Annotated in this window: 53 protein-coding genes (2 of these 53 cut by a window edge); 40 read left to right on the top strand and 13 right to left on the bottom strand. The window is 39.4% G+C overall.

Going from position 1 to position 57,671, the window contains the following annotated elements; translation table 11 throughout:
- The 13 genes from Q0N70_RS02265 to rnhA all read left to right on the top strand — a co-directional run.
- A protein-coding gene (locus tag Q0N70_RS02265) for a substrate-binding domain-containing protein (RefSeq protein WP_294013236.1) crosses the window boundary here: on the top strand, window positions 1-408 show its end. It extends 573 nt beyond the left edge of the window; 408 of the gene's 981 nt are visible here — the last part of the coding sequence; the start codon falls outside the window, past its left edge; it ends in the stop codon at window positions 406-408.
- The gene (locus Q0N70_RS02260; RefSeq protein WP_294013233.1) at window positions 405-1,895 is read left to right on the top strand and encodes a histidine kinase; all 1,491 of its coding nucleotides are present in this window, start codon (window positions 405-407) and stop codon (window positions 1,893-1,895) included. Before Q0N70_RS02265 ends, Q0N70_RS02260 begins: the two co-directional genes overlap by 4 nt.
- The gene (locus tag Q0N70_RS02255; RefSeq protein WP_294013230.1) at window positions 1,888-3,456 is read left to right on the top strand and encodes a response regulator; all 1,569 of its coding nucleotides are present in this window, start codon (window positions 1,888-1,890) and stop codon (window positions 3,454-3,456) included. Before Q0N70_RS02260 ends, Q0N70_RS02255 begins: the two co-directional genes overlap by 8 nt.
- Entirely contained in the window at window positions 3,453-4,490 is a 1,038-nt protein-coding gene (locus tag Q0N70_RS02250; protein WP_013700497.1) for a substrate-binding domain-containing protein, read from the top strand. The genes Q0N70_RS02255 and Q0N70_RS02250 overlap by 4 nt, the downstream gene beginning before the upstream one ends.
- A 44-nt stretch (window positions 4,491-4,534) precedes the next feature.
- The gene (locus Q0N70_RS02245) at window positions 4,535-5,524 is read left to right on the top strand and encodes a MoxR family ATPase (RefSeq protein WP_013700498.1); all 990 of its coding nucleotides are present in this window, start codon (window positions 4,535-4,537) and stop codon (window positions 5,522-5,524) included.
- Complete coding sequence (locus Q0N70_RS02240; protein ID WP_294013221.1) at window positions 5,521-6,399, top strand: DUF58 domain-containing protein; 879 nt, start codon at window positions 5,521-5,523, stop codon at window positions 6,397-6,399. The genes Q0N70_RS02245 and Q0N70_RS02240 overlap by 4 nt, the downstream gene beginning before the upstream one ends.
- Before the next feature lie 9 nt (window positions 6,400-6,408).
- Window positions 6,409-7,440 (top strand): hypothetical protein, encoded by a 1,032-nt coding sequence (locus Q0N70_RS02235; protein WP_294013216.1) that lies wholly within the window; start codon window positions 6,409-6,411, stop codon window positions 7,438-7,440.
- A 9-nt stretch (window positions 7,441-7,449) separates the two neighbouring features.
- Entirely contained in the window at window positions 7,450-8,451 is a 1,002-nt protein-coding gene (locus Q0N70_RS02230) for a VWA domain-containing protein (protein ID WP_294013212.1), read from the top strand.
- Window positions 8,448-10,064: a VWA domain-containing protein gene (locus Q0N70_RS02225; RefSeq protein WP_294013209.1), complete on the top strand. Its 1,617-nt coding sequence runs from the start codon at window positions 8,448-8,450 to the stop codon at window positions 10,062-10,064. Before Q0N70_RS02230 ends, Q0N70_RS02225 begins: the two co-directional genes overlap by 4 nt.
- A complete protein-coding gene (locus Q0N70_RS02220; RefSeq protein ID WP_294013206.1) occupies window positions 10,016-11,398 on the top strand; it encodes a hypothetical protein in 1,383 nt (460 codons plus the stop codon). Before Q0N70_RS02225 ends, Q0N70_RS02220 begins: the two co-directional genes overlap by 49 nt.
- 14 nt (window positions 11,399-11,412) lie before the next feature.
- The gene (locus Q0N70_RS02215; protein WP_294013203.1) at window positions 11,413-11,970 is read left to right on the top strand and encodes a Smr/MutS family protein; all 558 of its coding nucleotides are present in this window, start codon (window positions 11,413-11,415) and stop codon (window positions 11,968-11,970) included.
- 64 nt (window positions 11,971-12,034) lie between these two features.
- Window positions 12,035-12,499, top strand: coding sequence for a DnaJ domain-containing protein (locus Q0N70_RS02210; protein ID WP_294013200.1), 465 nt, complete (start codon window positions 12,035-12,037; stop codon window positions 12,497-12,499).
- Between the two features lie 61 nt (window positions 12,500-12,560).
- Window positions 12,561-13,019, top strand: coding sequence for a ribonuclease HI (gene rnhA, locus Q0N70_RS02205; RefSeq protein WP_294013197.1), 459 nt, complete (start codon window positions 12,561-12,563; stop codon window positions 13,017-13,019).
- Window positions 13,020-13,055: 36 nt separating this feature from the next.
- Here rnhA and fliL read toward each other — a convergent pair whose 3' ends face one another.
- Together fliL and hflX are read right to left on the bottom strand one after the other, a co-directional pair.
- Window positions 13,056-13,553: a flagellar basal body-associated FliL family protein gene (gene fliL / locus Q0N70_RS02200; protein ID WP_294013194.1), complete on the bottom strand. Its 498-nt coding sequence runs from the start codon at window positions 13,551-13,553 to the stop codon at window positions 13,056-13,058.
- Window positions 13,550-14,839 carry a GTPase HflX gene (gene hflX / locus Q0N70_RS02195; protein ID WP_294013191.1) on the bottom strand — a complete coding sequence of 430 codons (1,290 nt, stop codon included), beginning with the start codon at window positions 14,837-14,839 and terminating at the stop codon, window positions 13,550-13,552. Before hflX ends, fliL begins: the two co-directional genes overlap by 4 nt.
- Window positions 14,840-15,068: 229 nt before the next feature.
- Here hflX and Q0N70_RS02190 point away from each other — a divergent pair, with 229 nt between their 5' ends.
- Entirely contained in the window at window positions 15,069-15,278 is a 210-nt protein-coding gene (locus Q0N70_RS02190) for a hypothetical protein (RefSeq protein ID WP_294013186.1), read from the top strand.
- A 3-nt stretch (window positions 15,279-15,281) separates the two neighbouring features.
- Here Q0N70_RS02190 and Q0N70_RS02185 read toward each other — a convergent pair whose 3' ends face one another.
- A complete protein-coding gene (locus tag Q0N70_RS02185) occupies window positions 15,282-15,674 on the bottom strand; it encodes a thioesterase family protein (RefSeq protein WP_294013183.1) in 393 nt (130 codons plus the stop codon).
- A 16-nt stretch (window positions 15,675-15,690) separates the two neighbouring features.
- On the bottom strand, window positions 15,691-17,223 hold the full coding sequence (locus Q0N70_RS02180; RefSeq protein ID WP_294013180.1) for a DUF5312 family protein: 1,533 nt from the start codon (window positions 17,221-17,223) through the stop codon (window positions 15,691-15,693).
- An 85-nt stretch (window positions 17,224-17,308) separates the two neighbouring features.
- On the opposite strand from Q0N70_RS02180, the gene Q0N70_RS02175 reads away from it, so the two are divergent.
- A complete protein-coding gene (locus tag Q0N70_RS02175; protein WP_294013177.1) occupies window positions 17,309-19,528 on the top strand; it encodes a peptidase U32 family protein in 2,220 nt (739 codons plus the stop codon).
- 108 nt (window positions 19,529-19,636) lie between these two features.
- Here Q0N70_RS02175 and Q0N70_RS02170 read toward each other — a convergent pair whose 3' ends face one another.
- Window positions 19,637-20,095 (bottom strand): single-stranded DNA-binding protein, encoded by a 459-nt coding sequence (locus Q0N70_RS02170; protein WP_294013173.1) that lies wholly within the window; start codon window positions 20,093-20,095, stop codon window positions 19,637-19,639.
- Between the two features lie 202 nt (window positions 20,096-20,297).
- Here Q0N70_RS02170 and Q0N70_RS02165 point away from each other — a divergent pair, with 202 nt between their 5' ends.
- The 12 genes from Q0N70_RS02165 (at window position 20,298) to Q0N70_RS02110 (ending at window position 35,670) form a co-directional block, all read left to right on the top strand.
- Window positions 20,298-22,232, top strand: a complete 1,935-nt coding sequence (locus Q0N70_RS02165; RefSeq protein WP_294013170.1) for a hypothetical protein — start codon at window positions 20,298-20,300, stop codon at window positions 22,230-22,232.
- Between the two features lie 116 nt (window positions 22,233-22,348).
- Window positions 22,349-23,404, top strand: coding sequence for a magnesium transporter CorA family protein (locus tag Q0N70_RS02160; RefSeq protein WP_294013167.1), 1,056 nt, complete (start codon window positions 22,349-22,351; stop codon window positions 23,402-23,404).
- Window positions 23,401-24,375: a formylglycine-generating enzyme family protein gene (locus Q0N70_RS02155; protein ID WP_294013164.1), complete on the top strand. Its 975-nt coding sequence runs from the start codon at window positions 23,401-23,403 to the stop codon at window positions 24,373-24,375. The genes Q0N70_RS02160 and Q0N70_RS02155 overlap by 4 nt, the downstream gene beginning before the upstream one ends.
- The gene (locus tag Q0N70_RS02150) at window positions 24,372-24,827 is read left to right on the top strand and encodes a hypothetical protein (protein ID WP_294013161.1); all 456 of its coding nucleotides are present in this window, start codon (window positions 24,372-24,374) and stop codon (window positions 24,825-24,827) included. The genes Q0N70_RS02155 and Q0N70_RS02150 overlap by 4 nt, the downstream gene beginning before the upstream one ends.
- Before the next feature lie 68 nt (window positions 24,828-24,895).
- Window positions 24,896-26,317, top strand: a complete 1,422-nt coding sequence (locus Q0N70_RS02145; RefSeq protein WP_013700560.1) for a lyase family protein — start codon at window positions 24,896-24,898, stop codon at window positions 26,315-26,317.
- Between the two features lie 9 nt (window positions 26,318-26,326).
- On the top strand, window positions 26,327-27,454 hold the full coding sequence (locus Q0N70_RS02140; protein ID WP_294013157.1) for a Gfo/Idh/MocA family oxidoreductase: 1,128 nt from the start codon (window positions 26,327-26,329) through the stop codon (window positions 27,452-27,454).
- Window positions 27,455-27,795: 341 nt separating this feature from the next.
- Window positions 27,796-28,461 (top strand): outer membrane lipoprotein carrier protein LolA, encoded by a 666-nt coding sequence (locus Q0N70_RS02135; RefSeq protein WP_294013153.1) that lies wholly within the window; start codon window positions 27,796-27,798, stop codon window positions 28,459-28,461.
- A gap of 3 nt (window positions 28,462-28,464) precedes the next feature.
- Window positions 28,465-29,580: a helix-turn-helix domain-containing protein gene (locus Q0N70_RS02130; RefSeq protein WP_294013150.1), complete on the top strand. Its 1,116-nt coding sequence runs from the start codon at window positions 28,465-28,467 to the stop codon at window positions 29,578-29,580.
- Complete coding sequence (rimO, locus tag Q0N70_RS02125; protein WP_294013148.1) at window positions 29,573-31,027, top strand: 30S ribosomal protein S12 methylthiotransferase RimO; 1,455 nt, start codon at window positions 29,573-29,575, stop codon at window positions 31,025-31,027. Before Q0N70_RS02130 ends, rimO begins: the two co-directional genes overlap by 8 nt.
- Window positions 31,024-33,234: an ATP-dependent helicase gene (locus Q0N70_RS02120; protein ID WP_294013145.1), complete on the top strand. Its 2,211-nt coding sequence runs from the start codon at window positions 31,024-31,026 to the stop codon at window positions 33,232-33,234. The genes rimO and Q0N70_RS02120 overlap by 4 nt, the downstream gene beginning before the upstream one ends.
- Window positions 33,231-34,259 (top strand): FAD:protein FMN transferase, encoded by a 1,029-nt coding sequence (locus Q0N70_RS02115; RefSeq protein WP_294013142.1) that lies wholly within the window; start codon window positions 33,231-33,233, stop codon window positions 34,257-34,259. Before Q0N70_RS02120 ends, Q0N70_RS02115 begins: the two co-directional genes overlap by 4 nt.
- 73 nt (window positions 34,260-34,332) lie before the next feature.
- Entirely contained in the window at window positions 34,333-35,670 is a 1,338-nt protein-coding gene (locus Q0N70_RS02110) for a sodium-dependent transporter (RefSeq protein WP_294013139.1), read from the top strand.
- 77 nt (window positions 35,671-35,747) lie between these two features.
- Here the strand turns inward: Q0N70_RS02110 and Q0N70_RS02105 are convergent, their stop codons facing one another.
- The 3 genes from Q0N70_RS02105 to Q0N70_RS02095 all read right to left on the bottom strand — a co-directional run bounded on the left by Q0N70_RS02105 (window position 35,748) and on the right by Q0N70_RS02095 (window position 37,784).
- Window positions 35,748-36,515, bottom strand: coding sequence for a DUF4469 domain-containing protein (locus Q0N70_RS02105; protein WP_294013135.1), 768 nt, complete (start codon window positions 36,513-36,515; stop codon window positions 35,748-35,750).
- 246 nt (window positions 36,516-36,761) lie between these two features.
- On the bottom strand, window positions 36,762-37,352 hold the full coding sequence (locus Q0N70_RS02100; RefSeq protein ID WP_294013132.1) for an ImmA/IrrE family metallo-endopeptidase: 591 nt from the start codon (window positions 37,350-37,352) through the stop codon (window positions 36,762-36,764).
- Between the two features lie 12 nt (window positions 37,353-37,364).
- Window positions 37,365-37,784, bottom strand: a complete 420-nt coding sequence (locus Q0N70_RS02095; RefSeq protein ID WP_013700570.1) for a helix-turn-helix domain-containing protein — start codon at window positions 37,782-37,784, stop codon at window positions 37,365-37,367.
- A 309-nt stretch (window positions 37,785-38,093) separates the two neighbouring features.
- On the opposite strand from Q0N70_RS02095, the gene Q0N70_RS02090 reads away from it, so the two are divergent.
- The 3 genes from Q0N70_RS02090 (at window position 38,094) to Q0N70_RS02080 (ending at window position 43,775) form a co-directional block, all read left to right on the top strand.
- Window positions 38,094-40,865, top strand: a complete 2,772-nt coding sequence (locus Q0N70_RS02090; RefSeq protein WP_294013127.1) for a type I restriction endonuclease subunit R — start codon at window positions 38,094-38,096, stop codon at window positions 40,863-40,865.
- Window positions 40,866-40,932: 67 nt separating this feature from the next.
- Window positions 40,933-42,501 carry a type I restriction-modification system subunit M gene (locus Q0N70_RS02085; RefSeq protein WP_288507473.1) on the top strand — a complete coding sequence of 523 codons (1,569 nt, stop codon included), beginning with the start codon at window positions 40,933-40,935 and terminating at the stop codon, window positions 42,499-42,501.
- 53 nt (window positions 42,502-42,554) lie between these two features.
- Window positions 42,555-43,775: a restriction endonuclease subunit S gene (locus Q0N70_RS02080; protein WP_294013116.1), complete on the top strand. Its 1,221-nt coding sequence runs from the start codon at window positions 42,555-42,557 to the stop codon at window positions 43,773-43,775.
- On the opposite strand, the gene Q0N70_RS02075 is transcribed toward Q0N70_RS02080, so the two are convergent.
- Window positions 43,768-44,313 (bottom strand): restriction endonuclease subunit S, encoded by a 546-nt coding sequence (locus Q0N70_RS02075; RefSeq protein WP_294013113.1) that lies wholly within the window; start codon window positions 44,311-44,313, stop codon window positions 43,768-43,770. The two genes, Q0N70_RS02080 and Q0N70_RS02075, sit on opposite strands and share 8 nt — an antisense overlap.
- 110 nt (window positions 44,314-44,423) lie before the next feature.
- Here Q0N70_RS02075 and Q0N70_RS02070 point away from each other — a divergent pair, with 110 nt between their 5' ends.
- Both Q0N70_RS02070 and Q0N70_RS02065 read left to right on the top strand, forming a co-directional pair.
- Entirely contained in the window at window positions 44,424-45,524 is a 1,101-nt protein-coding gene (locus Q0N70_RS02070; RefSeq protein ID WP_294013111.1) for an ATP/GTP-binding protein, read from the top strand.
- Complete coding sequence (locus tag Q0N70_RS02065; protein ID WP_294013109.1) at window positions 45,521-46,303, top strand: hypothetical protein; 783 nt, start codon at window positions 45,521-45,523, stop codon at window positions 46,301-46,303. Before Q0N70_RS02070 ends, Q0N70_RS02065 begins: the two co-directional genes overlap by 4 nt.
- Here the strand turns inward: Q0N70_RS02065 and Q0N70_RS02060 are convergent.
- Window positions 46,300-46,539 carry a hypothetical protein gene (locus Q0N70_RS02060; RefSeq protein ID WP_294013107.1) on the bottom strand — a complete coding sequence of 80 codons (240 nt, stop codon included), beginning with the start codon at window positions 46,537-46,539 and terminating at the stop codon, window positions 46,300-46,302. The two genes, Q0N70_RS02065 and Q0N70_RS02060, sit on opposite strands and share 4 nt — an antisense overlap.
- A 143-nt stretch (window positions 46,540-46,682) precedes the next feature.
- The gene (locus tag Q0N70_RS02055) at window positions 46,683-47,798 is read right to left on the bottom strand and encodes a restriction endonuclease subunit S (protein ID WP_294013104.1); all 1,116 of its coding nucleotides are present in this window, start codon (window positions 47,796-47,798) and stop codon (window positions 46,683-46,685) included.
- Window positions 47,799-47,978: 180 nt separating this feature from the next.
- Here Q0N70_RS02055 and Q0N70_RS02050 point away from each other — a divergent pair, with 180 nt between their 5' ends.
- Window positions 47,979-48,926, top strand: a complete 948-nt coding sequence (locus tag Q0N70_RS02050; RefSeq protein WP_294013101.1) for a site-specific integrase — start codon at window positions 47,979-47,981, stop codon at window positions 48,924-48,926.
- Here the strand turns inward: Q0N70_RS02050 and Q0N70_RS02045 are convergent.
- A complete protein-coding gene (locus Q0N70_RS02045; RefSeq protein ID WP_294013098.1) occupies window positions 48,819-49,319 on the bottom strand; it encodes a recombinase family protein in 501 nt (166 codons plus the stop codon). The two genes, Q0N70_RS02050 and Q0N70_RS02045, sit on opposite strands and share 108 nt — an antisense overlap.
- Window positions 49,320-49,653: 334 nt before the next feature.
- Between Q0N70_RS02045 and Q0N70_RS02040 the strand changes: the two genes are divergently transcribed.
- From Q0N70_RS02040 to Q0N70_RS02020, 5 genes are all read left to right on the top strand, one after another.
- Window positions 49,654-50,856: an ATP-binding protein gene (locus tag Q0N70_RS02040; RefSeq protein ID WP_294013095.1), complete on the top strand. Its 1,203-nt coding sequence runs from the start codon at window positions 49,654-49,656 to the stop codon at window positions 50,854-50,856.
- 8 nt (window positions 50,857-50,864) lie between these two features.
- Window positions 50,865-51,320, top strand: a complete 456-nt coding sequence (locus tag Q0N70_RS02035; protein ID WP_294013092.1) for a GNAT family N-acetyltransferase — start codon at window positions 50,865-50,867, stop codon at window positions 51,318-51,320.
- A 415-nt stretch (window positions 51,321-51,735) separates the two neighbouring features.
- Window positions 51,736-52,194: a pyridoxamine 5'-phosphate oxidase family protein gene (locus tag Q0N70_RS02030; RefSeq protein ID WP_294013089.1), complete on the top strand. Its 459-nt coding sequence runs from the start codon at window positions 51,736-51,738 to the stop codon at window positions 52,192-52,194.
- On the top strand, window positions 52,191-53,120 hold the full coding sequence (locus Q0N70_RS02025; RefSeq protein ID WP_294013087.1) for a Sir2 silent information regulator family NAD-dependent deacetylase: 930 nt from the start codon (window positions 52,191-52,193) through the stop codon (window positions 53,118-53,120). The genes Q0N70_RS02030 and Q0N70_RS02025 overlap by 4 nt, the downstream gene beginning before the upstream one ends.
- A gap of 128 nt (window positions 53,121-53,248) precedes the next feature.
- Complete coding sequence (locus tag Q0N70_RS02020; protein WP_294013084.1) at window positions 53,249-54,580, top strand: AAA family ATPase; 1,332 nt, start codon at window positions 53,249-53,251, stop codon at window positions 54,578-54,580.
- Here the strand turns inward: Q0N70_RS02020 and Q0N70_RS02015 are convergent.
- Complete coding sequence (locus Q0N70_RS02015; protein ID WP_294013081.1) at window positions 54,553-55,590, bottom strand: WYL domain-containing protein; 1,038 nt, start codon at window positions 55,588-55,590, stop codon at window positions 54,553-54,555. The genes Q0N70_RS02020 and Q0N70_RS02015 overlap by 28 nt on opposite strands.
- Before the next feature lie 92 nt (window positions 55,591-55,682).
- On the opposite strand from Q0N70_RS02015, the gene Q0N70_RS02010 reads away from it, so the two are divergent.
- Window positions 55,683-56,852, top strand: a complete 1,170-nt coding sequence (locus tag Q0N70_RS02010; RefSeq protein ID WP_294013078.1) for a PD-(D/E)XK nuclease family protein — start codon at window positions 55,683-55,685, stop codon at window positions 56,850-56,852.
- Between the two features lie 62 nt (window positions 56,853-56,914).
- Window positions 56,915-57,671, top strand: partial view of a hypothetical protein gene (locus Q0N70_RS02005; protein ID WP_294013075.1) — the 5' portion only. 59 nt of this gene lie beyond the right edge of the window; the window shows 757 of its 816 coding nt (coding positions 1-757); it begins with the start codon at window positions 56,915-56,917; its stop codon lies beyond the right edge, outside the window.

Here is a 57,671-nt window from a genome sequence, read left to right as displayed (position 1 = left end):
AGCAATCTTTTAAACAGCCTAATGGATTATTACAAAGCTAGGGGAATTTCAAATTTTGAAGTGTTTGACAAGTCGCTCAAGGAAAACAAAAAAAGTGTGGAAGAAGTTCTTCTGCATGGAAAAACTGACTGCTGCGCCGTTGTCTGTCTTACAGAAGAAGACACGATTATGGCTCTTCAGCTTGTTGCAGCCTCTCCTGCTTCTGGACGCATAAAAATTTTAGGCTATGGTGAAAATGAAACTGTAACAATGTATCTTGAAAAAGGAATTCTTTCTAAGCTTGTTTCGTTCAATCTTAACAAAATCGGAAGAACGGCAATGGCGGAACTTTTTGAATACAGAAACAAAGGCTATGCGAACAGCTACATTACAGCTGACCTTCAAGTAAGGAGGGCAGAAAAAAAATGAAGCTTGCAGAAAACAAAAGCCTTCGATGGAAAATCATGGCAAGCATAGTTGCCGCCTTTCTTATAATGAGTGCGAGCCTTGCGCTTACAATGCTTATGGAACATTACGTTTTAAAATCCGTGGGCGAATCCTACAAGTCAAATTCCGAGCTGAATGTGTTTGCAAATGATTTGGCTCGTCTTGAAAATTCACTTGAACTTTACATTGAATATAGAACATTTGAAAGCATTGACGCTTATTATGCAAGTTTAGCCAGAGTTGAAGATCTTTGCGATGCGATGCAGGATTCTCCGTCTACAAATGAAGTGCGCCAAAAAGAATATGTTGTGAATCAGCTTGCGCAGTCTTTTCTATATTATAGTTCTAAAGCAGTTGCGGAACGAAGGGCAAACAGCACAAGCGGAAATTTTTATTTGCAGAGCCTTGAATGCTACAGATTTCTTTTGGAGGAAATTCAAAAGCTGAACATTCTCTATATGCAGAATAACGCCGAATTTTACGCTACGGACAGAAACAATATAAATTTGCTTTTTAAAGTTTATGCAGTTTTCTTTGCGCTTTTCTTTGTTTTTATTCTTGCCTTGCTGAATCTTCTCATAGGAAAAATCACTCGGCCTCTTGCGGAAATTTCTTCGGTTGCGCTTCGTGTGGCTCAGCAAGATTTTGATGTTCCGCTTTTTAACAAAAAGTCGCATGATGAAATTGGAAACATCTGCCGCGCTTTTGACAGAATGATAATCAGCATAAGAGAATACATAGACAAAATTTGGGAAAAGGCTAGAACTGAAAACGAGCTTAGGGAACGCCAGATGGAAATGCAGGCTCTTTATGCGGATGCCCAGCTCAAGGCGTTTCAGAGCCAGATAAATCCGCATTTTTTGTTTAACACATTGAACACCGGGGCGCAGCTTGCCATGATGGAAGGCGCTGACAAAACTTGTTTTTTTATTGAGCAGACTTCGGATTTTTTTAGATACAACATTGCGCAAAAAGAAGATGCTAGTATTGATGATGAGCTTGGACTTGTGGACAGTTTTGTTTACATTATGAAAGTTCGTTTTGGAAAAAGGCTTGAGTTTGTAAAAAATATTCCCGAGCAGCATAAATTTTCTCAGAGGCTTCCTGCAATGACTTTGCAGCCGCTAGTTGAAAACTGTATTCAGCATGGCTTGCAAAATTCCATGGGTAAAGTTTTTCTTTCTGTAAAGGAAGCTGACGGATTTGTTGAAATTCTTGTGGGCGACAACGGCAGCAAATTTGATTCGGCTGTGCGTGAAGAAATTTTAAAAGCTGCAAGAAGCGGCGGAATGAAATCTCTTTCTGCAAAGGAAAATTCTTTGGAAGGCAAAGGCGGAGATCATACGGGTATTGGGCTTATAAATGTTTTTTCGCGGCTTAGAATTTATTTTCACCGTGACGATGTTTTTGATATTTTTTCTGAAGATGATTCAGAAATGAAATTTTTAATCAGGATTCCAAATGTATAACATTTTAACTTGTGATGACGAGCAGATTGTGATTGACTCGCTTCAGTTTATAATCAAAAAGAATTTTGAAGGGCAGGTGAATTTATTTTCTGCATTGTCTGGAAGCGATGCTGTTTCTATTGTGAGCCGGGAAAAAATCGACATAATTTTTATGGACATAAATATGCCGGGAATGAGCGGACTTGACGCAATCAGCTGCATAAAAAGTCTTAAGCCTTCCGCAGTGATTATTGTCTTGAGCGCGTTTGATAAATTTCAGTATGCGCAGGAAGCCATGAACATTGGAGCGTACAAATATATTACAAAGCCCGTAAACCGCAACATTGTAATTCAAACTGTTCGCAATGCCATGAATCTTGTTGACGAGCGCAACGGAACAACTTCTGGAAATTTGGAGCTTCAGAAAAAACTGGATATTGTCTACCCGATGATTGAAAGCGATTTTATTTACTCGTGCATTTTCAGCAAGGCGAAGAACGAGGATTTTCAAAGTTATCTTGACTATTTCAACATGAAGGTTGATGATTTCTTTTTTGCCTGCATAGAAGTTCCAGATTCTGAAAAAAATATATACGAGGTTTGCTCTAAAGTCAGAAAAATTGTTTCGCAAAAGTTCAAGTGCTTGGCCGGCTTGTTTATGACAAACCGAATCGCTGTTTTTGTTTCTATGGAAAATTCTGCGGAAAGTTTGCAAGATGATTTTCATTCTGCGGTCAAGGAAATATTTACACTTTTGACTTTGGAAATCGGGCAGAAGCTTCGGGTTGGAATAAGCAACGTTTGCGGCGAGCTTGAAGAAGTTTCTGACCGCTGCAAAGATGCGATTCAGGCTTTGAACAGAACTTCTCCAGACGGAGGACTTTTATTTTCTGATGAGCTTTTGAATTCTTCTAGCGGCGATGAAAAAATTCAGGAGTTGTGCGAGCGCATTTTGAACCGTTTAAAGCTTGGTGATGCTGCCGGAGTTCAGTTTTTGGCAGAGCATTATATTGGGGAGCTTTACGAGCAAAATTTTCCGCTGGATAAAATAAAAGGAAACATTTTTGAAATTTTGATTGAAGCAAAAAATTCTGCAAAGTCCGCAAGTTCTTCATGGAAAAATGCTGCGTTTGAAAATATTTTTTCTGACTTGAGCAAGATTGACTCCAAGACGGAGCTTTTGAATTTTTTTAAGAACAGGCTTTCCGAGTGCGCGGCTTTTATTTGCAGTTCAAAAGATGAAAAAGAAAATCCGCTTGTAAAAAAAGTCTTCGGATATATTCAGGAACACATCGCGGAAAATTTTTCGCTTGATGATGCGGCTTCTTTTGCAGGTGTAAGTTCTTTTTATTTGAGCAAACTTTTTAAAGAAGAAACAGGCGAAACTTTTATAAACTATGTGACGGACAGGCGGCTGGAAAAAGGTCGGCTCATGCTTTGTGAAACCGAGCTTTCTATAAAGGAAATTTCTGCGGAAATTGGCTACAACGATCAGAATTATTTCAGCAGAATTTTTAAGAACAAGTTTGGAATTTCGCCAACTGATTTTAGAAACACAAATAGAAATTCGGAGTCCTTATGAAAAAAACTTTTTTAGTTTTGGCAGTTTTTCTTGCATTTATTTTTGCCGGATGCGCAAAGAGCAAGAGAACTTTTTCTGTGCAGAAGCAAAATTCTTTTGTGGATGAAAAGAAAACTACAATCGGATTTTCTATAGACACTCTTGCAATTGAACGGTGGCAAAGGGACTTGGATGTTTTTATGGCGCGCGCAAGAGATTTTGATGCGGATGTTATTGTTCAGAATGCGGGCAACAATGTTGAAGTTCAGAAAAAACAGCTCATGTATCTTCTGGATAAAAATGTGGATGTGGTTGTTGTTCTTGCAAAAGTCGCAGATTCTCTTAAAGATGAAATTGAAAAAATCCGTGCAAAAAATATTCCTGTCATTGCCTACGACCGCCTGATTTTGAACACAAAAATTGATTTGTACATTACGATTGATTCTGGGCAAGTCGGCGTGATTATGGGAAAAGAGCTTCAGCGTATTGCGCCTTTGCGTAACTGGCTTTGTATTTTGGGACCGCAGGAAGACTACAACATGGAAATGCTTTTGCGCGGACTTAGCGGAACTATAAAAACTTCCTTGCCGATTATAAATGAAATTTTTTACACTCAGGACTGGAACTATGATTTGTCCCGTCAGAAAATGCTTGACGTTATTACAAGCGGAAAAATTCCAGGCGCGATTATCTGCGGAAACGATGCGGTTGCGGACAGCGTGATTTCTGTTTTGCAGACTTACTATCCGGATAAGCACATTCCTATTTGCGGACAAGATGCTGACATTGCCGCTTGCCAAAATATTGTGCGCGGGCTTCAGGACTTTACTGTTTACAAACCGATTGTGGATCTTGCCAGAACTGCCGCTGAAATTTCAGTGAGAGTTGCACGCGGAGAAAAAATCCAGTCGCTTTCTAATTTAAAATCAATCGATAATAATTTTGCAGAAATTCCTGCGATTCTTTTAAAGCCTGTGCTGGTTACAAAAAACAATATAGACGATGTTATAATTGATTCCGGTTTTCACACTTATGGTGAAGTTTACATGGAATAGTTTTATAGATATAATTGTTGCAAAAAGGAAAAGTTGGGGTTCAAATGAAAGTTGTTACAAAAGCTGAACTTGATGAATGTTTTGATTATATAAATAAATGCCGCGCGGAAGTTGCAAAGCGTGTTGTTGGCCAGAAAGATGTTGTGGACGGAATCATCACAGCTCTTATTGCAGGCGGCCATGTTCTTCTTGAAGGCGTTCCGGGGCTTGCAAAAACTTTGGCGGTAAAAACTTTTGCTGATGTTTCAGGACTTGAATATAAAAGAATTCAGTTTACGCCGGATCTTCTTCCTGCTGATGTTAGCGGAACGCTGATTTATGAGCAGGGCACTGGAAAATTTTCTGTTAGGAAAGGGCCTGTATTTTCAAATCTTGTTCTTGCGGACGAAATAAACCGTGCGCCGGCAAAAGTTCAGTCTGCGCTGCTTGAGGCTATGGCGGAACATCAGGTTACAATCGGCGAAACTACTTACAAGCTGAACGAGCCTTTTTTTGTTCTTGCCACACAAAATCCAATTGAGCAGGAAGGAACTTACAGTCTTCCAGAAGCGGAGCTTGACCGTTTCTTGCTTAAGCTTCTTATTTCATATCCTACGCCGGAAGAAGAAATTTCAATTATAAAGTCGGAAGGCAGGGCAGATGAAATTCCTGTGAACAAAGTTTTTTCTGCAGCAGCTCTTCAAAAATGCCGGGACGCTGTGGACGCTGTTACTGTTGCTGACAAAATGCTTGCCTACATAGTTTCGATTGTGAATTTTACAAGAGCCGATGTCGCATTAAAAATGAACCGCCGCAACGACATTCAGCGTTACATTTCATTTGGAGTTTCTCCTCGTGCTGGAATTGCTCTTTTAAGATGCGCAAAAGTTCATGCGCTTTTTGAAAACAGAAGCTTTGTTCTTGCGGAAGATGTTCAGGCTGTTGCAAAGCCGGTTTTAAGGCACAGGCTTGTTTTGAATTATGAAGCTGCTGCGGATAATATTTCTGCGGACAGCTTGATTTCAAAAATCATAGACTTGATGCCAGTTCCATGAAAAACGACATAAGCCGCCGTGCTTCCCTTTTGCATTTGTCTTCTCTTTCTCTTGCTGAAAAAATGAAAAGCGGTTCATTTCGTTCGCTTTACCGTGGACGAGGAATTGAATTCAGCGGAGTCCGTGAATATCTTCGCGGTGATGATGTGCGCGCAATCGATTGGAATGTTACGGCAAGAATGGGAAAGCCCTTTGTAAAAGTTTTTGAAGAAGAGCGTGAACTTGATGTCTTTATAGTTGCCGATGCTTCTCTTTCCATGTGCGTGGGAACAGGCCAGCAGACAAAACTTGAAAAAGCAATGGAGTGCGCTTCTCTTTTGACGCTTGCTTCGTTTTATAATTCCAGTCCTGTTGGCGCGGTTGTTTTTGACGGCGAGCTTGAATTTTTTTGTTCCCCAGAATCTGGAAAAAAACATTCGCTAATGCTTCTATCCCACTTTGAACTTGATAGGAAAAAACAAAAGCCTGGTTCTGTTCTTGACAGCGCGCTTAGAGGAGCTGAAAAACTTTTAAAGAAAAGAAGTCTTGTTTTTGTTATTTCTGATTTTAGAGCTGCGGAATGGCAGGCTTCTTTTGCGCGTCTTTGCCAGAAAAATGATGTTATTGCAATAAAGATTGTTGATTCTTCTGATGACAATATTCCTTCTGTTGGCTCTGTTCTTTTTGCAGATCCAGAAACAGGATACGAAGCAGTTCTTCCGACTTCAAGCCAGAAATTTATCCGTGGGTGGAGAGAAGAAAATGAACAGCGCAATGAAAACTGGTTTAAGGAATGCGCTCGCCACGGAGGAATCCCTTTGTTTATAAGCACTGTTCAAGATCCTGCTGCAGAACTTATAAAATTTTTCAGCAGCAGGCACAGACATTCGTTTTAGGAAAATAGCATGAAAAAAAATCTTTGCTTTGTTTTTGGCTTGTGCTTTTTTATTCAGTTTTTAGCTGCGCAGAATTCAAATGAAAACGCATCGTCTTTTGGAACGCAAGTTATGGTTCCGCGCGATGTCTTCATTGGAGACAGCGGACAGATTCAATATTCATTTAGAACGCCTGTGGATTTTTTTTCTTTTGCAGATCCATCAATGATAAAAGATGAAGTGCTTTCGCTGAATCTTTCTTCAAATGATTTTTTAGAAAACCCGGACGATTGTCTTGTTACAAAATCGGTTCTTGTTAGAAACGGCGTAAATTACAATCTTTGCATAACGATAATTCCATGGAAAACTGGAACAATAAAGTTTAAAGAATTCAGCTTGGAAAAATTTTGCAGCGGACAAAAAAAGAATGCGCAGGAAAATGTTGATTTTAGAATTCAGCTTGCGCCGGTTACAATTCTTTCACTTGTAGAAAAACTTGAAGTAAATAATTTAAAATCTCCGCAAGCTCCTCTTTTGCTTCCTAACACAAATTATTTTTTGTGGATTGCAGGCTTTTTAGTCGCCGGATTTTTTTCATTGTCTTGCATTGTCCTAATAAGGCTTCCGCATATTTTGAAAAAACTGAAATTCTTAAGAGAGCAGTTTGAGCTTTACAGAAATGCAAAACGGACAAAGAAAAAACTTTCCGCGCTTTTAAAAAAGAAAATTGACGACAAGGATTTTTGCGAAAAATGGCAGCTTGCAATCCGAGAGTATTTGGAATTTAGATTTGCAGTTTCATTTTGTTCTGTGCCTGGAAAAAATGTCGGCGCAAAAATATTTGATATAATGAACGGTCTTGCAGGAGAAAAAGTGTCCGAAGCAATTGAATCTCTTTCATGTTTTTTTGTGCGCACAGATTATATTCGGTTTGCAAGCGGTTCAATTGATTCTAAGCTTTTGCCCGCGGAAACTCATCAGGCTTTATTTGTTAAAAATGAAAAAAAGTCAATGGTCGTGGAAACTTGCAAGATAATTGATTTGCTAGAAAAAGGGGAATAGGAGAAAAAAGTGTTTGAATTCGAAAATCCTCCGGCATTTTTTCTTTTGCTTTTGATTCCGGTGCTTTATATTTTGCGCTATATAAAAATTTTTTCACGGCTTTCTTTGCCCTTGAATTTAAGCGATTGGAATGGAAGCAATTTTAAATGGAAAGGAAATGCAAGAAAATTTCTTTCTGTTTTTGGAAGAGCGGTTTGCGTCTTGTTTTATAATTGTCTTGTTTTTGCATATGCGGATCCTGTTTTTCATCTTCAGCAAAAAGTTTATTCTTCAAAAGGCGCGTCAGTTGTTTTCGTTTTGGATGTGAGTCCTTCAATGGCTGCAAAAGATATTGGTTCACAAAGCCGTCTTGAAGCCGCAAAAAATTCCATTGTTTCCATGGCGGAAATGAATGGCGGCGCGGAACTTGGGCTTGTTGTAATGGCTGAAAATGCCGCTGTTTTAGTCCCTCCCACAATGGACAGAAAATTCTTTTTGAACCGGCTTAAAACTGTAAGTGTCGGGGAACTTGGAGACGGAACTGCTATTGGAACAGGTCTTAGCTGCGCAATTTATCATCTTGAAAAATCAAAGTCGCCAAAAAAAAGTATTGTCCTTATCACTGACGGAGAAAACAATTCAGGCGCGGTTCATCCTCATACTGCGGCTCGTCTTGCCGTGAACAAAGATATTTCGCTTTACATTCTTGGCGTGGGAACAAGGGGCGTTGTTCCAATTGATTACGTAGATCCAAAGTCAAATAAAATTTATTCAGGCTATCTTGAATCGAAATTTGACACATCTTCAATTGCTCGGATTGCGTCAGAGGGAAATGGAAAATTTTTTGAGATTGAATCTCTTTCCGCATTGTCGCAGGCTGTTTCTTCAATTTCAAAAACTGAAAATGTTGCGCAAAGTTATTACATAAAAAATCAGGATATATTTTATTACAGACAATTTTTGATTGCCGCTGTTGTTTTGGCTTGTCTTGCCTGGATTGTGCGCAGATTTCTTCTGCAGGAGACTTTATGAATTTTTCTGTTGAAAATCCATTTATGTTTTATCTTTTTATTCCTCTTGTCCTTGCGCTTGTTTTTGTTGTGGCGCGTTATCTTCGCTTAAGAAAAAATATCTGCGGAAAAGTTTTTGAATTTAAAAACGGCTCTTTTAGAATTTCAGTTTGCTTTTGGAGCAGAACTTTTTTTAGATTTTTAAGCGGAATTTGTGTTGTTCTTGCGCTTGCAGGAATTTCGTTTGGAACGGATTCTGTGCCTGTCCAGAAAAATGGAAAAGCCGTGTCTCTTGTGTTTGACATTTCTTATAGCATGGAAGCAAAAGATGCGCCCGGCGGAATTTCAAGGCTTCAGGCAGTTTCAAGTTATGCGAGCGAACTTTTGGACAGAATGAACGGATGCGCGGTTTCTGCTGTTCTTGCAAAGGGAGATGGAATTATTGCAGTTCCGCTTACAGAAGATTTTCAGAGCGTAAGAAGTTTAATAGAAAATCTTTCGCCTTTGCTTATGACTTCCGAGGGAACGAGCCTTGGCAATGGAATAAAATCCGCGCTTTCTTCGTTTCCAGAACAATCTTCCGTAGCTTCGTTTATTTGGCTTTTTACCGACTGCGAGGAAACTGACAGCAGCCTTCAGTCTTCTCTTTCTGAATGTTTAAAAGCTGGAATTCCAGTTGTGATTATTGGATTTGGTTCTGAGCGCGAAAGCGAAATTTTTGCAGGCGATGGAATTACAAAAGTAAAAACGGCTTTAAGGTCTGGCAGTATTGAAAAAATGATTTTGTCTTTAAAAGAAAAATTTGTTTCATCCAAAAGAAATAGATCTGCGCCTTCTGTTGTTTACATTGATGCTTCGGAAATGGGATCTGCCGCCGCCATTTTAAAAATGCTTGACCTTAACGGTTCATTGCCGTCGGTTTCTTATGAAGTTCAGAATACTCAGCGTTACGGACTTTTTATTTCGCTTGCAATTTTATTTTTCCTTGCTTCGATTATTTTTGGCGAGCTTGATATTGCAGGCGGAAAGAAAAAATTAATTTCATCAGTTTCCGCAGCTTCTCTTGTTTTTTTGTTTACAGGATGTTCACCGCGCTTTTATGATGGCATGAGAATTTTTGAAGGAAAACTTGATTGGTCTAAGCAAGACTACCAAAATGCAGTCGGAGATTTTTTGGAAACAGCTTCAAATGCAGAAGCCCGCGGAGATTCCCTTGTTGAGCAATATGCGGTTTTTGGACTTGGCTCAACTTACCTTATGCAAGGTGAAACTGACGCCGCATTAAAAAGATTTTCGCAAGTGTATGAAAATTCTCCAGATAAAATAAAATTTGCAATTCTTTATAACTCTGGAATAATTGCGCATCGCAACGGAGATTATAAAGCCGCAACTGATTTTTTCAAAAAAGCTATTTTAATAGACAGCACAAGCATAAATGCAAAAATTAATCTTGAGCTTTCTCTAAGGGAAAATTCAGAGCATTCAAGAGACGCAGCGCAGGAACTTGTGCCTTTGTCGGAAAATAAAGAAGAGCAGAATATTCAAAATGCGCTTTATTCTATAATTCGGGAGGATGAAAGACAGCAATGGAAAAATATGCAAAAAGATTCAGAACGGACTTCCCGCGATTATTAATTTTTGTTTTGTTTTTTGCGCAGACATTTTTTGTTTTTGCAAAGCCAGTTTCATGGAACTATTTATGGAGCTTGCGGTTCAGGCAAAATCAGGAAACTTTATTTACAGAAACTGACAACTCATTTTATGTTGAAATAGAAGGCGTTACTCCAGACAGCATTCAGCTTGCAGTGAATTCTCTTCCGCATAATGTAAGTTTTGTTTCGTCAAAAAAAGAAACTGTTATGATTAAAAGCGGAAACGGACAGAACGAAAAATATTCGGCAGGAACAAGAATTACAATCTGGATGAAATTTTTAAAAACCGGATTTTATAAAATCAGTCCAATCGATCTTGTTATAAACGGAAGCTTTTATCAAATTCCGTTTAACCCTGTTGAAGTTTTTGAAAATCCAAAATTTATAAATCCGCAGGTTTCAGTTTCTTTCAATAATCTGAATGTTTCTTCAAGAGGAAAAACTACTGAAGCTTATGAAGGCCAGCACATTATTTTTACCGTGAATGTGAAATATGCGAATTCTGTAAAAAATATTTCCTGGAATATTCCGGAAGATTCTGTATTTAAAAAACTTCGGGAATTCAATTTTTCTAATGAAGATTCATTTTCTACGGAATTCAAGCCTGTTGCTGTGTTTGACTGGCAGCCTTTAAAATCTGGAAACTGGACTCTTCCTGAAATTTTTGTTACGGCAGTTTCGTATAATGGAACAATCAGCGATGTAAAATGTCCGCCCATTGCTTTTAAAGTTCATGAAAAAAAATCAGCAGTCAGCGAGCAAAAGCAGGAAAGTCCTTTTGCCTATGCTTTTATAGAACCTTCAAATTATGATAAAAATGTTTCCAAACCGGAAGCCAAAAATTACGACATTTTAAATTTGATTGAACTTCATAAAAAAGAACGGCATTCAATTCCATTTTTTAATTCAGCATTTAAAGAACGAAGGCAAATTGAGCTTTCTGTTGGACTTTCTCCGTCTGGAGTTGAACCGAGCGTTGTTTTCTTTGCCATAATGTTTTTTGCTGTTTTTATTTTGCAGGCTGTTTCAGTTGTGCTTTTTATTTTCAAGCGGAAAAAAACGTGCGCAATTTTTGTTTCTATATTTGTAACATTTGCGGTTTTCTTGTCGATTTACGGATACCATTTGTTCAGTTCTCGCGGAATTTATGCAGGCGGAACAATGAGTCCAATTCCAGAAAAAACAGCTCCAACTGGTGTAACCATTCAGGCTGGAAGTGTTGTTTCTATAATAAGAACTGCGGGCGGCTGGATGTACATAAGGCACAATGATACTTACGGCTGGGTTTCTGCGGAAAATGTTTATCTAATAAAATAGCAAGGAATTTAAAAATGGATTTTGGTGATATTTTGTCGCAGTGGGATTCTATTCAGAAGAAGCCTGTTCAAAAAAATAAAGGACCGCAAGTCTGCCGCAAAAAAGCAAATGCGCCTACAAAAGAAGAAAAAGAAGCTGCACGCCAAGGTTATTCTTATGAGCAGATTATGGAGCAGGATAGCAAGAAGCGCATAAATCCTATGGAGCTTTGGCTTAGACGATATGGCACGGTAGACAAAGACAAGGCGTTTGAAGAAAATGCGCGTCAGGAAAAACTGAATGATATAAATTATCTAAAGACGCTTGCTCCAGAAGCTACAATAGATTTGCATCAGCTTACAAGAGAAGAAGCCTGGGACAAACTTAAAATTTTTGTTGACAGTTGCTACATCAAAAAGCTCAAGAAAATTCTTATCATCCACGGAAAAGGAAATCACAGCCACGGCACAGATCCAGTTCTTGGACAGGTTGTGCGACTTTTTATTGAGCAGGACAAGCGGCTTGGAGCTTCTGGTCATCCAGACAGAAATCACGGCGGTTCTGGAGCGACTTGGGTAATAATAAAAAATTAGTTTTTTTTCAATTGATTTATTTATTGGATTTTAGTAAGTTTAATTTTAAGAGTTGTTTGCTGATATGGAAGATTTGTATAAAGTTTTGAATGTTGAAAAAAATGCCTCTGCGGAAGAAATCAAAAAATCCTATAGAAATTTAGCATTTAAATTTCATCCAGACAGAAATCCGGGCGATAAATCCGCGGAAGAAAATTTTAAAAAGATAAACGAAGCTTATTCTGTTTTAGGAGATGAAATAAAACGCCGCCAGTATGACCAGTACAACATGAACGGCTTTTCTGAAAATTTTCAGCAGAACGGCGGATTTTATCAAGGCGACCCTTTTGCGGATTTTTTCAACAACAGAAATTATCAGTACACTTACACTTATTCTTCAAAAAATTCAGAGAACAAAAAAGGCTTTTCTGTAATAGGATTTTTTCTAAGCGTAATTCAAATTTTGTTCTGCTTCTTGGGATTTACAACAGTTGGCAGGTGGAGCTTTTTGCTCGGCGTTTTATTTTTATCGGGCTGGTCAACGGAATAAAATCAGCTGCAGGAAATTTAAAGTGGATTCTTGCGGAATAACAAAATGAAAGGAAATCTTAATGGAAAATAATTCGGGCATTATTGTTTATACTGATGGCGGTTGCCGCGGAAATCCTGGCTGTGGCGGCTGGGGCTGCGTTATCATTGACGGCGAAAAAGAATATAAATTTTCCGGCGGAGAAAAATTGACTACTAACAACCGCATGGAGCTGATGGCGGCAATAAGCGCGCTGAATTCAATTGCTAAAAATGAGCTTTGGAAAAATCAGCATATTGCAGTTTATTCAGACAGCCAGTATGTAAAAAATGGAATAACTTCTTGGATTCAAAATTGGAAAAAAAACGGCTGGAAAACTTCCGCAAAGAAACCTGTTCTTAACAAAGATTTGTGGATTCAGCTTGATTCAGTTTACAATCTCCTTGACATCGAATGGAAATGGGTCAAGGGCCATGCGGGCGTAAAGTACAACGAAATTTGCGATGAGCTTTGCAACATGGAAATGGACAAGCAAGGATAAAATTTGTCCGCAAATTTTCTGTAAAGAGAATATTTTTTACTCTATAAAGATGTAATCGTTGAAATAAACTGCGCGGATTTGCCCCATTACAAGATTTTCGTTTATTTTTTGAAGCAATTCCTCTTTTATTAAATTTTCTCCTTTTGCCCGGATTTGGCTGAATGTGAGAGCTGAAAAATAATTTGTGAAAATCGATTTTATCTGCCGTTCCTTTAGCGAAAGTTCTTCAAATAAAGCCTTGTCTTCCGCAGGATACGCAAACCACGGGGAGACTACGATTACAGCTTGCTCGTCTTTTTCTGAGTTTTGTTTTGTGAAAATGCGCAGCTGCCCGATGTCCGTGAATGCGTCCATGCTTTTTTCTTTTCCTGCATTCATGTTTGTGATTTTCTTTGGGCTTGGATCTGATTTTCTGTATGCGCTTGCAGGATTTTCTTTTGTGAATATATAAAAGGCGATTGTAACAATTATTATTGTAAGAACAATTGCGGCTGCCAGTGCAAGAAGAATTTTGTTTAGTTTATTCAGATTCATACAATAAATTCCTTTAGCAAAGAAAGTGTTCTGGTTGTTGCGCTTCCGTTTTCATCGAGTGTTCCAGGAATTCTTGCAGTCAGCTCGATGAAGTTTTCAAGCCATTCTTCTTTTTCGATTGTTCCGTTTTTTCTTGCAAGCTCAACCAAGTCTGCTCTTTCCATTGGGATTTTGAATTTCCGCTCCTTGCCAAGAAGATTTTCTGTAAGCACCGAAATTATTTCTTCAAAGCCGAGTTCTGTTTTTGCGCTTGCATGGATTGCGTCTGGAAATGATTTGTTTAGCTGGGAAACAGTGATGAAATTTTCTTTTACAAGATCGAATTTGTTCAGAATGATTGCTTGCGGAATTTTTTCAGCGTGGATTTCCTTTAAAACTTTCTGCACTTGCTGATATTGTTTTTCGCAGTCAGGATCAGAAGCGTCAACTACAATCAAAAGAAAATCGGAAAGCGAAGTTTCTTCCAGCGTAGATTTGAATGCGTCGATTAAAGTATGCGGAAGATTTGAAATAAATCCGACTGTGTCCGTCATTAAAACAGATGATGCCTCTGAAAGCGCGAATTTTCTTGTGGTTGGATCTAGCGTTGCAAAAAGTTTGTTTTCTACAAGAACGTCCGCCCCTGTTAGCGCATTTAGCAGGCTCGATTTTCCGGCGTTTGTGTAGCCGACCAAAGAGCAAGTTGCGGTTGCTGTTCGTTCCCTTTGCTTGCGCTGAATGTTTCTGTTTATTGCTACTTGCGCAAGTTCTTTTTTTATCTGGACAATTTTGTCTTCGATTTGACGGCGGTCAAGTTCAAGCTGAGTTTCGCCGCTGCCTTTGTTTCCGAATGAGCCGCCTCTTTGACGCGCCATGTCTCCGTAAGTGTGGCTTAGCCTTGGAAGCGAATACTGAAGCTTAGCAAGTTCAACTTGAAGGCTTGCTTCTTTTGTCTGTGCGCGTGAATCAAAAATTCTTATTATTACTTCGTTTCTGTCAAAGACCGGCATATTGGCAAGTTTTTCCCAGTTGCGCTGCTTGGACGGATCTATTTCCCAGTCAAAAATTATGCAGTCCGCAAAAACTTCCTTTGCCTTGTCCACAATTTCCTGCGCTTTTCCAGTTCCCATTCCGTAAGCGGGAGTCGGCTCTATGCGCGTAAGTACGATTGTTCCGGCAGTTTCCATGTCCAGCGTCTGCACTAAATTTTGCAGTTCCTTTGGCTCTGGATTTCCATTTTTTTTATCTGGCGCGCCGACTAAAAGGCATTTTACTTTGCGTTCTTGCTCTTGCTGTATTTCAATCATGAAATTTATTATACATTTTAAAATAAACAAATGAAAGTGCGGCTTAATTTTTGCATTATGCTAACTTTACGCTTGATTTTTCTTTGGAATTTTCAGAAAATAAATGTGCTAAACTTTTTTATCCTTATGTCGAAAATTTATAAGTTCAGGACTCTAAAAGAAAATGCCGGAATTTGAAAAAGAACAAAAAATCTGTAAATCTTCCTCTTCTTCCTTGGAGCATGGACTTATGAAAAAAGCTCTTGAAATGACAAAGCAAAACAATGCTTGCAGTTCGGGACTTCTTTCAAAAATTACAAAATCATCATTAAGGACAAAAAATATGACTAAGGCGATTGTTGAGCAGAACGGAATCTTTACAATAAAAGAAAATCTTGAAACTTCATCGGTAAAGCAAGATCCGGGCTTAAAGGCTTTAGTTGACTCTGTGTTAAAATAAATTTTACGGGCGAAGTCCGTCCACGATAAATTCTTTTGGCAGGCGGGCAGGCGCATTGTTTTTTACAGAAGCCCAAGTTACATCAGCTTCCGCGCAAATGTGTCCGTCTTCTTTTTTTATAGTCTGATGAAAAGTTCCGCTTACAGCTCCAAGTTTTACAGGAGTTGTTTCGATTATCAGCTTGTCATCAAGAAATGCTGAATTCTTGTAAAAAATATCAATGTGCGTTACGTAAAGATAATAGCCGGCTTCAACAATTCCTTTGTAGTTGAATCCAATCTGGTGCAGATAATCCATGCGCGCCGTTTCAAGATAGTTCAGGTAAACCGCATTGTTTACGTGGCTGTAGCTGTCGCATTCGTAAGAACGGACTGTAAGATTTGTTGTGTAAGTCATAGATGCTCCGTGCTTTTTAAGCGTCTTCGTTTACTTCAATATGGAAATTCTGCATAAGGGAAACGAAAGAAAAAATTTCTTTGTATACACCGATGCACATCTGCTTGAGTTTTCCTTCTGCAAAATGATCTATGTCTTTCCAGTTTCTTATTAAAGTTGGATGCGGTTTTATGCAGTCTTCGAGAACCATTTTAAGGTTTCTTCCATAAGTGATGAAAAGATTTACAGAGCCAAGAATGATTCTTGCGGCGGATGTGTTTACAAAATTCAGTGTTGAATGAATGATGTTTCTTGATTCCTTGTCGCGTTCTGTACGCGGAAGATGAGTTTTCATTTTTAAGCCAAGATCAACGCTGTCGTCAAGGCTGTTGTCCAAAGCTATGATTTTGTCTGCGTTTTCAACAAGCTGATGGAAAGCTTCGCTCATTGGAGTTGCCAGCTGCTGGCTCGCCCATTCACCGCGGACAAGAAGAATGTCAGAAAGTTCTTTTACGTCTTTTTTTACGTAGTCAAGAATAAATTTCTTTAAATACGAAAGCGGTTCGCAATATTCAAACTTTCCGATTTCCTTGCGTTCAAAAGGAGCGCTTCCTGCTTCTGTGTAAAATTTTAGTTTTTCTATCTGAGTTGTTCCAAAAATTTGGTTCAGCAGAACCTCTATTTTTCCTTCTGTCTGCTTTTCTTTTAGAGCAGTCAAAGTGTTTTCCGCCTGCTTTTTTACTTCCGTGATAAAATCGTCAACGATGTACAAATCTTTTGCCGCATAAACTTCGTTGTAAGACGGATCTTCGGAAATAAGCTGAATGAGCATTTCCACAATTTTGTTTTCTTTTAAATAGCGGATTCTTGCAAGGATTTTTTTCCAAACGCCCGGCGATACCGGATCCACGCCTTTTACTTTCTTTATCAGCTTAAAAACTTCATCCCAAGAAGAATCAAACGGAAGCGACCAGGCGACATCCATGAAATTTTTCAAGTCTTCAAGAACATAAGTTCCGCTTATTGGTATGAATCTCGGTGGATTAGAAAAGTTGTGTTCTTTAAGCGAACTGTCAAATTTTTTGAGCATAAAGAAATAATCGAACTGCACAAAATTTACAAAGCTCATGAGTTTTGTGTAAACGCCGTCAATGGCAGAAATTTTGTTGCTGTCGAATTCTGAGGAAAAGGCGTCCATATAAAGTTTTGTCTGCTCGAAAACTTCTTTTAGCGGCTTTTTCTTTGCAGCGTCTATAATTGCAAGCTCCGAGATGTTTCCCAGTGATTCCAGTTGTTTATCCGAAAGGGAATTGTCGATTACAATCCGCTTAAATGCTTTCGGATTTATAGATTGAATCATTGCCTGTGCCGGCGAAATTGCTTTATATATTTCATAGAAGAATTTTGCAAAACTTGGATCTATTTCATTAGAAGAAGTCTTGTAAAAATGATATTTAGTTTTAGAAAGATTTTTTGCAATGTTTTTTAAGGCGCGTTTTTTTGCGGCCTCTGGACTGTTTCCTCCAAAGAATGAATTGAGCAAGTCCTTAAAAAAGTTTCGATTCCCCATGCGGAAAATATACCTAAATAAACGAGCTTATTCAAGGCTGTTGACTTGCAATGACAAACTTAAAAAAAACTTGTATACTGAAAAAATGACAGAATTATTAGCTCCTGCGGGAAATATTGAAGCGCTTGATGCTGCTATAGGCGAAGGCGCGGATGCAGTTTACATGGGTTTGAAGAGTTTTAATGCAAGGCTTAGATCTTCAAATTTTGCCTGGAATCAGTTTGAAGCTGCTGTTCAAAGCGTGCATCGGCTTGGCAAAAAAATTTATGTGACTGTAAATACTGTTTGTGAAGAAAATGAAACAGAACGTCTTTATAGATTTCTTTCATATTTAAATAAAGTTGGGCCGGATGGAATAATTGTTCAGGATTTTGGTGTAATAAGAATGTGCCAGGAATTTTTTCCGGACTTGGAGCTTCATGCATCAACCCAGATGAATGTGGAAAGCGCGGCGGCTGCAAATCTTTTGTGCAAGCAGGGGGTAAAGCGTGTTGTTGTTGCCCGTGAGCTTGGTCTTGAGGAAATCCGAGCGATAAAATCAAAGACAAATGCCGAAATTGAAATGTTTGTTCACGGCGCGCTTTGTGTAAGTGAGTCAGGGCTTTGCCTTTTTTCAAGCTATCTTGGCGGAAAATCAGCTAACCGCGGAGTTTGCACTCAAGCTTGCCGCAGAATTTATTCAGCTGAAATTCCCGGAACTGTTGCGAACGGTTATTATTTTTCACCTTGCGACTTGGAGCTTATTTCCCATGTTCCAGAATTGATGGAAGCCGGAGTTGACAGCTTTAAAATTGAAGGCAGAATGAAAAGCGCAGAATATGTTGGAGCTGTTACTGCCGCCTACCGCTATGTAATGGATCATTGGCGAGAAGATAAAAAAGGCTCTATTGCGGAAGGAAAGCGAATTTTAAGCACAGATTTTGCGCGTTCAAAAACTGATTATTGGTACGGTTTTAAATCCGTGGAAGAAGGCGTTGATTCTGCTGGCTCAAAAATTTTGAATCCAAAACAGGCGGGCGGAACAGGAATTTACCTTGGAAAAATAAACCAGACAAGACCGGCTTCTGCTTCTGAAAAAGAACAATATGCATCTTCTTTGGAAAAAAAGCAAGAATTTTCTATTCAAATGGCGACAATTTCTGGCGGCGACTACAGTCCTGATCCTGGAGACAGCATCCGGCTTCATAAAAAAGATGACACTGGCCGGGAAAGCCACAAAATCCGTGTTCTTTCCGAGGACGCAAAAGGCTCAAGGTGGATTGATATTCCTTCTGGATTTTCCAATGGAGACAGCGTTTACCTTTTGCAGACAAAATCTATGTCTAAGCGTTACAAAAGAGTTCTTCCGTCTGACCTTTCAAAGTTTAGAAAACAGCCTGGCCCGGAACGTTTGCCGATTTTGGATCTTACACCGCTTGCAAAAAATGAGCTTAGCTGGTTTCCGGAAGGACTTTACATTCAGGTTTCGACTGTGGCGGACGCGCATATTGTTTCTTCGCTTCATCCGGTGCGGCTTATACTTGAACTTAATTCTGAAACAGCTTATGACATTTTGAACAAAGATTCGCCTGCAAAACCATTGCTTCCGTACAGCAAAAAAATGCTTGTGATTTCGCTTGATCCGTTCTTTGCTGAAGGAAAATCCGAGGAATTTGAAAATGTTATTTCCGTGCTTGTGGAAAAAGGATATTCAACTTTTATTGTAAACAACATTGCGTACATAAATATCCTGAAAAAATACAAAGTGAATTTGATTGCCGGACCTTACCTTTACACATTTAACCGCTGGGCTGTAAGTTTCCTTGAAAACAGCAATATTATGGCGTTGCAGTCTCCTGCGGAAAATTCGGAAAAAAATATTGAAGCCATTTTTGAAAATTCTGCGGAACGTTCCCGTGTTCTTCTTAGCGTTTTCTCTTATCCGGTTTTGTTCCGAATGAGATTCAAGCTTCCGGGCGATTATGACTTTACTTATTTCAGCGACAAAGAAGGCATGGGATTTAAAGTGAATTCGACGCCGGACGGTTCGTTTGTAATGCCGGAATATCCGTTCAGTCTTTTGGATAAAATGGAAACTTTGAAAAGCAAAGGCTGGACACATCAGCTTATAGATTTTTCAAAGACAAAGATTTTAAAGAGCGACATAAGAAATCTCGTTTCTATTATCCAGAAGCATGAATTTATAGAAGGAGCTTCCCGCTTTAACTGGAAAAATGGATTTTATAATCCTGAAAAAATGGAAGCTTATCAGGCAGCTCAAGCTAGAAATGCCCAAGCTGCAAAAGACAATAAAAAGCGAAAATAGTTTTTGAAAAAAATGCCATTCCCGTTTCACAGTACTTTGTCATTCCCCGACTTGATCGGGGAATCTGCGATTTGTACATGGATTATCGGGTCAAGCCCGATAATGACATTAAAATTCCAAATCTTCTTCTGGAGGCTCGCAAAATTCATCAGGCGCGGCTTCAAGAGATTCTTCTTTTGTTTTTTTACCAGATGATTTTTTAGGAGCGGGAAGAGCTTTTCCTTCTTCAGTTTTTTTGGGAATCGGCTTAAAGTCAACGTGCTCAGCGATTATTTCTATTATGCTGCGTTTTTTGCCGTCTTCAGTTTGCATTGTTGTCTGCTTGAGCCTTCCAACTACGCGGATTCCTCTTCCTTTTGGACACCATTTTTCGCAAAGTTCAGCAGTCTGCCCGAAAGTTGCAACGTCAAAGTACGAAACTTCATCAACGTAGTTTCCGTCGCTGGCTTTGTACTTTCTGTTTACAGCGATTGGAATCCGACAGAATGAGGCTCCGTTTTTGCAGTTTTTTCTTTCTGGCTGACGGACGACATTTCCTTCCAGAATAATTTGATTCAAGGCGTTCATAAAATCCTCCATAAAATAAAATAATTTTTCCGAAGCTTTTTGCTTTCGTGATTTCAGTTAAATTTATTTCCGATTTTTTACAAAAAATGCCTTGTCTTTAAAAATAAAATTCAAAATTTCAGAAATTTCCTTTAAATAAAAACACCTGCTACATTTGCGTTATTTGTTTACTATTGTTGTTTTTCTTTATATAATATGCGGCATGGCTACGACCTCGAATATTTTGACACTTTTAAAATTCAATTGTTCCAAGCAGAAAACAGATATGCTTGAATACGGACAGTTCGCAGACTATGTTCACAGATATGCCCAGCATCATATTGAAGAAAATTCAGCGCTTGAAAGCTACTGCACCAGCGATTATAAAGTTGCGCTTGAGGCTGAAATAAATAGTCTTGTGGCTGACCGTCAGGTTGTAATCAGTTCTATAAGAAATAAAGACTACATTTTTGTTGTTCCGTATTTTATTGAAAAATACAACGATTTATTTAATCAGATTGATGCGAATATTTCGATTCCATTTCCAAGCATAAATGATATGCCGAAAATTGTTCCGATTGATGTTGTTACAAAAAAGCAGGCTGATGAAATTATTTACGGACGCTTGGACAAGGAAGAGCTTAACGACAGAACCCTTTACTGCATTGTTTTTTCAAAGACAGTTCCTTCGCTGATTTTTCCGTCTTCTTTCCCGATTGCAAATCTTATAAACCTTGCGCTGAAAAAGATTCAGGAGCTCATGCACAAGGAAGAGTCGCATGATTATTTTTTGAAAAAGCTTTCAATTTCAAATCCTGGAAAAGAACTTTCTATAAAAACATTTTTCAATCAGTTCTGCGCGAATCCGTCAACTGTTCTTGATATTTTAAAGAACACAGGCGACAACTTTTATTACTGGAGCCAGCTCTGTTATTTTATAAAGCAGGATTATACCAAACTCAAGGATTTTGCGCCGGAAGACATTACGATTTTGCAGTCAGTTGCTATAATTGAAATTGCGACTTCTTATTACAAATCTAAGGCTGCGGAAAAATTGCAGGCACAGGCGGCGTTTGAACAGCTGGATATTCTTATGAAAAATCCTCCATATTATTACAATCTGAATGACATCAGAAAAATGAAGGATAAAACTGGAATTCCGCTTTTGGGCCAGTACAAAGAAGAGCAGTTGATGAACCATTTAAAGGCGAAAACTCAGGAATCAATTGGAAATCAGATGCCGGAGCTTTTGATTTTTAAAGTGAATGACGGAAACGGATATTATATTTTCAAGGAGCGCGTCATTCCGCTTATAATCAGGCTTGCAAACGATGTGCGCATTTTGGTGCGAGAAGCTCTTATAAAAAGCTGGTACAATAATCTTAGGGAATATGAGCTTTTGCCGGAAATGAAAGAAAACGCGGCCTTTGAAAGATGTCTTGAACGCGAAGTTTCTTCTATTGAACCTGTGCTTTCGGCTCTTTTGAACGCTTCGTTTTTGCCGGTTGTCGCTTTTGAAGACCAGACTCCGGGGCATATAACTTTGTTCAGAAACGATTCCCTTATTTCTTACAGCGAGCTTCTTATGCTTAGCAGGCAGGAACTTCTTGCGGACGCAAAGCTGAAACTGCCTTTCTGGTACGCAATGCCGATTGTTTCATTTATAATGAAGCTTTTGTTTAAAAAGCCTAAGCCAAAAACAAGAAAAGACGCTTCCGCAGCTTTAAAAATCCAAAATGAACTTAAAGAAAAAGAAAGCGAAATTCTGAAACGCCGCGATGAAGATGACAGCATAGATCCAAAAAACACAAGGCGCAGGGAATTAAGAAAACTTGCCGTTGAAATTGAAAAGGAATTTGTTCCAGAAAGCAGCACTTTGGACCGCGAGCTAAAAGGCTATATGCACGAATGGAACGACAGAATTGGAAAGCAGAATTACGAAAATCTTGGCGAAGATGTAAATTCATTAATCCGCGATTATTTTAGAAAAGTTCTGCGCACTTTAAAGGCAGACACTTTCAATGCGGAACGAATCCAGCGGCTTGCAGAATCTTTGGTGGACACTCCGAGCATGATGAAAATAAAAAATCATCCGGCTTTAAAAAGATACGTTGAGCTTTACATCATAAAGATTGTAAAAAATTTGCCTTCAAACTAAAATAGAGTCGGTTATGGATAGCGGCAGTTGTTATCAACGTGGATTAGAAAAAATTACGGCAGTTTCAGTTTTGCTTGCATAGAATTTTGGAAGCTGCCTTTTAGCGGGGATTTGCTATGATTACATATTGGCAGCAGGAAAACGGAAAACTTGTAAGCAAGGAAAAAGAAGAGCTTGTCCCGGAAATGAACACTTGGGTTGACGCAAGATCTGTTACAAGAGACGACATCCGCGAGCTTGAAGAAACTTACGGAATCGACTCTGAAAATATGCTTGATATTCTTGACCCGGACGAACTTTCCCGAATTGAGCGGAATGACGATACTGGATATACTTTTACAATTATAAAGCTTCCTGTTTTTTCTCCGGGGGACGATGTAAGTTATTTTACGGCTCCGTTGGGAATTATTACATTCGATAAATTTTTTATAACAATCTGCTGGACTGACTGCGAGGTTTTAAAGGATTTTGCCGCAAACAGAATCAAAGAACTTTCGCTTAACGATTTTCCAGCTTTTACAATTCGGTTTATGTCCCGCGCTGACCTTACATTTTTGCGCTACTTGAAGGAACTTAACCGACGCGCCACAACAATTCAAAACGAAATGCTCCGCTCTGTTCAGAACCATGAATTGATTCAGCTTTTGAACATTCAAAAATCGCTCGTGTTTTTCACAACATCTTTAAAAAGCAACCAGATGCTTTTGGAAAAACTCCGCAAGACAAAAATTATCAAGCTGGACGAAGAAGATCAGGACTGGATTGACGACGTTGAAATTGATAACAAGCAGGCTTTGGACATGGCTGGAACTTACACGAATATTATGGCAGGAATGAACGATGCCTTTGCTTCTGTTTTGTCCAACAACTTGAATATCGTTATGAAAACAATGACAGCATGGAATCTTGTGCTTATGCTTCCTACTTTGGTAACAAGCTATTTTGGAATAAATGTTCCGCTTCCTTGGGCAAATTCAAAATGGGTTGGAGCAGTTGCGATTGCGGGGCTTTGCGTTTTTACTTCTGTGTTTGGATATTTTATGTTTATGAAACGCCGGATTACTCCGTCTGTTGAAGCAAGAAAAAGAGTTTCATTTAAAGCTCGGCGCGCGGAACGAAAGCAAAGACGCTACATAAAAAAGCAGGAAAAAATAGCGGAGAAAAGAAAATGAAATTTACAAAAATTTTTGCATTGATTTTTTTTGCGGCGGCACAGATTTTTGCGCAGGAATCTTCCGATGATTTTTTTAATGATATTGATTTTGTTGAATTCGGCTCTTCAAGAAAAAAAACTGAATATGTGATTGGAGAAAATTCCCAGTCAGTAACTGCAAAAAGAAGAGTTTTTCCGTTCAAGCTTAACCGTTACGAAACAACTTACAATCTTTGGTATAAAGTCCGTTTGTGGGCGGAAGAAAATGGATACGTTTTTGCGAATCCGGGACAGGAAGGTTCTTCTGGCTCAAGAGGAAAAGCTCCAACACAAATGAATTGCTATGAACCAGTTACAAATATAAACTGGTACGATGCCGTTGTCTGGTGCAATGCGTTCAGTGAAATGGACGGAAAAGTTCCCTGCTATTTTTATAACGGACAGATTTTAAAAGACGCCACGGACACAGCTTCATGCGACTTGGCGGAATGCAACTGGAAAAATAATGGCTACAGGCTTCCGACAGAAACTGAATGGGAATATGCGGCAAGAAAAACTCCGGGTGGACTTCAGTCTGGAGCTTTGGCTAGCGGTCAGATTGATTCAAATGGAAAAGATGATTCTTCAGTTCCAGTTGAAGAAGTTGCCTGGTATTTTGAAAATTCAAATGGAACAAAACGAGTTGGAACAGCCGGAACTCCATTTTCCACAAGCGCGCCTCCAAGTCCTTCCAGCGGAAATCCAAACGGAGCCGGAATTTTTGACATGAGCGGAAACGTAATCGAATTCTGCTGGGACTGGGAAGCTCCTTATGAAGCCGGTGATTTATCCAAAAGATATTCAGGTCCAAAATATGGCGCTGAACGTGTTATGCGCGGCGGAAGCTGGAATGAATACACGCTTTTTGTTTCTGCAGGAGACCGTTATTCTTATGACCCGAATGAAGCCTACAACTTTTTTGGATTCAGAATTGCAGCCAGCGTAAAATGAATTTTCAGAATTACAAAGAGCTTTTGATTTCTTCACTTTCGCAAACTTACAAAATTGATTCTTTTTATCTTGGCGAAGAATACGACATTGCAGGAACGTTTTCTAAAAATGATGACGGCTTTGAGCAAAAAGAAGCGTGCTTGGTTTCCTTTTGCAATGATGAAAATTTTGTTTTGTCCGAACTTCAAAGATTGCCTGAAATAACTCTTTCTGGCGCGGATGGTTTTTCAAGAAACAGGCGTTCTGTTGTTTTGCGCGTGTTTGTAATGCAGGACGTTTCGTTTGAACTTGTAAAAAAAATTAGGTCGTTCAATTTCAGCAGGGCAAAAAAAGGCCAGTTTTGGAGCTATGCGGAAAGTCAGGTTGTCCTTGTGGATTTTAAAAACCGATGCACATATTCAAATTTGGCCGGAGAAGAAAAAAGAAAATTGTTTAAATTTACGGAAAGTTAATTCGCAAAAAGTCTGCGCGCCAAATCCGCAATTGAAAATTATTCCAAGATAAACTACAATATTTTTTCATGGAAACACGTAATATTTTTGAAAACATTTCTTGTATCGACCACAGATATTCATTGTCAGAGGCCGAAGTTTTTAACGGTCTTTCTAAGTATATTTCAGAAGAAGCTTCAATCCGTTCATGCGCAAAATGCGAGGCTGCCCTTGTAAAAAGCCATTTGAAATTGCGCGGAAAACTCACGGATGAAATTGCGCAGAGTCTTGATAAAGTCGCTTCGAAAATTGATCCTGCCGAAGTTTATGCGGAAGAGGAAAAAACAAAGCATAATATCCGCGCGCTTGTAAACGTCATGAAGACAAAAGTTTCGGCGGAAATCGGACCTTTGGTTCACCTTGGAGCAACCAGCGTTGACATTCTTGATACAGCTCTTTCGTGCAGAATGAGAGATGTTACAAAAAATGTTGTTCTTCCTGAACTTAAAAAACTTGAAAAGCATCTTTGTGCTATTGCAGACCGCGATTCAGAAGTTCCGCAGGTTGGACGCACTCATGGACAGCACGCAGTTCCTATTACTTTTGGCTGGAGCATTGCAGAATTCGTAAGCCGTTTGGGAAAATCGATTTTGCGCATAGAAGAGCTTTCGAATCAGCTCGTAGGAAAACTTGCAGGACCTGTCGGCTCTTACAACGGACCTTCAATGATTGTAAAAGACCCGGAAGAACTTGAGCGCGTCTATGTTGAATTTCTTGGACTTTCTGCCAGCGAATATTCAAATCAGCTTGTTGAACCGGAATATCTTTTGCGCCTTCTCTTGGAAATGAATGTTGCGTTTGGAATTATTGCGAATCTTGCAGACGACCTTCGCAATCTTCAGCGTTCAGAAATCGGAGAGGTTTTTGAATATTTTGCTTCTACGCAAGTTGGCTCTAGCACAATGCCGCAGAAAAGAAATCCGTGGAACAGCGAGCACGTAAAATCCCTTTGGAAGGCAATGTGTCCGCGTGTGATTACATTTTATATGGATCAGATTTCTGAGCATCAGCGCGACCTTACAAATTCGGCAAGCCAGAGATTTATGGCGGATTACGTTGCAGGTTTTACAATGGCAGTTGCAAGAATGAACAGCGTTGTTTCTGGACTTCAGGCTGATAAAGAAACAATGGCGCGCAATCTTGAAAATGCCGGCGGAAAAGTAAAAGGCGGAGTTCTTGCCGAGCCTGCTTACATTTTGCTTGGCGAAGCTGGAATCAATGACGGCCACGAAGTTATCCGCAAAATTACTTTGGAAGCTGAAAAATCTGGAAAAACATTCTTTGAAGTTCTAAAAACCCACAAAGAAGCGTTTGAAAAAATAACTGCCCAGCTTGAAAAACTCGGCGTGGAAAATCCAGAAAACTTCTTTGAGCATCCTGCGAACTATTGCGGACTTGCTGCAAAAAAATCCCGCAGGCTTGCAAAGAAATACGAAAAGCTGATGGACTGATTTTAGCTTATGCAAAAATACACGGCGGCTTTGGTTGGCTTGGGCAGAATCGGTTACAGTCTTGGACTTGACAAAAACCGCGAGCAGCCCGCCAGCCACACAATGGCACTTTTGAATAATCCTCGGATAAATCTGATTGCCGGTTGCGACACTGATTCCATTGCGCTTTCAAAATGGCAGGACGCAAATAAAAAAGCCGTTGGATATTCGGACAGCGCAAACCTTTATGCGCGATGCCGCCCGGACATTGTTACAGTCGCCGTGAATGAAAATGCCCATTTAAAAGAAGCTGTTGAAGCAATCCACGCAAAACCGAAACTTGTGATTTTGGAAAAGCCTGTTGCGCTCAATCTTTTGGAAGCGGAAAAAATTCAGCAAGAGGCGGAAAAATTTCAAGTGCCAGTTCTTGTAAACCATGAGCGGCGTTTTGCGGAAGATTTCAAGTTGGCAAAGAGCTATATGAAAAAAATCGGGGAGATTCAAAGCATTCGTGCGGAGCTTTGCTCAAGTCTTTGCGTTTATAATCCGGCGGAAGAAAAAACTGGTGCCTACAGTCTTATTCACGATGGAACACATTTGGTTGACGCAGTTCTGTTTTTCCTTGAGGACGATTTGCCTTCAACGCTGAAAAAAATATCCTTGGAAAATCCTTCTGAAAAAAAAGGCGGACTTCTTAGCCGTGCTTCGGATTTAAACACTTGCGAAAAAAAAATCAAAACTGTAAATTCGCTTCTTAGATTTCCTATTGTAACTGGCGTTTTCCGTGATGAAGAAAAAAACATCCGGCAGTTCAGCGCGCATTATTCAACTTCAAAATGTCCAGATGTTACAATTGGAATTAGCGGACGCTCTCGTTTCTTTGGATTTGAAATTTCCATTACGGGAACAGAAGGCAGAATCTGCATTGGAAACGGATATTTAAAATTGTATCACCGGGAAAAATCTTCTCTCTACAGCGGATTCTATTCACTTTTAAATGACCGTTCCGAAAGCCTGCCAAAAAAAACTTTTTACTTTTCAAATATGATTCAAAACGCGGTTGACTTTTTAGATGGAAAAGCAAACTTGCGCTCGACACTTCAGACTGGAATAAACGCGCTTTCAGTTCTTGAAGAAATAAAAGAAATAATCAAATAAAATTCCCCAAACTTTTTTCTGAATAAAAATCACTTTTGATATTTTTCGCAGTTTAAATATGCCTGTCAGGGCAAACGCATTATAAATAATTTAAGTAAAGTTTGCGCGAAGGAACGGTTCCTGGGGCAAAAACACTCTGATTGTTGCGACCGCGTGAGCGGGCAATTCTATAGTCACTTTGCAACAGTCAGCGTGTAGCGCATTATTGCGCGATTTTGAACCACGAAACCGTGCCTGGGAGCCAGTTTTATGCTGAATACATTTATAATACGTTTGCCCTGATATGCCTGTTGACGATAAAAGATTATTTTTCTACAATATATCAGTTTGGAGTACTTTAAATGAAAAAGTTTTTGTGTGCCGCAGTTTTTGTGTGCGTTTTTTGCACGGCGGTTTTTTCACAGGAAATTACAACGGCGAGCGATTTCTTTAAATCTGTCAGCGACCGTTATGCGGAAATAAAAGACTATGAAGCCGACATCGACATAACAATCGGCAAAAGTGAAATGAAAGGAAAAGTCAGCTTTAAGCGTCCGGAAATGCTTAGGATAGATTTTTCAGATCCGGCGGAACAGGTTGTTGTCTTTAACGGTGATGACCTTACAATTTATTTGCCAAGCCCGACTTCCGCAATCCTTGAGCAGAACGTTACCGCTTCTGGTCCAAATGCGGCTACATCCCAGGGACTTTCTCTTTTGCGCCGTTATTACACAGTTGCCTACGAATCTGGGCAAAGCGCGGTTCCTTTGGATGAAAACAGCGATGAAATGGTTGTGAATCTTTTGCTTTCAAGAAGATCCGCGGCAGAAGCGTTCCGCACAATAAAACTTTCAGTAGATCCTTTGACAAAATTAATCCGCCGTGTTGCTGCGGTTTCTTCTCAGGATGTGGATTACATTTTTGATTTTCATAATTACAACTTGAATGTGAATATAAGCGATCAGCGTTTTATTTATGATCCGCCGTCATCTGCAAACAACTACAACAACTTTCTTCTTTCGGAGTAATAAATGGAAAGCTACGGAGAAATTTTGCGCAATGCCCGTGAAGAAAAAAAAGTTTCCATGGAAGCAATTGAACGTGCAACTGCGATTACAAAAAATTATATAGATTCACTGGAAAATGAGCGTGTTGAAGATTTTCCGGGAGAATCTTATTTTATAGGATTTCTTTCAAATTATTGTGAATTTCTTGGGCTGGACAAAGATGAGATTTTGCGGCTTTATCATGCAAAAAAAATTCAGGAATCTCCAGTTCCAGTTGAACTTTTAAAAAATCAGAAGCCGGTTTTTCTTGTTCCTGTAATTGTTGCTTCGGTCATTTTGGTTTTGGCGGCGGTTGGAATTTATGTTTATTTCAGCGTGTTGAAAATTCCGCAGAAAAAAGAACTCAAGGCAAGAGAGCAAGTTGAAAAAGAAAAAATCCATCAGTATCAGTTTACTGGCAAGCCTGAAACAAAGCGTCTTTACAAAGGCGACCAGATTCTTGTTCCCGCAAAACAGGGCAAGGGAAATGTTGTCTTGACAGTTGGCGGAACTTTGGGAAATCTTTCAATTCTTACGCCTTCTGGAAATCAGATTGTGGAGCTTAGCGAGGAACGCGATATAGACATTGACGGCGACGGATTTGCGGATTTGATTATTTATTTGAGCGATGTTTCAAATGACAATGAGGCTAACGGCGCGGAAGTTAGAATTCTTGAAAAATCTATTGAAAATTCTTTTGTCGCGCTTTCAGATGGAAAATCCGGAACAGAACTTTCAGAAATTCCTGCGGCTTCAGCTGTAAAAAATAATGCAAACAGAACGGTAATCCATGAAGACACGCGCGCTTATCCGTTTACAATAAATGTTACATTCCGCGGTTCTTGCCTTTTCAGATACAAAAGCGACCGTCAGGATTATGTTGAAGGCTATTACAAAAGCGGCGAGCTTGTTACGATTACTTCAAACAACGGAACTCGGCTTTGGATGAGCAACATTAACGCTTTGAAAATTCATGTTATCGCAGGACTTTCTTCTTATGACCTTGAAGTTGGACGTGCAGGCGAAGTTCAGGCGGAAGACATAAAATGGGTTCGCGACAGTGACGGAAAATATCGTTTAGTGGTGCTTGAACTTGACTAGTAAAAAATTTTTTCTTGACCAGCATGGCTGCGCAAAAAATCAGGTTGATGGCGAGCTTATAATGAACCGGCTTTCGAGCCTTGGATTTGAGCAAGTTTTTGAACCTGAAAAAGCCGACCTAATTATTGTAAATTCCTGCGGATTTATTGAGAGCGCAAAAAAGGAAAGTTTGGATTCCCTTATGGAAGCGCGCTCTGCATTTCCGAATGCGAAAATTCTTTTGGCGGGCTGTCTTGCCGAACGTTATGCGGATGTCTTTAAAAATGATTTGCCTGAAGCAGACGGAATTGTTGGAAACGGAAATTTAGAGCTGATTGATTCCGCTGTAAAAGATTTGTTTGAAGAAAAGCGTCCGGTTTTAAAAGCTGAACAAAAAGGAGTTTGCTGCGGCGAGCGGAATTCACTTTTATCTTTTAAAGGAAGCGCGTTTGTAAAAATCACAGAAGGCTGCGACAACAGATGTTCGTTCTGTGCAATTCCTGTTATACGCGGAAAACTTCGTTCAAGAAATTCAAATGAAATTGTTGCGGAAATAAAATCGCTTTTGACCCGTGGAATTTTTGAAATCAATTTGATTGGCCAGGATTTGGCGGCTTATGGCTGCGGAGAAGAAGACAAAGAATTTTCTTCTGAAAAAAACTGGCACGAAATAATTTACAAGAATTTAAAAGTTCCTGTTTGCGCAGAAGAAAATTTTTATGAGAAAAACGGCGAGTCTCCTTTGTGTAGCTTGATAAAAAAAATTTCTGCGCTTGAAGGAAAATTTTGGATTCGGCTTTTGTACATTCACCCTGATCATTTTAACAAAGATATTCTTGAAGTTATGAAAAAAGATTCAAGATTTCTTCCTTATTTTGACATTCCTTTTCAGTCTGGAGATGACAAGATAATCCGCGCCATGAACCGAAAGGGCAGCTTTGAAAATTATACTTCGCTCATAAAAACAATCCGCTCTTATTTTCCTGAAAGCTGCATACGCACAACTTTTCTTACAGGTTTTCCTGGGGAAACAGACGAAAATGCTTTGCGCACAGAAGAATTTTTAAAGTCAATAAAAAGCGACTGGTCCGGCTGTTTCCCTTACAGCAGAGAAGAAGATACTGCCGCCGATAAAATGAAATCGCAGGTTTCTTCAAAAAAAGCAAAGGCGAGAGCTTTCCGGCTGGAAGAAATTCAGCATGAAATAACTTCTGAAAGTTTAAAAATGCGTTGCGGAAAAATTTACGATGTTCTCATTGAAGAAATAATCGAAAATAAAGACGGCTCTGATGAAGGTCTTGCAATCGGACGTGCTTGGTTTGATGCGCCGGAAGTTGACGGAGCTTTTGTTGTGCGCTATGACCTTGATAATGAAAACGCTGTGAAAAAAATAATTCCGGGAGCTGTTGTAAAGGCAAAGGCTCTTGCCGCATCCGATGTCGATGTTGACGGAGAATTTCTTGAATGAATGCGGAAGATTATCTTTCAGTTTTAAATAAAGAGCAGCGGGAAGCAGTTGAGCATGAGGGAAGTCCGCTTTTAATTTTGGCTGGTGCAGGCTCTGGAAAAACCCGCGTAATCACAACGAAAATTGCGTATATGATTTCGGAGCTTGGAATAAATCCGGCTTCGATTCTTGCTGTTACATTTACAAAAAAAGCCGCGGAAGAAATGAAAGAGCGTGCAATAAATCTTGAACCACGCGCGCAAAAATCCCATATAAGAACATTTCACTCATTTGGTGCTTGGTTTCTTCGGCTCTGTGCGGAAGATTCTGGAATTGGAATTCAAAATAATTTTACAGTTTATGATGATGATAATGTGTGCTCTCTAATTTCAAAAGCAGTTCCTTCGCTTACAAAAAAAGATGCGTCGCATTATGCAAAAAAAATTGCGCTGGCAAAAGATTATTGTCTTCTTCCCGGAGATTTGGAATTGAGCCGGATTTGCGACGAGCCGATTTTTCCTGAGGTCTATGAAAAATATCAGCAACGTCTTAGAAAAACCGGAAATGTGGATTTCGGCGATTTGATTTTGCTTCCGTATTTGATTTTAAAAGAAAACGATTTGATTAGAAAAAGTTTTCATGCGCGTTATAAAGTTATTTTGGTTGATGAATATCAGGATTCAAACGTTGCGCAGTTTAAGCTTTTGAAGGAACTTTCCGGCGTAAATGAAAATTCTGGAACTTATGTTTGCGTTGTTGGTGATGATGACCAAAGTATTTATAAATTCCGCGGAGCTGAAATTCAAAACATATTGAATTTTAAAGATGAATTTCCGGGAACAAAAATTATCCGTCTTGAAACAAATTACCGTTCTACTTCTGAAATTTTAAATTGCGCAGGAAATGTTGTAAGAAATAATTCCGGCCGTCTTGGAAAAGAACTTGTGTCTGCGCGCGGAAAAGGAAAAAAGCCGGCATTGGTTTTTCTTCCGTCGCAAGATGACGAAACTGAATTTTGCTACAGTCTTATTGAGCAGGCTTACGAGCATGGAATTCCTTACAGCGATTGGGCAATTCTTTACAGAACAAATGCGCAGTCGCTTGGTTTTGAAACAGAATTTCTGCATAAAAAAATTCCTTATGAAGTTGTAGGCTCTTTGAAATTTTATGAGCGTGAAGAAATAAAAGATATTATTTCGTGGCTTTCATTTATTGTGAATCAGCGGGATGAAATTTCTTTTAGGCGGATTGTAAACAAACCTGTGCGCGGAATTGGAAATACAACGCAAGATAAAATAATCGAAGCTTCCGATGGAAATTCAATTTTAAATGGCGCGGAATCTTTAAAGCTTTCAAAAAAGGCAAAAGAAGGATTTGATTTTTTTAAGTCGCTTGTTGAAAAATTTTCCGCCGAGCTGCCAGATGTTCCTGTAACTTCAGAAGCGGCATTGCTTGCAGGTCAGGCGATAAATGAAAACAATGTTGTTTCAACGGATGAAAAAAAACTTTCAGAGTTTGTTGAAAAAGTTGTAAAAGAAAGCGGACTTGAAGAATTCCACAAGGACCAAGATGAAGAAATTGGCACGCAGAAAATTGAAAATCTTCAGGAGCTTGTGAATAGCGCAGTTTTGTATCCGTGCACAAAGCAAGGTCTTTTGGACTTTTTGGATCACATAAATCTTGACCGCACTTTAAAAACTGAATCCGAAGAAGAAAAGCAAGAAGACAAAGTTACTTTGATTACGCTGCATAATACAAAGGGACTTGAGTTTAAGCGTGTAATAATAACTGGAATGGAATCTGGAATTTTTCCGCGCGAAGGAAAAACAGAATCGGAGCTTGAAGAAGAGCGCAGGCTTTTTTATGTTGGAATTACACGCGCAAAAGATGAGCTTTATTTTACTTCATGCGGAGTACGTAGGCTTTTTGGAAGAACCAATTTTATGATTCCAAGTCCGTTTCTTGCTGAGCTAGGAAATGAAGTCCGCATACTTGGACAAAAGCCAGAGTCATTTTCCGCCGGCCGAACAGAAAAAAGTCCGCTTGAAAAAAAATACTGCATGGGAGCTTGCGTTTTTCATGATGATTATGGGCACGGACAAATTATAAGAACCAGCTACAGCGATGAAGGCGAGTATGTTGTTACGGTAAGTTTTGAAACTGGAGGAATTAAAAAGTTTCTTCCAAAGTATCAAAAAAATTCTTTGCTTGTTGAAAACGATTTATGAAATTTATTTTTCATATTTGCCTTGCTTTTGTTTTTTTATTTTTTTCATGCTCTGGAAAAATTGAGCCAAGAACGCAAACTGCAATGGACACACTTTGCACAGTCAACGCTTTTGAAGACGGAACAAAAAAACTTTATGATGAAATTTTTGAACGTCTTGCGCAGATTGAAAAAGAATTCAGCGCGACTTTGCCAGACTCTGAAATTTCACAGATAAATTCAATGGCGGGAATTTCCGCAGTGCAGACAAATGAGGAAGTTTTAAATGTTATGGACTTTGCATTGAAAACCGCCTGGATTTCTGACGGCGCATTTACTCCGGCTGCAGGTCCGCTCGTTGACTTGTGGGGCATAAACACAGATCACCAGAGAATTCCTTCGCAAGCTGAAATAAACAAAGCTCTTGAACTTGTTGATTTTGGCTGTGTGGGACTTTCCAGAGATTCAGTTTTTTTGCGGAAAGCAGGAATGAAAGTAAATCTTGGCGGAATTGTAAAAGGCTTTGCCGCTGATGAAGTCTGTAAGATTTTAAAAAAACACAACGTTAAAAAAGCTGTTGTGGACTTAGGCGGAAACATTTACGTTTATGGAAAAAAATCTGATGGCAGCAAATGGACTGTTGGAATAAAAAATCCAGATTCTCCTTCATCTGCTCCCCTTCTGCGTCTTTGCATAAATGAAAATTCAGTTGTTACAAGCGGAAGCTACGAACGTTTTTTTGAAGCGGACGGAAAAAAATATCATCACATTTTTAATCCTGCGACTGGATTTCCTGCGGATTCTGGAATTGTTTCCGCAACTGTAATTTCACCTTCGAGCATTGCGGCGGACGCGCTTTCAACTGCGACTTTTGTTCTTGGCGTGGAAAAATCTTTTAAGCTCCTTGATAAATTCAAAAAAGAATTCGGAACAGATATTTCATTTGTTTTTATCTGTAAATATGGTTCAGTTTTTGCTTCCGAGAATTTAAAAGGTTCTTTGGAATTTGTTCAGGACGATTCAAGAAAAATAATTTTTGTTCCTTAAGACTTGCAATCTGAATTTAAATACTGAAAAATTTTTATACACACCGCCCCGAAATTTTGATAAAATAGGACTTATGGCTAGAGAAAGATTGAGCAGCAGACTTGGATTTATTCTGCTGAGCGCAGGCTGCGCTATTGGGTGCGGAAACGTCTGGAAATTTCCGTGGATGGTCGGTCATAACGGAGGCGGCGCGTTCGTTCTTGTTTACCTTGCTTTTCTTGTTGTGCTGGGACTTCCAGCGTTGACAATGGAATTCGCGCTTGGAAGGGCGGCTCAGGCAAGCCCGGTCAAAATGTATCAGAAGCTTGAAAAGCCCGGCTCGAAATGGCACATTCACGGCTACGTCTGCCTGCTTGGAAACATTTTTCTGATGGCATTCTACACGGTCGTTACGGGCTGGCTGATTTACTATTTTGTCTCGTTTGTCGCGGGAAAGTCAGGCGAGCTTAGCTTCGGCAAGATGATTTCAAATTCGAAAATAAACGTGGGCTATCTTTTTATCGCCGTTGCGGTCTGCTTTTTGATTCTCACGAGGAATCTCCAGAGCGGACTCGAGCGGATCACAAAATATATGATGGTTCTTCTTTTGGTTTTGATGACGGTTCTTGCGGTGCGGAGCATTTCTCTTCCGGGAGGCGCAAAAGGACTTTCATTCTATCTCGTTCCCGATTTTAAGAAGCTCACAGTTCCGGTTGTCGTTGGCGCGATGAACCAGGCATTTTTCACGCTTTCTCTTGGAATCGGCGCGATGTCGATTTTCGGAAGCTACATCGGAAAAGACAGGAGCCTTATGGGCGAGACTGTAAAAGTCATCATTTTGGACACTTTTGTTGCCGTGACTGCAGGCTTGATAATCTTCCCGGCGTGCGCGTCGTTCGGAATCGCAGTTGACGCAGGTCCGTCTCTTCTTTTCAACACGATGACGACAGTCTTCAACAACATGGGTGCTGGAAGACTCTGGGGAAGCCTTTTCTTTCTTTTTATGGTTTTCGCGGCGTTCTCAACGGAGCTTGCAGTCTGCGAGAATATTCTTGCGTGCGTGCGCGAGATGACAGGCTGGTCGCGCAGAAAAGGCTGCATAATCTGCGGAACAGGCATTTTCTTAATTGCGCTAACAACCGCGCTCGGCTACAGCGTGCTTCATTTTCATCCGTTCGGCGAAGGCTCGGCGTGGCTTGACTTCTGGGATTTTATCGTAAGCAACAACCTTCTTCCGCTAGGCGCGCTGATTTTCGCAGTTTTCAGCTGCAGCAGCAGATTCGGCTTAGGCTGGGAAAAACTCGTTCAGGAAGCGAACGAGGGCGAAGGCTTAAAAGTCAAAAACTGGATGAAGCCAGTCTTCGCGTACTTTGTTCCGCTTTGCATAATCGCAATCTACATAATCGGGCTTGCGACGTTCAAGTGGAAATAGAAATATAATATTAACAACGATTAACTCCACTATGTGGTTTTCCAAGCATAGTAGAGTTAATTACAAAATCACCGCTTTTATTTTACAGTGACAATGTCAGACACTGCGGAAACAAAGGTCTTTTTGTCCTCATTTCCTTTTCGGCTGTTTGTGCGCAGGATTATTCTGTAGCTTTTGCCGATTTCAAGGCTTTCTGGCAGGAAGAATTCGAGCGTCTTTGAAAGGTTTCGCATTATGGACTCCGGGTTCACCTTGTGCCACAAGCTTTCATCTTCGGAATAAATCCCGTCTGCGCCACATTCGGCAAAGAAAATTCCGCCATCACTGCCAGAAATTTTCAGTCTGCCGCCGTCAAGTCTCGCGGCTTTTTTAGATGTAAGAGTTCCGTCATTAAGCCCCGTAAAAAGGTCAGTGACAGAATCAATTGAAGGACTTGAATCCGCAATCACTATTTTGTTTATCCCAAGTTTTGCGACCGCCTCGTTTGTCTCCTTTGACGATGTGAATTTTACAAAAAGCTTCTTTATCTCGGCGGTTTCGGCGGTGTTTCCGCTTGTGCCGCTTGCCGCAATATAGAAAGTTCCCAAGTCCATGAGGTTCACGCTTTCGCCGCGCTGCAAGGCTTCTATTATTTCCGCCTTTATTAAGGAAAGAATGTGCTTTGCGGTTATGGCGTTCACGCCTATGTCTTTTTTCTGCGTGCGCGCTATAAGATTGTCAATCGTAACATTGCGCCGGTCAAAACGTGCGTAATATTTTCCGCCATTGTCAAAGTAATTTTTGTACAGAGTGAGATTTCCGCTTCCATCTGTGTCCGAATAGTTAATGTTTGTAGTTGTACTCATAAGTAAGTTCCTTGTCCGTTTTTGGACTGTCTGTTATAAAAAGGTGAGTTTCCTTTTCCACACTGAACAGAATTTCCGCTTTTCGCAAGATTTTCTGTTGACCAGACACGAAAGACAGGAGTATACTTCTAAAATCAGATTTGAAGATTCTCCGTCTGGAGTGTCTTTTTAAAGCCCTTAAGAAATGCCTTACGCACCGCAAATGTTTTCGGCAAATCCTAAGGGCTTAATTTTTTGCTTCATTTTTCATACAGCCTCCTCCAGCACTTGTTCTGAACTGAATAAATCAAGAATCCTGTTTGAAAGAATTCTTCTCACAATGTTCGGGTACTGCCTTATGCGCATATAACTGTCAAAGACATAGTTTGCGCAAGTCCAGCCAAGCCCGAATTCCTGCATAAGCTCATCCGGACAGCACGGTGAAAGCTTTATCACGAACGGCATTGCAGCCTGAGCATAAGTTGCAAAACGGTTGCATTCCGCTTTCATCCTGGCCGCCGACTTTCCCTGATTCTCGTACAAGTGCCCGAGCTGTATATGGGCAATCTCATACCAGATTGTAAAACGGACGGTACAAGGCGGAAGCAAGTCATTGTAGTAAATCGCGTACCTTGACTTTGCCGTCATCGTGGAAAACCCCTCCTCATACTTTGAGGTCATAAATTTTCTGTCCTCATCTGAGGAATCTGAATATTTTACAAGCTCAATTCCAAGCAGGCGAGCAACCTCAAAGCAGTCCACCGGATATTTTTTTATTCCCAAATCCTCAAAAAGACAATTCGCCTCTTCTTCTATCTCATCATATTCACTTCCCAAAAGCTGAACCGCTCTTTCCATTCATACCTCATCTTACGAAAAAAGAATTTTCGCGAACTTTTTGCGCTCCTCATCAGTAAGGGTCTTGGCATTGCGCGCGATAAGCTCGAATGCCTGTTCAATTTCCTGTTCTGATGAGAACTTATGGGCATCGTCGCTTTTTCCAGTAAGATAATCGACCGTCGTACCCAGCGCATTTGCTATGTTCAGAAGGATTGCACCCTTCGGAACCCTATCCCCTTTAAGGTAGTGGGAAACCGCACCCTCGCTCAAGTTTGTTGCATCGGCAAGAGCCTTCTGGCTCATTCCTGTTTCCGAAAGCAGTTTACCGATTCTGTCTTTAACAGCCATGCTTTCCATAATTATTTCAATTCCTAATTCAATTCTTGCCTTACGGCACATCCGCCGCAATCGCCATTTTATTTTGCGGCACTTTCTATTCGTTTTTAGCATTAACCTCCTAAAAACAATATAGATTACAAACTTGTCATTGTCAAGTATAAAATTGTCAAAATTTACATATATTTTAAGAATGGATAAAATTCAAAGAACAGCTTATTGCTTAAAAGATTCCGGCTTTTACAGGAAAGACGTTCCGCTTAGAACAGGAAGATGCTTTTTGCTCTAGCAGGAAAGAAGTTCCGGCTGGAAGCGGAAAGGAGGCAGGATTGGAAGCGGAAGAAAATTTACACCAGTTTTCCACATTACTTTATAGAAGAAATCAGTCAGCAAAATAGCAAAAATATGTTATAATTGTGTATTATGTCATATCAGAGTGAAGCACAGCTGGAAGAGCAGCTGGTTAATCAGCTTGAAAAACAGAACTATACGCATACGGTACTGGCGGATTACAATGCGCTTATAAACAATTTCAGGATGCAGTTTGAGGCTTTCAACAAGGACAAACTTGCTGGAAAGCCTTTAAGCGAAAAGGAATGGGAACGCATTCTGAATTATGTAAACGGAAAAAGCGTATTTGAGAGCGCGAAAATTCTGCGGGATAAATTCCAGATTGAGCGCGATGACGGCACAAAGCCATACTTCAAGCTTCTGAGCAACGACTTTACAGAAAACATTTATCAGGTTACGCATCAGGTTACAGTTACAGGTCTTTACACAAACCGCTATGACGTTACTCTTCTTGTAAACGGTCTTCCGCTTGTGCAGATTGAGCTAAAGCGGCGTGGCGTGGACTTAAAGGAAGCCGTGAATCAGATTATGCGGTACAGAAAACATTCATATCAGGGGCTGTTTCACTTTATTCAGATTTTTGTAGTGTCTAATGGAGTGGACTCAAAATATTTTGCGAACAGCGACAAGGATATTTTCTATTCAAATACATTCTTTTGGACAGACGACAACAATATCAGAATCACAAACTTAAAGGAATTTTCCGTTGTCTTTCTTGCGCGGGATTTGCTCATAAAAATGATGACAAAATTCACCGTTCTGAATGACACGGATAAAATAATGATGGTCATGCGTCCTTATCAGGTTTATGCAGCAGAAGCCCTTATCCGGCAGGCGACAATGACAAGCCGCAACGCATATATCTGGCACACCACAGGAGCCGGAAAAACTCTTACCGCATTCAAGACAGCGCAGATTCTAGCCTCAAATCCCGCAATAAAAAAAGTGGTTTTTCTTGTTGACCGCAAAGACCTTGACACCCAGACAACGGAAGAATTCAACAAATTCGAAGCTGGCTCGGTGGATGCGACTGACCGGACTGACATTCTTGTAAAGCAGATGAAGGACAAGAACCGCCAGCTGATAATCACGACTATTCAGAAAATGGCGAACGCAGTGAACAATCCCCGCTACGCTTTTGCAATGGACTTGTACAAGAAAGAAAAAGTTGTGTTCATAATAGATGAGTGCCACCGCTCTCAGTTCGGGGAAATGCACAAGGATATTGTAAGGCATTTTCAGAACGCACAGTTCTTTGGCTTTACCGGAACACCAAGGTTCGAGGTAAACGGCAAAGTGAACGGAAAAATTGTGCAGACAACAAAAAGCCTTTTCGGAGAATGTTTGCACTCATATCTGATAAAGAACGCGATTTTTGACAACAATGTTCTTGGATTTCATGTGGAATACATAAAGACGATGGACGGCGACTACGACCTTGATGACAACACGATGACGAATGCAATCGACGTGAACGAGCTTTATATGGCGGACGAGCGGATGACCATGATTGCAAACCACATAATCCAGAACCACAAGGCAAAAACTCGCAACCGCCAGTACACAGCAATTTTTGCAGTCTCATCAATTCCGGCGCTTGTAAAATACTATGACATATTCAAGGGTATTGACCATGACCTGAACATAAGCGGAATTTTCTCTTACGGAGCAAACGAGGACTATGAAAACGCAGACGAGCATAGCCGCAGTTCACTTGAGCGCATAATAAAAGACTACAACGAAATTTTCAGCACGAATTTTTCAACGGAAACATTTTCCGCATATCACAAGGACATAAGCGACCGTGTAAAGGGCAAAAAGACAAAGAGCCTTGACATCCTTCTTGTAGTGAATATGTTCCTTACAGGTTTTGACAGCAAGCCTCTTTCGGTTCTTTATGTGGACAAAAAGCTTGAGTACCATGACCTGCTCCAAGCATACAGCCGCACGAACCGAGTAGAAAAAGAAACAAAGCCGTGGGGAATAATAATATGCTACAGAAATCTTAAGAAGAACACAGATGATGCGCTTGCTCTTTTCTCCCAATCGAACGACACGGACGGAATCCTTGCAAAATCATTTGAATACTATGTCCAGAAATTCAACGAGCTTGCAATAAAACTTAAGGAAATCGCCCCTACGCCATCCTCTGTGGACATGATTATGGATGAAGAAACTCAGAAAAATTTCGTCGTAACGTTCAGGGAACTTTCAAAATACCTTCTTTCGTTGCAGACTTTCGTGGAATTCAAGATAGAGCGCGATTCAATTGAAATGAGCGACCAGGAATTTCAGGACTACAAGAGCAAGTATTTTCTTCTTTACAGAAAAGCACAGAACGAGCGCGAGGTTGTTTCCGTTCTTAATGACGTTGACTTCTGCATTGAGCTTATGGAAACCGACAGAATCAACGTGGCGTACATCATGAACCTTATACGGAACATAAGATTCAACTCGCAGCAAGCAAAGAACGATGACATTGAGCATATAAAATCGGAGCTTGGACGCTCGGACAATCTTCAGTTGCACAAGAAGATTGACATTCTGCGCGCATTCCTTGACGAAGTCGTTTCCGGCATGAACGGAACAGAAGACATCGACGTAAAATACAACGACTTTGAGAACAGAAAAAAACAGGAAGAAATAGAAGCGTTTGCAAAAAACGAGCACATAAGCGCAGAACTTTTAGGAGATTTTATCTCGGAGTATGCGTTTTCAGGAGTAATAAACCAAGGCGCAATAAGAGACAGCCTTACGCAGCCTATGTCGCTTCTGAAAAAACGCTCGCTTGTAAGCAAGATTGCGGACTTTATAAAATCCCACGTGGAAAAATACAGCAGCTAAAATGCTCCTCTAGTAATACGACAGAGGACAGCCTTAATTTATAAAACATTGAACTGGAGAAAATAAAATGGAAAACGACATTCAGCAGCACCAGAAAGAACTGTGCCAAAAACTGTGGGCAATGGCGAACGCGCTTCGCGGAAACATGGAAGCCTACGAATTCAAGAACTATATACTTGGAATGATTTTCTACTATTATCTTTCCGACCGCACAGAAAAATATATGGCAAAACTTCTGAAAGACGACAATATTTCTTATGAGGACGCATGGAAAAATGATGAATACCGCGAAGCCGTAAAAGAAGAGTCATTGCGGGACTTAGGATTTGTAATTGAGCCTCAGTTTCTTTTTTCAAACATGATAAAAATGGTGGAAAACCGCTCGTTCGACATAGAATTCCTGCAGAAAGGAATAAACGCCCTTATGGAATCCACCATCGGAAACGAGAGCCAGTCCGACTTTGAGGGGCTTTTTTCAGATATGCAACTGGACTCCACAAAACTCGGACACACCGTAAAAGACAGAAGCGCGGTAATGTCAAAGATAATAGCCTCTCTGGACGAAATAAATTTTTCTGTCGAGGACACAAAAATCGACATTCTAGGAAATGCCTACGAATATCTTATCGGACAGTTTGCCGCGACTGCCGGCAAGAAAGCTGGAGAATTCTATACGCCGTCTGGTCCTGCCGAGCTTTTGTGCCGCCTTGCCTGTCTTGGACTTACGGACGTAAAAGCCGCCGCAGATCCAACCTGCGGCTCAGGCTCGCTTCTTCTGCGCCTAAAAAAATATGCGAACGTGCGTCTTTACTTCGGACAGGAACTTACTTCCACAACATACAACCTTGCAAGAATGAACATGATTCTGCGCGGAATTCCATATACTAATTTTGAGATTTTTAACGGCGACACCCTTGAGCACGACTATTTTGAAACTGCAAGAGAAACAAAATACCGCGTTCAGGTTGCAAATCCTCCGTACTCCGCAAACTGGTCGGCTGACCCGCGCTTTATGGAAGACGACAGATTCGCCCAATACGGAAAACTCGCCCCAAAGTCAAAGGCAGACTTTGCGTTTGTTCAGCACATGGTCTACCACATGGACGAGGACGGAAGAGCTGCAGTCCTCCTGCCGCATGGAGTTCTCTTCCGCGGAGGCTCCGAGGAGACAATCCGGAAATATCTGATAGAAAAACTGAACGTGCTTGACGCCGTAATCGGACTTCCGGCAAATCTTTTCTTCGGAACAGGAATTCCTGTCTGCGTGCTTGTTCTTAAAGCCCAGCGCGAAGGAAATAAGGACAACATTCTTTTTATAGACGCGTCAAAGGATTTTGAGGCAGGCAAGAACCAGAACATTCTGCGAGACTGCGACATAGACAAAATTGTACAAGCCTACGAAAAGCGTGCAGATGTTGAAAAATATGCCCACGTTGCGTCCATGAAGGAAATAGAAGAAAACGCATTCAACCTGAACATTCCGCGCTATGTGGATACATTTGAAAAAGAGCCGGAAATTGACCTTGCGGAGGTTTCTATGAATATCCGAAATCTTGAGAAAGACATAAAGCAGATAAACAGCGAGCTTAAGCCGTACTTCAAGGAACTTGGACTGGATTTTCCTTTCGAGGACTAGAAAATACTTTTATAATTTTGATTTTTGAACTTTAACGATTTTGGAGGAATTTTATGGAAAATGTATCATCAAGGTGCGGCAACAGGGACAATGCGCCCCGCCTCAGATTCCCGGAATTCAGAGGGGAATGGGTGGAGAAGAAGCTGGGGGAGATTTTTAAGAAAAACACTGAAAAGAATACAGAGTTAAAAATAACCAACGTAATCTGCAATTCTGCAAAAAATGGACTTATTCCTCAAAGAGAATATTTTGACAAGGATATTGCCAATTCTGAAAACATAAATGGATATTACATAATCCAAAAGTATGATTTTGTTTATAACCCACGAAAATCAACAGAAGCTCCATACGGACCTGTAAGTGTATATAAATATCCGGATAAAGGAATCGTTTCACCATTGTATTTATGTTTTCGGGCAACAGAAAAAATAAATTCCGACTTTTATGAATTCTATTTTAAGTCATCTTCTTGGCATAGATATATTTATTTATCAGGTGATAACGGCGCAAGACATGACAGGGTTAGCATGCGAGATGATGTTTTCTTTGCTATGCCTGTAAACATTCCCTCCCTCCCCGAGCAGAAAAAAATCGCCGCCTTCTTCACGCTCCTTGACCGCCGCATCCAAAAGCAGCGCCAGCTCGTAGAGCGCCTAAAGACCTATAAAAGAGGAGTGTCCGAAGCTATTTTCGAAAGAAAATTTGGTTTTCCTAATAAAACAAACTGGAAGAAAATAAAAATAGAAAACCTGTTTTCTGAACGTTGTGAACGTGCCATTGGAAACGAAGAACTTTTAGCAGTAACAATAAACGGTGGAATACAAAAAAGAAACGAAATTCAATTAAAAGATAATTCAAGTGAGGATAAATCAAATTACAAACGAGTTCATATTGGAGATATTGCCTATAATACAATGCGTATGTGGCAAGGTGCTAGCGGTGTTTCATGTTATGCTGGAATTGTGAGTCCTGCCTATACAGTAATCGTATTAAAAGATAAAGAAAATCAATGTATTGATTTTTGGGGGCATTATTTTAAGCATACGAATCTTATAAGAACATTTCAAAAATTCTCACAAGGATTGACTTCTGATACTTGGAATTTAAAATATGCACAATTATCACAAATAAACTTATATGTACCAGAATACAAAGAGCAATGCGCGATTGCAAATTTTCTGCATAAATTTGATAGCAAAATATCTATTGAAGAAAAAAAACTGTCTCAGTTATCTATGTTGAAAAACGAACTTTTACATAGAATGTTCATATAAACATCTTCTGTAATAATGCAAGTTTCAATTTGTCCAAATTGAGCAGTTCTTTTTTTACAACATCTTCGTATGAGGTAATATTACTCATAATATTTGCAATTTTATTTTGAATATCCTCAGAAGGAAGTAAGACTTCAAATTTTTCAAGTTCCGATTTTTGTATATTTGGAAGCCCTGAGCCAACTCGCAAAGACATTATTTGTTTTTCATGAAATTTCAGATAATGAAACAAATACTGATTATTTATATTTTGTTTTAAGTTTTGCAGCGTATAACAATGACCTCCGCTCCAAAATTTTTCTGTATTGAATAATACAAAACCGCAGGAATTTCCGCCCTCACTTATGGATATTGTGTTTTTATCAGTATTAAAATTATCGGTACGTCCTGAAGCAGCAACGCCTCCGTTTAAGACATAGTATTTTCCATTTTTAATCATGTCCGTTTTATTCAACTGTTCACCTTTTTTTATGGAAGCACAGTTTTCTAACAACAAGGTTTCATATTTAGAAAAACTGTTTAATAAGACTGAAAACACTCCTCTTTTATAGGTCCCAAATATTTCCTAAACTATATCTCTCCGTAAAAAAATTACGGTAAACTTGATTTTTTTATTATTTTTGCCGATAATCACTATTGAGGTGCATAATGCTTAGAAAATTTGCAGTTACCAACTACCGCGGCTTTGAAAAACGCATTGAATGGGATTTGACTAAAATCCGCAACTATGAATTCAACGACTTTGCAATAAAAAACAAGACTGTAAAAAACGGAATCATAGTCGGGCAGAACGGCTGCGGAAAAAGCAATTTCGGGCTTTCTATTTTTGACATTGTGAATCACCTTTCGCAAAAATGGAAAAAGCCGGACTACTATGTAAACTTTGCATTCGCCGGCGCGCAAAAGAAGACTGTCGATTTTGAATATACTTTTGACTTTAGCGGAACAGCTGTTGAATATAATTATTCAAAAACTGCTCAAGGCGTTCTAAAAAAGGAACAGCTCAAAGTTAATGAAATACAAATCTTTTTCCGTAATGAGTCATCTTTTGAGATTGATGAAAAACTTTTTCCAATGGAAGAGAATACACGCAACAATCTGGCGCAGAATGCAAACAGCGTTTCAATTGTTAATTTTCTTATAACCTCATATCCGCTTGCAGAAGACAATGCTCTTTTGCAGATGCAGAAATTCGTGAATTCAATGCTTTGGTTCAGATGTCTGGAAGAGAGGGAATTCATCGGTCTTGAAACGAACGCATCGCTTCTTGATGAATACATAATAAACAACAATCTTGTAAAGGATTTTTCAAACTTTCTAAAAGAAGTAAGCGATCAGGAATTTTCTTTTGTTCCTCCGAATCCGCATGACAAGCAGCTTTTCTGTTACATAAAAGGCGCTCCAATACCATTTTATCTTATAGCCTCGACCGGAACTCGTTCTCTTCAGCTTATGTATTTTTGGATTAAGCACATGGAGCAGGCTTCATTCGTTTTTGTGGACGAATTCGATGCGTTCTACCATTTTAAACTCTCTCGCACGGTATGCAGATGGCTTTTCAAGCTCGACTGCCAGGTTTTTCTAACTTCCCACAATACGCTTTTGCTCACTAACGACCTTTTGCGTCCGGACTGCAATTTTCTTATTGAAGATAATACAATCCGCTCTTTGCACGACTGCACGCCTAAAGAACTCAGGCAGGGACACAACATTGAAAAGCTTTACCGTGGAGGCACATTCGGCTTATGATGCTTTTTGTCTTTGAGGGAAAGAAAACTGAGCCTTCGATATTCAGAACACTGGAGAAACTTTATTTTCTTCAAGATATAGAAAAGACAGTCTGTTGTTTCGGATGCAATATCTATGAACTTTACAGGCTTATGAATGATTCAGACTTTACAGAAGATATTGTCTCGGTTATAAAAAACAGGCTTCCAGCCACTCAAAGCAGTCCATTAAAGAATTTTACAGATGTGGCTGATTTTTCAGAAGTGTTTCTTTTCTTTGATTATGATTTTCAGAACAAGAATCTTCCCCCTGATGAAATAAACCGGCAGCTGGAAGAAATGCTGCGCTTCTTTGATGATGAGACAGAAAACGGCAAACTGTATGTGAACTATCCTATGGTCGAGTCAATAAAATGCACAGACAAACTTCCTGATTCAAATTTTATAAACTATAGGGCGACAAGAAGCGAATGTCATAACTTTAAGCTTTTCGTTACAGAAAAATATCCGTTTTATAAAAGCATGGATTTTATGATAATACCCCATGATAAAAAAACAGGTCTGCTCAAAGATATTTCAGAAGAAAAATACAATTTTATAAAAACCAACTGGAAACTTCTGTGCAGCCAGCATATTTCAAAAGCAAACTATATATGCACAGAAAATTACGCAATTCCTGAAAAAAAGGATTTTGTAAATCAAAGGCGAATATTTTCAAGCCAGCTGGAAAAATATGTTGAACCGCAAGATTCTGTTGCAATTCTGAACAGTTTTCCGCTTTTTCTTTATGAATATTTTTAAGAGTGATTGTATAAGTTTTTTTCTCTTAATGATTCTGAAAGTTCCTTGTCGGCGTCAATTTCTCTTGTTACTGAGCCTTTTATGCTGTTGAAATAAGCAAGCCCATTTTTTACAACATCATTCTCTTTCGCTTTTTTCTTGAAAATCAAAGATGTAATTTTTTGAGACAGTATTTCCAAATCATGCAAATCAAGTTTGTCAACAGAATTATAATATTGCAACGCCAAATCAGACATATTTGCCTCCAAGAACGTTTTGATATAAGCAGAAAATATTTCTTTAATGAATATAACATAAAAATCAGGAAATCTCTATGTTTTTTGTTTTATAAGAATTGAAAAACTGTTTTCCGAAAGCGTGCATAAATAATCCATAACAATTATATGAACATTTTCTGCAGAAGAGAGGATTTTTCCATACTCATATTTTTCAAAGCAGATTCTTCTTTATGAATTCTATTTTCAAGTCCACTTAAAAATTCTGCAATTTTATTTTGTCCGATTATGTCAGGTAAAAGGATATTCAGATTTTTCAGTCGTTCTGCGGACAGGTTCACTCTCGTTGCTCCTTGTCCTTCTTTCATTATTGCTTTTCTTATATAATTTGACCGCATATAATGTGCAATGAATATTGGATTTGTCATAACACTGTCATAAAATCTATATCCAAAACAAAAACTGTTTAGATATGGTTGCGACGAATGAGTCCAAACTGATGTGTAGCCGACTTCTTCCAATGTTTCTGATGACTGAGTAAAAAGAACATCGCTATATTTTACTGGATTTTGTTTCTCCTCTTTTTTAATTTTTACACTTTCGCAAAGTGATTCATCAGCTATAATATTTTTATAAACATTCATATAAGTTATGAATTTGCAATTCCCATTTCCAAAATCTTCCCTGCTTTTTCCTGAAAGACCATTGTAAAACTCTCCAATCTGTCCTAGTTTATATTTTTTCCATTCTGTGGCTACAAGACTTGAAAAATTAAGTCTCCTTTCAAAAATAGCTTCGGACACACCTCTTTTATAGGTCTTCAGGCACTCGACAAGCTGGCGTTGCTTTTGGATGCGGCGGTCAAGCAGCGTGAAGAAGGCGGCTATTTTCTTCTGCTCGGGGAGACCAAGTGGCAGTTTATGTTTTGTTTCAAAAAAATCTTCTGTGGAAATATTAAGAAGTCCATGATTTCTTGCTCCTTCTGCGGCAATCAGATAAATTTCACGGTACCATTTCAAAGAATCAAAATAGACTTTCATAAAATCAGAATCAAAGTTCTTTATAGAAAAGCATATATAAAGAGTTGAAAGCGCGCCCATCGGATATTTATCCAGTCTTTTTATAGAACCAAAATCATATCCTACCGAATAACTTTTGTTGTATGCAAATTCGCCATTTTTCAGAAGGTAGTAACCAGACATATCTTTGCTTGCCACTGTTTTATTGAAATATGTTACCTGGTCAACAAGTCCGTCTTTTGAAGAAATTGTTAACGGCAAATCAGTCTCATTATTTTTGTTTTTTCTAGTAACCCTTTCCGCAATCTCCCCCAGCTTCTTCTCCACCCATTCCCCGCTGAATTCCGGGAATCTGAGGCGGGGCGCGTTATCGCTCTTGCCGCACCTTGAAGAGTTTTTTAAGCCTGTTTTTCTCCATAATGCAAAATGGAGGTGTCAATTATGACAGGAAACACTCAATACAAAACTCTTGTGAACGAATGGCTAAAGTGCAAGAGACCTATGGTTGCCGCATCAACCTATGCGAATTTTGTGCTTATTTCAGAAAATCATCTTGTTCCTTACTTTGGAAAAAGAAAAATCAGTCTGATAACAGAATCTGAAATTCAGCATTTTATTCTTCATCTGCATTTAAATGGCAGAACAGACGGAAGAGGCGGACTAAAACTAAAGACAATCCGGGACATAATTCTTGTGCTGCGGCTTTCGCTAGTTTTCGCCTACAAGGAAAAACTGACTCAGCCCCTGAACTGGGAGCTAATTGAATATCCGAAGGACACGACGAACAGAAAAATAGTTTCCCTTTCAAAAGACGAGGAACAGGAACTGATTCAGCTCATTTATCTGAAACTGAACCGCAAGACAGCAGGAATTCTAATCGCCCTTATGACAGGAGTTAGAATCGGTGAACTGTGCGGACTAAAAATGAAGGACATCTCGCTTGCCGAAAAAACTTTGGCAGTGAACAGAACTGTGCAGCGCATATATAACAAACAAAAACAGAAGTCGTACATAAACGTCGGACTGCCAAAAACTTCCAGTTCCGTCAGGACAATTCCGCTTCCATCATTGCTTGTAAATATAGTCAGAAAATTCTATACGGAAAATCCGGAACATTATTTTCTGACTGGAAAAACAAGCCCGACAGAGCCAAGAACATACAGGCAGTTTTTCTTCAGGTTTTTAAAGCGGAACAATCTTAAACAGGTAAAGTTCCATGAAATCAGGCACACATTCGCCGTAAGATGCATCGAAATTCCGGACTTTGACATCAAGTCGCTTTCAGAAATTCTCGGACACAAAAACGTCTCGTTCACGTTGAATGTTTACGGAAGCGCAAACCTGAAACAAAAGATCCGCTGCATGAACCTGCTGAATGACTTGCTGTGATTGATTAACGATTGCGGACAAAAAAACGATTTGTCCATCTTTGATATTTTCTTCATTATTTATTTTCTTTCGTTGTTCAAAATGCCGAATAGCGAAAGACAGAATTTTCTCAAAATAAATTCTGTTCAGATTGCAGCAGATTATTATCTTTACAAAAAAATCCTTGGAAAGCTTTAGAGCATCAAGCTCCGCGCAGATTATCAGGTCGCCGCTCTGCACGTGATTCAGCAGGCCTCCGAGCTTGCGCTTGTCATAATTTTTTGTTCCGCTGATTGTCTCCTCAATCCAGCCGTCAATCTCAAGATTCTCTTTTCTGCAGAAATTTCCGATTTCAAAACGCTGATTCTCAACCGTCTGCTTGTCCGTGCTCACGCGGATATAACCATATGTCATTTTGTACCTCTACGACTATTGTAAATGAAAGATTGAATCCGTCTCCGAAAGAATCTACAGCCGCCTGAAAGACGACCTGAAAAGCGGCATCATCGAGGGAATCGAAAAGGCGATTGAAGAGATTTAAGTGCAAAATATTTACGGACAAGGATTTTAGCACAGCTTCATCGTTTTTTCCGATAAACTCCAGAGAGATTCGCAAGTGCTGCAACCCTTAGCACATCAGGTTCTTTCCATCAAAAAACAACACAAGCCCCAGCTTTTCACAAAAAGTTTGGATTATATTCCAAACTTTTGCTTGTTTTTACAAAAACTTTGGAATATAATCCAAACTATGAGTGATATATTGCGTCTGGAATTTCTAGAAAAACTCAAAACTTACAAGGACAAGCACATTATCAAGGTGATTACGGGAGTCCGCCGCTGCGGAAAGTCAACGCTTATGAAAATGTTCCGCAATTATCTTCTTGAAAATGGAATTTCAAAAGAGCAAATTGTCTTTCTTAATTTTGAGGATTTCGACAATTACGAGCTTTTGAATCCGAAATCGCTTTATGAATTTCTGAAAAATAAAATCCAAAAAGACAAAATGACATACATCTTTTTCGATGAAATTCAAAACGTAACGGATTTTCAGAGGGTTGTGGACAGTCTTTTTCTGAACGAAAAAATCGACATCTATATAACAGGCTCGAACGCATATCTTCTTTCGGGCGAGCTTGCAACGCTGCTTTCAGGCAGATACATAACGATTGAAATGCTTCCGCTTTCGTTCAAGGAATTTGCCTCCGTGCAGAATCCGTCGCTTTCGCTTTCCGAAAAATACAGGCTTTACGTTGAGCAAAGCTCTTTTCCCTACACGATGAACCTTGACGGCGACAAAAATGAAATTCTCGACTATCTCGGCGGTGTTTACAGCACAATCGTTCTGAAAGATGTTGTCTCGCGCTATAAAATCAGCGACACAAAAATGCTTGAAAGCGTTGTGCGGTTTATTTTTGACAGCATAGGAAGCCCCGTCTCGACAAAAAAAATCGCAGACACAATGGTTTCATCAGGAAGAAAAATCGACTCAAAGACAATCGAAAAATATATCTCAGCTTTGCAGGACTGCTACATTGTCTACGAGGCAAAACGCTACGATGTGAAAGGCAAGCAATATCTGAAACTTCTCGAAAAATATTACGCTGTTGACATCGGGCTTCGCTACCTGCTTTTGGGGCAAAAAGCAAACGACACAGGCCACATTCTTGAAAACGTGGTTTATCTTGAGCTTATCAGGCGAGGCTACAAAGTCTATGTCGGAAAAATCGGCGACATGGAAATCGATTTCGTCGCACAAAATCAGGAAGGAAACACGTACATTCAAGTTTCGGCGAGCGTAAGAGATGAAAACACGCTTCAAAGAGAACTCCGGCCGCTCCAGCTTGTGCGCGACAGCTACCCTAAGCTGCTTTTGACGCTGGACGACGACCCGACCGCCGACTTTGACGGAATCAAAAAAAAGAACGCAATTGAATGGCTTATGGGAATTTAAATAAAAAAATGACAATTATAATAGAAGAAATCAAAAAATCTGAACGTTCTGAAAATCTTGTGACGAAGCTTTTGGAGATTTGGGAAAAATCTGTCCAGGCGACGCACGCATTTTTGTCGGAAGAAGAAATCCTGAAAATTAAGGAATATGTTCCGGGCGCGATTTGTGGTGTTGAGACGCTTTTGGTTCTGTTTGATAAAGGCGAAAATTCTCCTCTCGGATTTATGGGAATCGAGGGGGAAAAAATCGAGATGCTTTTTCTTTCGCCTGACGCGCGCGGAAAAGGATTCGGCAAAAGGCTTGTTCAGCGTGGAATCGAAATTTTTTCGGCGGAGGAAGTTACCGTGAACAAGCAGAATCAAAAGGCAAAGGGATTTTACGAGCATCTCGGGTTCAAGACGTACAAGACAAGCACGACCGACGAGCAGGGAAATCCGTATCCGATTGCATGGATGAAATTGTGAAAGCGTTTGCGGCGTAACTTTTTGGGAAATTACGTCCGCTCGACGGGCGTTAAAATAACGTAAGGCGAAATTGCTTGCGGTCAAAGAAAATCAAAATAACGTTTTATGAAATTGTTCCAGTTCGGCGAGCGTTAAAATAACACAAAGCGAAATTGCCTGCGGTCAAGAAAAATCAAAATAACGTTTTTCAAACTCGCTACATTTCACCGAGAATTACTTTAACAATTCAAAAAAATCACGAAAATTCACAAGTCATCATCTTGTTTCTGAAAATCATAAATTTTCATCAAAAATCAAAACCGAAGAGACTCTTTTTTTTCTAATTCAAATCTTGACTTTTAACTTTTCTGTCATTATCTTCTTAATTGTAACAACAAAGATTACAACACTATCTCTCATACAAACGGAGGCTTTTATGGAACTTTGCGAACTGGCGGCTTATCTTGAAAAAGTTGGCTTGCAATATATGGCGACAGTCGGACTGGACGGAAAGCCGAAGGTGCGGCCGGTTCAGTTCATGGCAGAATACGACGGGCGGCTTTGGTTCTGCACGAACAGTAAAAAATCGATGTACGCGGAGCTTGTGAAAAATCCCTGGATTGACTTGTGCGGCTCGAAGCTGCTTGAAAACGAAATTCAGACGACATGGATTCGTCTGAGCGCGGAGGCGGTTTTTGAGGAAAATCTTGAGGTCAAAAAAATAATTATGGAAAAAAGCGCGATTGTGCATGAGCTTTACGAAAACAACGCGGAGCATACGCTGTTCAAGGTTTTCTATCTTAAAAATATCAGGGGAAGCCTGAACAATCTTGGACACGTAAAAGGTCTTTCTAAACGCGCGGATTTTGCCAAGCCGAAGGAGTTTGAATTTTGAGCGGATTTGAAAACATCTCAAACGAAGAAATCACAAAATTTCACGAGATTTTGGATTCTGCGGAATGTGTTGTGGTTGGTGCCGGGGCCGGACTTTCTGCAAGCGCGGGATTTTCTTACAGCGGCGGGCGGTTCAGAAAATATTTTTCGGACTTTGAGGCGAAATATCACTTTCATGATATGTATTCCGGCGGTTTTGCGGATTTTTGCTCGCTTGAAGAAAACTGGGCTTACTGGAGCCGGTTCATCTACATCAACCGCTACATGCACGCTCCTCTTCCGGTCTACGAAAAACTTCTTGAACTCGTGCGCGCCAAGGATTATTTTGTAATCACCACGAACGTTGACCACTGCTTTCAGAAGGCAGGCTTCGACAAAAAGCGTCTTTTTTACACGCAGGGCGACTACGGACTTTTTCAATGCTGCGTTCCGTGCCACAAAAAAACTTACGACAACGAAGAGATTGTAAAAAAAATGCTCGTCTCGCAAGGATTCGAATTTAAGGACAGCGAAAACAAAAAAGACGGCGGCCTTATTTTTCCGGAAAATCCTTTGAAAATGGAAATTCCATCAGAACTTGTGCCTCACTGCCCTGTCTGCGGAAAACCGATGTCGATGAATTTGCGCTGCGATGAGACTTTTGTTGAGGACGACGGCTGGCACGAAGCGGCAAGACGTTATCAGGATTTTCTTGAAAAGCACAAGAATGCAAAAACGCTTTTTCTGGAGCTTGGAGTCGGCGGAAACACGCCCGGAATAATAAAATATCCGTTCTGGAATCTAACCTACAAAAACAAAAACGCGTTTTATGTTTCGCTAAATATGGAAAAGGAAGAAATCCCGATTGAAATAAAAGCGCGCTCGGTTCTTATAAAAGGCGATATTTTCAGGACGATTGGGAATCTTGATGGGATGATAGAGTTTTAATGGATAAATTTTGAAGAAAAGCATAATTTTTGCTTATACAATCTTGAAGAAATGCACAAAATGACATGTATACAAATTGAAGAAACGCACATTTTATGATACAACATAATTATATCCGGGGTGTAATTATGTATTTTGAAAGAAAAGCCTACCAAAAACTTTTGGAATGGAAAAAGAATTATTCCTCTGAATATGCTGTCATGCTAGAAGGCGCGAGGCGTGTCGGAAAATCGACCATTGCGGAAAACTTTGCCAAAAATGAATACAAATCGCACATTCTGATAGATTTTTCGAAGTCGTCAGCAAATATTCTTGAATGTTTTGACGATATAGGAAATCCTGATGTGTTTTTTCTGCGTCTTCAGGCGGAAACAGGAACAACGCTTTATGAACATGAGTCTCTGATAATTTTTGACGAGGTGCAGCTTTTTCCGAAGGCGCGTCAGGCAATTAAGCACCTCGTGGCGGACGGAAGATACAGTTATCTTGAGACCGGCTCGCTCATTTCGATACGGAAAAATGTAAAGGACATTCTGATTCCGTCAGAGGAAATGAAAATTCAGGTTTTTCCTATGGATTACGAGGAATTCTGCGATGCGACAGGAGGAAATTTTGAGCTTCTGCGTCAGATTTTCGGTTCCAAAAGAGCAATCGGTCAGGCGACAAACCGCAAACTGATGAGGGATTTGAGAGTTTACATGGCGGTGGGCGGAATGCCTCAGGCGGTAGAAGCATATATAAATGGAAAGAATTTTTCGGAAATTGACATGATAAAAAGGCAGATAATCAGTCTTTATGAAGAGGATTTCAAAAAGATTGATCCATCGGGAAGAATATCGGCATTGTATCATGCGGTTCCGGCTCAGCTGGCAAAGGACGCAAGAAAATACAGGATTACCACGGCAATCGGAAAAAGAAATAACACCAAAGCGGATGAATTGCTGTATGAGCTAATCGATTCCAAGACAATTCTTCCGTGCTACAATTCCACAAATCCAAGAGCAAGCCTTGCCGACACAAAGGACTTCAACAGCTATAAATTGTATCTTTCCGACACAGGTTTGTTTGTAACGCTGATGTTTATTGACCGACCGGTGACGGAAAATAAACTTTACGCAAAACTTCTTTCGGATAAATTGCCGGCGAATCTTGGCTATCTCTATGAAAATCTTGTTGCGCAGATGATTGCAGCGTCCGGAAGGGAACTTTATTATCACACTTGGGAAAAATCCGGAAGCACTCATTATTACGAGGTCGATTTTCTGATTTCCGACGGAAGCAAAATAGATGCGTTTGAAATTAAATCTTCCGGCTCAGGAAAGCATGAATCAATAAGCGAATTTTGCAGGAAATTTTCGCAGAATATCAGCAAGGCATATTTAATATCACAAAAAGACGTGGGAAACGAAGAAAATCTGCTGCTGAAACCGTTTTATCTCGTGCCGTTTCTGGCGGAATAAAAAGGTTTAAGATTTTCGTTCATCTCTAAAACAGTATTCTTCCAACTATCCACAAACCACTGCGGACTTCTCGGTATTGCGTTTTCTCCCTGTGCCAGAATCCATTCTTTCACCTTTAGCCACTGTGCAGCAGAAAATTCAATTCTCGTTTTTTCTTCTTTCGCTATATCTGTAATTTTTTGGTTATCCGCCCAAATACAATCTTTCACATATTGTCTTGCATCGCCGTAAAAATCGATTACAAAATCAACAGAATCTTCTGTCATAAACGCTCCAAACTTTCCGCCGCCACTTCTTGAATGAAATTCAAAATCTTCCGGCAAATCAAAATGCTCTTGTGTAATAATAAGATTTTTGATCCTGTTTAAGTAAAACATTCTTTCAGCATCTTTGTTCAAATCATAACCGAATAAAAAGCACATTCCGTCATCCATAAGAATCTGGTACGGAGCAATCCGACGGCGTGTTGTTTCGGAATTCCATCTGCCGTTGTAGTCAAATTCGACAATCAGGTTTTCTTGCAAAGAACGCAAAACTTTTTTCCATACTTCTTCATCTGTTATAACTTTTGGAACTGGCGGAACTGCGATTCTTTTCAAAAGGCTGCTTTTCCCAATTCTTTGTGTGTCGATAACAAAATCAATGACATCAGAAATCGCCTTATAGACAGGGCTGCCTTCAAAACTAGAAAGCAATGTTTTTGCGGCTGAAAGATAAAAAACATCTTCGGAAGAAATATTGTTCAGCGCGAACTCAAAATTATCATCACTGTAATAATAGCCGCCTTTCTGCCGGTCAAACTCCAAAGGCGCATTAAAATAGGTACGAAGCATATCAATGTCGCGGTTGATTGTAGCCTCTCCGACTTTGCTGTAGCCTGTCTGCTCACAATAAAGCCGCTGCAAGCACAGGTTGTCGGGATAAAGTCCTGATTTAATAGCATTGTGAATAATAATAAGTCTTTCAAGCATTTTTTTATTCAACTGGCGTGTCTGTTGTTTCTGTTCCATATTGTTATTATAGCACGGTTCGCTATCATTTCGTGATAGCGGAAGAATTAATTTTTCATAATAAGATTGTGATATTGTGTTATAATAAATATATGGTTGAAGTAAGTTTAGAACCGTTATTCCAATCAATCAAACCATTTGTGATTGAAAATCAAAAACAACGAAAAGAGAAAGAATTAAAGGGTGAATTTTTTAATATTTTCTCCATATTAAATATGGAAAGGGATGAAGTTCATACACATTCATCATTTATTGCAGAATTGTTAAATCCAAAAGGTTCTCATGGATTAAAAGATGAATTTTTAAGATTATTTATACAATACATTCCATTGAATGATATAGATGTTACTACATTAAATACTAAATCCGCAATCGTAAAAAAAGAAGAATATATTGGCAAAAAAGATGTTATAAAAGAAACTGGCGGAGATATTGATATTCTAATTAATTTTTTCTCTCCCAATTACACGATTATCATAGAAAATAAAATTGATGCTGGAGATCAAGAAGCACAATTAGCTCGTTATAATAATTATGCTAAACATCTAAATCATAGTTTTACTCTGTTTTATTTAACAAAAGATGGACATGAACCTTCTTCATGGTCTACAGGTTTAAAAACAGAAGAGCATTATTGGGAATGTATTTCATATAAAAATGAAATATTTAAATGGCTTAAAAGATGTTTAGATATTTCAAATAGCTTTCCACTTATTAATGGTTGTATAAAACAATATCAAAATTTAATTTTAAAACTTACAGGTCAGGAGCTTAATCAAACTATGGATAAAAATATTACGCAACAAATGTTGAATCATAATCTAGAAATGTTAGCAATTTGGGAAAATTGGGATAATTGGATTTACAGCATTGCTGAACAAGTAATAAAAGAAGTTGCGAAAAAAACAGATTGTGAATGTAAAGGTGATAATGAATCATATCCATGGTGGCTTTGGGATAATGATTGCTGGGTAGCTTTTATACCGAAAAATAATCCAGATATTAAAATATGGTTTGGCAAAGAAAAAGGAGATTCACCATATTATTATCTTGAAAAAAAAGGTATTACAACTCTTCAAACAAAGTTAGAATGTATGGAATATAAGTCATCAAAAGGTACTCCGTTCGGCTCTAAATATTTAGATTCAAAATATCTGAGATGGGATTTATGTGTAGCCCAAGCGATTGTTAATGGAGAGTTCAGAGATTATTTGTGTAATTGTATAAATGAAGTATTAAATGACCCAAACTTTCCAAAATAATTTCTTTTCTATCATGATTTGATAGCATTATCTGTTATCATTTTTTTAGAGGTTCAGAATTTATGTCTAAAAAATTTAAGTATTCAGACTTTGAAAAACAGAAAAATAAAGAACTTGAATCCTTGTTCTCTGATTGGATAAAGCAGCTTTCAAAAAATAAAACTCCCATAGATAATGGGAACAAAGATAAAACTTCACCAGCTGCTTGCTTTGCAAAAGATGGTTTCTTTCCTGGTTATTTTGATGGAAACAATTTAAAAGTTTGCTTTATCGGACGAGAAACTCGTTTAATTGGTGGCTATGATTTCAGAGATACCACTAAAGAGTTTTTTGAAGAATATTATAGCAATAACAATAACTGGTGGCGGCATCTTCTTTATATCATCTATGGAATTAAAACTAAGGGTGAATATAAGTTTGAAGAAATTCCAGATGCTTTGGAAATACTAAACGAAATGTATGATACTAATAAGTATGGTTTTGCTTCAATCAATATTTCAAAATACAGCAATGATGATGAAAACAATTGGCAGACAAACGTTAATTTAGTTCACCGCTTCTTAAAAGATTCTGAACTGGAAAAAACAAATTTCTTTCAAAAAGAATTAGAGATTTTAGATCCAGATGTTATTATCACCGCAAATTTATGGGACATTATTGAAAAAGAGTATATGAATCTTTGTTTGTCAGAGTCAAATTTTCCAGAAACCAAACACATTATCCATGATGGAGAAAGTGTCGCTGAATATGGTAAGTATAATTTAAATGGCAAAATGATTGATTTCATAGACTTATATCACTTTTCCGCCAAGAAAAGCG

The sequence above is a fragment of the uncultured Treponema sp. genome (genome assembly GCF_945873775.1).
GTDB lineage: Bacteria > Spirochaetota > Spirochaetia > Treponematales > Treponemataceae > Treponema_D.
This window is presented reverse-complemented; position numbering and strand designations above follow the sequence as displayed.

Bases quoted from the DNA above. Each gene is read 5' to 3' on its own strand.
- Q0N70_RS02030 (WP_294013089.1), top strand. From the start codon at position 51,736: ATGGAACTTTGCGAACTGGCGGCTTATCTTGAAAAAGTTGGCTTGCAA.
- Q0N70_RS02115 (WP_294013142.1), top strand. From the start codon at position 33,231: ATGAAATTTATTTTTCATATTTGCCTTGCTTTTGTTTTTTTATTTTTT.
- Q0N70_RS02040 (WP_294013095.1), top strand. From the start codon at position 49,654: ATGAGTGATATATTGCGTCTGGAATTTCTAGAAAAACTCAAAACTTAC.
- Q0N70_RS02105 (WP_294013135.1), bottom strand. From the start codon at position 36,515: ATGAGTACAACTACAAACATTAACTATTCGGACACAGATGGAAGCGGA.
- rnhA (WP_294013197.1), top strand. From the start codon at position 12,561: ATGGAAAATAATTCGGGCATTATTGTTTATACTGATGGCGGTTGCCGC.
- Q0N70_RS02170 (WP_294013173.1), bottom strand. From the start codon at position 20,095: ATGAACGCCTTGAATCAAATTATTCTGGAAGGAAATGTCGTCCGTCAG.
- Q0N70_RS02145 (WP_013700560.1), top strand. From the start codon at position 24,896: ATGGAAACACGTAATATTTTTGAAAACATTTCTTGTATCGACCACAGA.
- Q0N70_RS02015 (WP_294013081.1), bottom strand. From the start codon at position 55,590: ATGGAACAGAAACAACAGACACGCCAGTTGAATAAAAAAATGCTTGAA.
- Q0N70_RS02050 (WP_294013101.1), top strand. From the start codon at position 47,979: ATGACAGGAAACACTCAATACAAAACTCTTGTGAACGAATGGCTAAAG.
- Q0N70_RS02175 (WP_294013177.1), top strand. From the start codon at position 17,309: ATGACAGAATTATTAGCTCCTGCGGGAAATATTGAAGCGCTTGATGCT.
- Q0N70_RS02010 (WP_294013078.1), top strand. From the start codon at position 55,683: ATGGTTGAAGTAAGTTTAGAACCGTTATTCCAATCAATCAAACCATTT.
- Q0N70_RS02045 (WP_294013098.1), bottom strand. From the start codon at position 49,319: ATGACATATGGTTATATCCGCGTGAGCACGGACAAGCAGACGGTTGAG.
- Q0N70_RS02095 (WP_013700570.1), bottom strand. From the start codon at position 37,784: ATGCTAAAAACGAATAGAAAGTGCCGCAAAATAAAATGGCGATTGCGG.
- Q0N70_RS02180 (WP_294013180.1), bottom strand. From the start codon at position 17,223: ATGGGGAATCGAAACTTTTTTAAGGACTTGCTCAATTCATTCTTTGGA.
- Q0N70_RS02220 (WP_294013206.1), top strand. From the start codon at position 10,016: ATGGAAAAATATGCAAAAAGATTCAGAACGGACTTCCCGCGATTATTA.
- Q0N70_RS02150 (WP_294013161.1), top strand. From the start codon at position 24,372: ATGAATTTTCAGAATTACAAAGAGCTTTTGATTTCTTCACTTTCGCAA.
- Q0N70_RS02070 (WP_294013111.1), top strand. From the start codon at position 44,424: ATGCTTAGAAAATTTGCAGTTACCAACTACCGCGGCTTTGAAAAACGC.
- Q0N70_RS02160 (WP_294013167.1), top strand. From the start codon at position 22,349: ATGATTACATATTGGCAGCAGGAAAACGGAAAACTTGTAAGCAAGGAA.
- Q0N70_RS02065 (WP_294013109.1), top strand. From the start codon at position 45,521: ATGATGCTTTTTGTCTTTGAGGGAAAGAAAACTGAGCCTTCGATATTC.
- Q0N70_RS02250 (WP_013700497.1), top strand. From the start codon at position 3,453: ATGAAAAAAACTTTTTTAGTTTTGGCAGTTTTTCTTGCATTTATTTTT.
- Q0N70_RS02185 (WP_294013183.1), bottom strand. From the start codon at position 15,674: ATGACTTACACAACAAATCTTACAGTCCGTTCTTACGAATGCGACAGC.
- Q0N70_RS02210 (WP_294013200.1), top strand. From the start codon at position 12,035: ATGGAAGATTTGTATAAAGTTTTGAATGTTGAAAAAAATGCCTCTGCG.
- Q0N70_RS02255 (WP_294013230.1), top strand. From the start codon at position 1,888: ATGTATAACATTTTAACTTGTGATGACGAGCAGATTGTGATTGACTCG.
- Q0N70_RS02120 (WP_294013145.1), top strand. From the start codon at position 31,024: ATGAATGCGGAAGATTATCTTTCAGTTTTAAATAAAGAGCAGCGGGAA.
- Q0N70_RS02090 (WP_294013127.1), top strand. From the start codon at position 38,094: ATGTCATATCAGAGTGAAGCACAGCTGGAAGAGCAGCTGGTTAATCAG.
- Q0N70_RS02225 (WP_294013209.1), top strand. From the start codon at position 8,448: ATGAATTTTTCTGTTGAAAATCCATTTATGTTTTATCTTTTTATTCCT.
- Q0N70_RS02130 (WP_294013150.1), top strand. From the start codon at position 28,465: ATGGAAAGCTACGGAGAAATTTTGCGCAATGCCCGTGAAGAAAAAAAA.
- Q0N70_RS02155 (WP_294013164.1), top strand. From the start codon at position 23,401: ATGAAATTTACAAAAATTTTTGCATTGATTTTTTTTGCGGCGGCACAG.
- Q0N70_RS02260 (WP_294013233.1), top strand. From the start codon at position 405: ATGAAGCTTGCAGAAAACAAAAGCCTTCGATGGAAAATCATGGCAAGC.
- Q0N70_RS02240 (WP_294013221.1), top strand. From the start codon at position 5,521: ATGAAAAACGACATAAGCCGCCGTGCTTCCCTTTTGCATTTGTCTTCT.
- Q0N70_RS02165 (WP_294013170.1), top strand. From the start codon at position 20,298: ATGGCTACGACCTCGAATATTTTGACACTTTTAAAATTCAATTGTTCC.
- Q0N70_RS02100 (WP_294013132.1), bottom strand. From the start codon at position 37,352: ATGGAAAGAGCGGTTCAGCTTTTGGGAAGTGAATATGATGAGATAGAA.
- Q0N70_RS02140 (WP_294013157.1), top strand. From the start codon at position 26,327: ATGCAAAAATACACGGCGGCTTTGGTTGGCTTGGGCAGAATCGGTTAC.
- Q0N70_RS02235 (WP_294013216.1), top strand. From the start codon at position 6,409: ATGAAAAAAAATCTTTGCTTTGTTTTTGGCTTGTGCTTTTTTATTCAG.
- hflX (WP_294013191.1), bottom strand. From the start codon at position 14,839: ATGATTGAAATACAGCAAGAGCAAGAACGCAAAGTAAAATGCCTTTTA.
- Q0N70_RS02135 (WP_294013153.1), top strand. From the start codon at position 27,796: ATGAAAAAGTTTTTGTGTGCCGCAGTTTTTGTGTGCGTTTTTTGCACG.
- Q0N70_RS02085 (WP_288507473.1), top strand. From the start codon at position 40,933: ATGGAAAACGACATTCAGCAGCACCAGAAAGAACTGTGCCAAAAACTG.
- Q0N70_RS02215 (WP_294013203.1), top strand. From the start codon at position 11,413: ATGGATTTTGGTGATATTTTGTCGCAGTGGGATTCTATTCAGAAGAAG.
- fliL (WP_294013194.1), bottom strand. From the start codon at position 13,553: ATGAATCTGAATAAACTAAACAAAATTCTTCTTGCACTGGCAGCCGCA.
- Q0N70_RS02080 (WP_294013116.1), top strand. From the start codon at position 42,555: ATGGAAAATGTATCATCAAGGTGCGGCAACAGGGACAATGCGCCCCGC.
- Q0N70_RS02190 (WP_294013186.1), top strand. From the start codon at position 15,069: ATGAAAAAAGCTCTTGAAATGACAAAGCAAAACAATGCTTGCAGTTCG.
- Q0N70_RS02020 (WP_294013084.1), top strand. From the start codon at position 53,249: ATGTATTTTGAAAGAAAAGCCTACCAAAAACTTTTGGAATGGAAAAAG.
- Q0N70_RS02245 (WP_013700498.1), top strand. From the start codon at position 4,535: ATGAAAGTTGTTACAAAAGCTGAACTTGATGAATGTTTTGATTATATA.
- Q0N70_RS02035 (WP_294013092.1), top strand. From the start codon at position 50,865: ATGACAATTATAATAGAAGAAATCAAAAAATCTGAACGTTCTGAAAAT.
- Q0N70_RS02060 (WP_294013107.1), bottom strand. From the start codon at position 46,539: ATGTCTGATTTGGCGTTGCAATATTATAATTCTGTTGACAAACTTGAT.
- Q0N70_RS02110 (WP_294013139.1), top strand. From the start codon at position 34,333: ATGGCTAGAGAAAGATTGAGCAGCAGACTTGGATTTATTCTGCTGAGC.